Below are 56,679 nucleotides of genomic sequence, written 5' to 3' on the forward strand. Positions count from 1 at the left end.
CGCAGGCCGAGGGGCTCGAACCGCACTCCGCCCAGCGGGCCGCGGTGCTCGACCCAGTCCCCGCTCCGCAGGCCGCGGTGCTCGACCCAGTCCCCGTCCAGCAGGCCGAGGGGCTCGAACCGGCCCTCGCCCAGCAGCCGACCGCACTGGCACCCGAACCGGCCCAGCACACCGGCGTCCAGGAGTCGCGCACGCCCGGCGAGGACGGGGCGCGGCCGTCGGCCGCGGTCACGGCGGCCAGGCTGCGGGCGGAGAACGCGGCCCGGCTCGAGGTCACCGGGATCACCGCAGACCATGACCGCGTCGACGTCCGCATCCACGCCGTGTCGCTGAGCGACTGGGAGTACTGGCTGGCCGCGATCGGTGCACCGTTGAACGCGCCGACCCACCGCAGCGGATGGGTCCAGACCGCCACCGCAGACCTCGACGGGGTGGCGGTCCGTCTCACCGCGGAGGCCGTGCCCCGTCTTCTGCAGGAGGCGGCCCAGCGGGCGGCCGACCCCTTCGTTCTGGGGGGCCGCGTCTACGACCTCGCCCTCAACCACACCGACCGCCTCGGCCAGATGTGGCTCTACGACGGCCTGCGCCAGGAGGACGACACCCCCCTTCTCACCCTGGACGGGACCAGCGGCCCGCCCTACCCGCTCACCTCCATCGTGGAGGCGAACGGGCCCCTCACCCCCGTCGCCGCGAACCCCGGCCGCCACGAAACGGGCTGACCGCACCCCGCGCCGCCGGCCCGCCCCTGCGCGGCCCCGGGACCTCGACGCGCGATCCCCGCAGGGCGGTCGATGGCCGGACCGCGCCCGGCCCGCGCACCAGCCCGTCTGCCAGGGGGAGGGGGAGGGGTGTGCGATCGAGTGGTCGCGCCTGACGACGACCAGCGGCGTGACGCCGCTCGCCGGCGGCTTCGGGCACAGGGGCCGAACCGGGCGCTGGACTCGGCGCTGGTGCGAACCCTCACCCGGATGCGGCGGGCCGGGGTTCGGGGAAGCCGTCGCGGAGTCATCGCGAAGGTCGCGGAGTCATCACGAAGAGGGCATCGGCCGGCGGTGTCACCGGGCTGGCCCCGCGTCGTCTGGATCCGTGAGCCCGACCGCATCGGACGCCACGCCGCCTGGTGAGGCAGCCCCTCTGCCCGCCGCCGCTGCGCCGTTGACCCCTCGCGCGGTCGAGCGGCGCGCGCGGATCTCTGTGCGTGGTGCGCGCTTCGCCGGGTCTGCCGAAAAGGGCGGTGGCGGCCGATGAGTTCCTTCATGATCGACAGTCAGAGATCACGGTGGGTGCGCGGCGGCCGCGACAGCGGTCGAAGCACGCGCCGACCGAGTCGGCTCGCAAACCGGACACGAGACACCGAGGAACCCGCCATGCGCACCCTGATCAGCACCGCCTTCATCTCCCTCGACGGCGTCGTGGAGGCCCCGGGCGGCGAGCCCGGTTACCGCAACTCCGGCTGGACCTTCAAGGACGTCGAGTTCCTCCCCGAGGCGTTCGAGCTCAAGGGCCGTGAGCAGAAGGAAGCCACCGCGATGCTGATGGGCCGGACCAGCTATCAGTCGTTCAGCCCGGTGTGGCCCGCCATGGAGGACTTCGCCGACTACAAACTGATGCCGAAGTACGTCGTCTCGACCACCCTGACCGAGGGCGACCTGGTGACGAACTGGGGGGAGACGACGATCCTGCGCTCCCTCGACGAGGTCGCCGCGCTGAAGCGGACCGAAGGCGGCCCGATCATCGTCCACGGCAGCGCCGGTCTGAACCAGGCCCTCGCGGACGCCGACCTCATCGACCGCTACCACCTGCTCGTCTTCCCGCTCCTGCTCGGAGCGGGCAAGCGGCTCTTTTCCACCACGGACAAGGACACCCAGAAGCTGAAGCTGGTCGAGCACGACGTCTACGCCAACGGCCTGCAGAAGAACGTGTTCGACGTCGTCCGCTGACAGGACTCCCTGCCCCTGGGATCCCATCACCACCGTGGCCCTACTGCACGCAGCGGGCGGCGATGCCGCGCCCCTGCCCCGGTTGATGCGTCCTTCGACGGTGCGGCGAGCCTGTTCCAGCGGGTGGCCGCCCACGGCGCCACCCCGGCCCCCCCCCCCCCCCCGGGGCGAGGGCCGACGCAGACACGGCACCCGGGAAGCGCCGGCCGCGCCCCCCTTCCGGCACGGACGCGACAACACCCACCGCACCCACCGCACCCCCCGGCAGGGGCATCGAGACCGCGGTGCGACGCAGCCCGTCGTCTCCGGACCGCCGAAGGCACCATGGCCTGACCTGCCGGCGGCCGAGAACTCCAGCGACGCCACGGCCTCACGGCGCGACAGCGACGCTGCCGTAGCCGAGGAGCAACTGCGAACCGGCTGCGCGACGTTGATGTTGATACTGTCCGCCCCTACGGCGCGTTACGGCGAGTTGAGGGGGAGACGATCGTGGGGGCTGAGCCGTCGGGTTCCCCGAGCCGCTGGCGGGGAGGGGCCGGCTCGGGCGCGGTCTTCGGTGCGCCGATCGCGGTGGCGACCGCTACCGCGATCGACAGGGCGTGGGCTGCCTGTGACATCGGCAGCAGCCCGGCGGCCAATGGCCTGACGTTGCTGCTCCTTGCGCCTCTCATCTGGATCGCCGCTGCCGGTTCGTGGATCGTGCTGCACCGCACCCTCGGCAGGCGTCATCGCGGGACGGCACTGGCCGGCTGGCTGGTCCTCGCCCTGTGGTGCGCCTGGTTCCTGGTCACATGGCTCGGCATGCCGGACTCCTATCCCGCCCCGTCGTGCCCGGACGGCGTCCCGCCCTGGTGGCCGGGCTTCCTGCCGGCCTGACCGCGAGCGGAGCCCCGGACAAAGGATCCCCGGGGGCCGGCGGTGCGCTAGTCCATGACCGCGCGGGCCGCGTCCAGGAAAGCGAGCCGGTTGTCCTCCAGGTGGTCGCGCACGCTCTCCCCCTCCGGCAGGCCTTCCCCCACCGTCCGGTTGAGGTCGAGGAAGTACGCGCGGGCCGCGTCGTGCACGGCCAGGGGGAACTGGATGCGGATGAGCCGTTCCGCGACCCACAGCCGGTTCATGACGTCCCGGGTCGTGCGGAACCAGTCGTGGGTGTCGTCCCACTCGGAAGGCCGGCTGAAGGCGCAGCGTTCGGCCTCGGCGCCCACTTCGATGAACCGCTCCAGCAACGCCAGCCGTTCCGCGCGCCTGGCCTTTCGACAAGGAGATCCGCTGCCGCCGCTGTTCAGCGCGTTCGGCCGAGAGTTGAGTCCGGTGCTGCACGAGGTAGGACAACGCACCGCCGAGGACGACGCCGCCCAGCGAGATGAGCGACACCCAGACCTGACCTGACACGGCCGTCATCGTCCCATGCCCTCACCCCGCGGGCGACGGCCCGCGTCGCTTCGGCCGACCGGCCGCCGCCTGCCGGCACTGATCGGGAACGCACGGGACGAGCCGGGAACCTGCCGACGAAGGGACCGGCTGCCGCGTCTCGCCGCGTCGCGGGCCGACCCGGGCGGCGAGACGCGGCGCCCCGGTTCGCGGGTGCCGATCATGACGTGAAGTCGGCGGGCAGGGTAGCGCAGGGCGCCGGGGGAGAAGAAGGTGCGGAACGCCCCGGCGGTAGGGCCGTTAGACTCATCGACAGGCGGTCCCTCCCTCTTTCACAGGAAGAACCGGCGTGCCCAACACACTGCAGGAAATGATCAAGCACAAGTTGGACCAGTACGGCTGGTCCTACAGCGATGTAGCGCGCCGCGGTGGCATCTCCCGTTCGACGGTCCACCATCTGGCGACGTCGGAGCGGCTGGCGCAGATGCCCCAGCAGACCACTCTGGAGGGCTTGGCCAAGGGACTGGGCGTCCCGGTGGCGCCGGTGCAGCGGGCCGCCGCCGAGGCCGCGGGCGTCCACCTCTACCTCGAGGACGCCCCCGAGGCCGCCGATCCGGAGGTGGCGATCCTCATCGCGAGCGTGCACAAGCTGAGCCCGACGGACCGCCGGCACGTGGCCGTCCTCGTCGAGTCGCTGCTGCACGCGAACGGCGCCCCGTAGGAGAAGGGGCCTCTCGCCCGGCCGCACGCCGGGTGCCGTCACCTCGGGTAGCTGTCACCTCGGGTGCCGTCGCCTCGGGTAGCTGTCACCTCGGGTGCGGCAGGGGGTGCGGGTGCGGGAGTGGTTCGAGCGTGCGTGCCGTGGTGATCCAGTCGATGACGGCGTGCACGGTGACGCAGTCGAGTTCGGCCAGTTTGAACACGGCCTGGACGTCGGCGGCGGCGAGGGGCACACACACCCGGTCCAGCGCGCCGTACAGGCGCAGCCGGTGGGCGTGGGCGGTGGAGGTGTCCTGCCCGGGGTGGATGTCGGGCCGGGGACGGCCGGCGGCTGTCCCGGATGCTGTCGTTTCCAAAGGATCCGCCTTACGGGGTGGGAAGTGGCGCCGGCGGGGCGGCCGGGGCCCGAGCGGCGAAGCGGTCGAAGATCTCGCCGAGCCGGCCCTCGGCCGACTGCCGGTCCGGCCAGGGCGACGGGCCGTGCAGGTCGCGGTGGACGCCGTCCCAGAAGGCGCCGACGACCGCGTGGTCGTACCAGTCCCCGACGGCCGCGTGGACGGGCGCGCACTGCAAGGAGCCGGCCCGCTCGGTGAAGGAGCAGCCCGGCAGACTCCCACCCCCCGCCCGGGCGGCGGGTTCGGCGTGCTCGGCGCGGGTGACGGCGGCCATCAGGGCGCGGTGCACGAGCGTGCGGTGGGCGGCCGCGGCGGTGCTCCAGCCGACCAGACGGCGCGAGACGGTGTCGAGGACGACGGCCGCGTACACGGGGCCCTCCACCGTGGTGACGGCCAGCACGTCGACAACCCAGCGCCGGCCGGGCGTACCGGCGCCTTCGGGCGGGGCCTGTTCGTGCGGCCTTCCTGCCCGGCCGCGGATCCCGGCCCCCTTCATGACGGCCTCCACGGTGGTGTGGCCGACGTCGATGCCGTAGCGGCGGCCGAGTTCCTGCATCACCCTGCGGTACCCGTAGACGGAGCCGGACTCCTGGTGGATGTCCAGGATCAGACGGGTCAGCCACGCCCGGCGCACCGCGCGGGGGAGGGGGGTGCGGGCGCGCCAGGCGTAGTACCCGGACTCCGAGACGCCCAGCAGTGCGGCGAGGTGGCGCGCCGTGACACCGTGCGACGCCAGGCCGTGGATCACCTCGTAACGTCTTTTGGGGGCATCATCTGCCGCAAGGTGGCGATGACTTCGCGGCACAACAGCACTTCCCTCTCCAGCTCGCCGATGCGGGTGCGGGCCCGTGCCAGGTCCGCACCCGACGAAGCGGAGCGCCGCCAGCGGTACACGGTCTGCGCGGAGATGCCCAGTTGCCGCGCCACTTCCTTCGCCGGCCGGCCCTCCGAGGCCAGTTGCTCCGCGCGGGCGCGCAGCGCTGCGGGGTGAGGACTGCTCACTGGATCTGGATCCCACCTCTTCATGCCGCCACCGAAGGACGGGCGATAAGGACCTTGCCCCGGGAAACGGTTCACTGCCCGACGCCTGCTGGGCGCCTGCTGGGCGTCTGCCCGACGTCTGCCGGGTGTCTGCCGGGCGCCCGACCCCGGGACGCCGGCCGGGCCCGGCGCCCGCCCGGCGTGCGAAGACCGACGCACCCCACGGGGTGCGTCCTTCGCCCAACGGGCGGGCGCCGCGGGGATTCCGGGCACCGGCGGCAGGCAGTCTCCGTCCGGCGCCGGCACCGGCTGCCGGCCGTGTCCACCACCCGGCAGGCCGTGCGCCTCGGTCCCCGCGGCTCCGCGCGCCGCAGGGACACGCCCTGACGGGCGTGCCCCTGCGGCTGCGTCAGGGGCCGTGCTACTGCCGGACGCTGATGGCCTGGGTGGCCTGGGACTGGGCGACCGCGAACGGCGAGTACTGGTTCACCGCCGCCGACTCGTTGTGGGCGTCCACGTGCGCGATCTTCTTCGAGACGGTCGTCATCTTCGTGAAGCTGAACGAGAACTTGCCCAGCGCCTCGCGGCCGGGAAGCAGTTCGGCGGTCTCGGCCTCGAGCAGGTCGTTGTTCATGAGGAAGCCTTTCAATGAAGGAAGGGATGTACGCGAAATCAGGAGCCGGGCCGGACGGCGGACAGACCAACTGCCCGCCGCCGGCTGCACTCCACCCCCGGCCGACGCCACCGGCCACAGGTCTGCCGGCCACTGCAGAAGCCGCAGGCCGGGCGCGATGGCGTCGCACGGATCCCGTACGGGAACGGTCACTCCGGACGGCAGGGCCATGCGCAACCCCGCCGTCCGGAGTCTCCGGACGATTCGTCCGGAGAGCGTGGACGGTAGCGGAAGGGGAACGGCCAACGCAAACCGCTTATATCCGACATCCGTTCAAAAGCGTGTGCCTGTTCCATTCCTCGTCCCGGCGCCTCAACCACCCGCCCCCCACTGCGCGTTGTGGTCGCCGCTCCTGCCGGCCGGCGGCGTGCGGGCGTGGGGCCGGCACCCGCCGGGCCCGCCGTTCGAGGGCGCGGCCCAAGGCGCAACCGCCCCCGGCGTACCGCTCCTGAAGCCCCGACCGGACCCCCGGACGGTCGCCCTCCCCTGTGCTCCACTCCGCGCCGCAGGGCCTTCTGGCGGCCCTGCGGCGCGGCCCTCCTCCCGCGTGGGTCGCCGTGCGGCGGCGACGGCGACACGCCGGGCCCGGCGTGTCCTTCCCTCTGCGGGCAGCCGGCCGCCATCTCTCGGCGAGAAATCCACTCCACGAAAGTCAGGGCAGTACCAGAACCCGCCTCACCGAATTCACCGCAGGCCGGCCGCACGTTTTCTCATCGCACGACTCCGAAAAACCGAGGCAATTCCTGACGATGCATCAACCCCATCGGTCTCAACCTGTCGCACTCCTGCGAACCAGTCTGTCTGGTACGGGAGTTCACCTGGTCGGACGCCATCACCGAACAGGGCGCGGATTCCCCGCAAAGGACACGGCAGTGCCACTGAGCTGCCGTTTTCCATATCGCGCCGCCATGCCCGGAAAAATTGATGGGAACTCAATCCGCAATGAACGACGGGGCATTTGTGTAGCGTCGCGATCAGCACCAGAGCTAAACCAGCCCTGGTGTTTGAAAGGAGATCAGGTGAAGACCATTGCTAAGGCAGTAGCGGGCACGCTTCTTGCGGCCGGCGCTGTCATGGCGCCTCTCTCGATGGAGGCATCCGCGGCCCCGGCGGCGGTCCACACGACGGCAGTGGCGCCCTCGTTCCACCCGGGCAACCACCACGCCTACGGCTACCGCCACTTCGATGACTGGCGGCGGGGCTGCGACGACGACCGCTACGACCGCTACGACCGCTACGGCCGGTTCGACCGCTGGCATCACCGCAACCACTGCCGCTACGACCGCTGGGACTGGGGCCAGTACCGGTACGGCAACCACCACCGTGGCTCCAACTGGGACTGCGACTGACGTCTTGCGTCCACACCACATCCGAGCCGCCCGCGGTCAGCGCCCCTGACCGCGGGCGGCGGCCCGTCCGCTTCGCCCCGCCCGCGGGGCCCGTCCGCGAAGCGGCGCGCTCTCACGCCCCGCCCCGCGGGGGCCGGGCCGACCGGCACGAAAGGGCAGCCGGGGGAGCGGAGGCGGGGAGTCGGGTGAAGTGCGCAGGCTCTGCGGTGGCGTGGGGGCATGGTGAGGTTCGACGCTGTCCAGGTGAACCTGTGGTGCGAGGACGTCGAACGCTGCGCGGCGTTCTACCGCCGCCTCGGGATGCCCGAGCGTTTCCGCTTTCCGCCCGACGGCGTAGCGCACCAGGTCGAAGTGGAGGCCGCCGGACGCGGATCGGGTTCACCTCGGCCCGCGTGGGTGATGAGCTGTTCGGTATCGGCACGACGCCCGGGGAGAACACCGAGATCGTGCTGTGGTGCGACGACGTCGACAGCCTGCACCGGGCGGCACTCGACGCGGGAGGCGAGCCGCTGACGGCTCCCGCCGACTCCCCGGACGGCCGCCTTCGCCATGCCTGGCTGCGCGACCCCGAAGGGCACCGGGTCAAGCTCGTGCAGAAGCGCGACTGAGCCTCCCGCCGCCGCGCACGCCCGGACACCGGCGCCGGACCACGACAGTGCTGTGCCGCCGGACGGCGTGAGCCGGGGAACGACGCGACGCCCACGATGCCTTCCTCGGTCCTGCCCCGGCCCGGCAACTCACCTCCCGGTCCCACGTCTTTGCCGGCACCCCGCAACCGGCATCGGCCGGCAGATCACTCGCAACGGCGGCCGACGGTCTTGGTTCATGTGCGGCGTTCTGTGCGAGGACGGTCCGCGTAGGATCACCGCTCGAGGGGCGGTGGCATGGCCATGAGGAACTACCGGTGGTGCGGGGCGATCGCGGCGGCGCTGCTGCTGGCCGGCTGCGGCGGGGGCGCGGAGAGCGACGGCCGCGACGGCGAGGCGGTGGCCCTCACGAAGGAACAAGTACGCAAGACGCTGCCGGATGGTCCGGCCGTGACGGGCTGGAAGGAGTCCGCTCGGCCCACGGCCGTTGGGACGGACGGCCTCTACCGTGCGCAGGCCTGCCCCATCAAGGGCAACGCGGGCTGCGAGAACTCCCGCTTCTACGGCGCCTCGACCTTCCGGCGCGATGGCAAGGCCGCCACCGTCACCTTTCTGGTCCTCGCCTATGACAGTGAGCAGGCCGCCCGGGACGCGTACGACGTGCTCTGGGACGGCTACTACGGAAAGAGGGCGGGACAGAGGGCCAGGACGTTCGGGATCGGCCCGATCGGTGACGAGCGCGACGCGCGGTTCGGTTCGTCCGGCTTCCACGGCGAGCCCGGCGCCGTGACCCAGACCCGGGTCGGCACGACGCTGCTGTGGACGCTGGCGGATTCCCCCAGCAAGGAAAATCCCGGCATCGACGAGGACGTCGTCCGGGACCTGGCCACGGTGCTCGCCGAGCGGGCCCGGCAGGCCCAGAACGGCAACGCACCGTCCGCCGCGCTCGACGGCTGACCGGACAGCCCCCTCTGGTGCCCGCGATGGAGGTCCTTCGCACCACACGGCGAGCACGCCCGCCGAGGATCGGCAGGGTCCGGGGGCACCGCGAGCGCGGCCCGCGGCTCCGCGCCGCCCGCCAGACGTCGTCCAGCGGCTCCAGGACGCGGGCACGCCCCCCGGGGTGTACGCGGCCGGACGCGGCCCGGGGGAGCGCTCAGCTGCCGGGCCTTCGAGCAGGCCGGGTGGATGCGCCGACGACGCCGTAGGCACGGTCGCCCAGGGTGAACTCGCCCAGGGGGACCATGCCGAAACCGTCCACGTGGACGTGCCACGACACCTGGTTGGCCAGTTCGATGAAGGCGACCATCACCTCGGCTCGTGGTGCGGCCGCCCGGAGTGCCGCCGTGAACAGTCCTCTCGCCACTCCCTTCCCGCGGTAGGCGGCGGCGACCACCACGGGCCCGTAGAGCAGAAAGGACGTGGAACGCAGCGGGCGTCCCTGCCACGTGAGCGAGTCCTGCCGCTCCAGCAGTGCCTGGACCGGCGGGGGCGCACCGTGGGTGTTCTGCGGGCAGACCAGCCCGAGCAGGCCGGCCAGGTGCCCGTCATCGTCCGCGACGAGCAGGCTCCCGTCCTCGGCCATCGCGCGCAGTGTGCCGGCATCGAAGCTGCCCTGCACGAAGCCCTGCCGCGCACGCTCCTGCTCGGTGAGCGCGTCATGGTGGTGGGCCGCGAGAAGCTCGGCCATCGCCGGGGCATCGGCCGCGACGGCATGTCGATAGTCCATGGCATGGATCCTGCCGGGTGCCGCGGCCCCTGCGCAGCCCCGCCACCGCGCGCAGGGGCGCCGCACGACACGGCTGGCCCCCCGGGTGGTCGTCGCGGCCCCGGGCGTGCCGACACCGGTGTCCGGCATCGGCGAGCAGGAACGGTGCCGGCCCCTGCCCAAGCTCCACGGCGACGGGCCGTGGCATCGAACGGCGCGGCCGGCGCCGGCCATCCCGTGATCGTGGGGACGGCGGCCAGAGGTGTGCAGAACCGGGGACCCCCGGCGCCCTGCCGCCGGCGGCACCTGGACCGGCCGTCAGCGCCCCCGCCGACGAACCGCCAGGACGATCCCGGTCACAGCCAGCACCGCGACCAGGACGACGAACCATGTGGGCATCAACTCGAGCCCCTTGTAGGCGAGGGGGCCGGTCATGGGCATCGGACCTCCGTGGACGGGCAGCAGCCTTCGTCTGCCCGTCACCGGGGTTGAGATGCGTCGCCCGGCAGACACCGCTGCGGAGCGAGCGGTGTGAGGCTGCGCATGGCGGAGCGCGGGCGCCCGAGCGGGACCTCGCCCGCGGAGCTGATCGGGCGGTTCAGCGGACCCGACCGCGACCGGGTGGCTTGGCCGATGACCTGCGCCAGTCTCGCCGGCTGCTGCAGCGGCCCCTGATACGGCTCGCGGCCAACGGCGAGCCGGGACGCCTGCGGCCGGGTCTCTTCGGCACTTCACGATGTGAGCCGCTGCCATCCGCCGGCGGGCTTCCGGCGAGCCCGGGGGAGCGGCGGTCCGGGCCGGCCATCGGGCACGCCGTGCCGACCTCCCGTCGCTCACGCCGGCAGGGGCACGGGCGCCGGGCCCCGCGTGCCGCCGGTTCACTCCGGGTGGGCCACCGCCTCCTTCTGCAGCCGCACCGCCGCGAGCAGGCTCAGCTCCGGCTCCGCCTGGCGCAGCGCCTTCACCGCCGCGACCGAGGCGATGTCACCGGTGAAGCCGACGGCGGCCAGCCGCAAGCGGACCCAGCGGGCCCGCAGTCGGCTCTCGCTCGCGGCGGCGGTGGCCTCCACCAGAGCGGCGGCATGTTCCAGACCCGGGCGCTCCTGGGGTGAGGCTTCTTCCAGCGCCTGTCGCAGGGCCGCCGCGACCACGTCTGCGTCCCGTACCGTCAGCACGACGTCGTTCTTCTTGCCCAGTCCCATGAATCCCGTCATGCGCATCAGCCTGACGGCCATGTCCGCCGCAGGCCAAGCGACTTGAGGAGTCTCAGAGGAGGGGCGCGTCGGCCCGGCCGCCCCGTGCGCCCGGTGACGGGCACGAAAGTGCGCGGGCGACGGCACCGGCGTCGACCTCCGGCACGCTGTCCTCGACGGTGGCGCCCGCGCCGCGGTGATGGGCACCACGAGTGGAGTCCGCGTCCCCGGAGTTCCGGTACGAGCGGTCGGCGCCGGCGCGGTTCGGGCCGGGGCACGCGGTTCACGCTCAGGAGGGGACGGTCGGTCCGGCCTCGCGCAGTCGCAGCAAGGCCGTGCCCATGCACTCGGCGGCCGAGGCCCCGTCCCCTCATCCCCGACGCCGACGCCGACGCCGACGCCGACGCCGAGGTCTGTCACCCGAACCCGTCGCGGTGCCGCGCCCGCCGCGGCAGGCAAGCGCGTCGGGGAAGAAGGCAGGCGCGGATACGAGGACCCGGGCGCGTGCTGTGCTGGTCCGGAAGGGAGGTCACCGCTCGGGCAGGCGGGCAGGCGGGCAGGCGGGCGTGCCGGGAGCGGGGTGGAGGTCGGGCGGGCCGGTTCAGCGCTCCTCGGGGGCCGTGCGCCGGCGGACGTCGGTCATCAGTTTGTCCAGCAGTTCGATGAACGCGGTGCGTTCGCGTGCCGACAGGCAGTCGACGAGTGCGGCCTCCCGGCCGAGTACGGCGTCGACGGACCGTTCGATGAGTGCGTGGCCTTCGGCCGTGAGGTTCACCAGGACGGTTCGGCGGCCGGTGGTCCCCGGTGCCCGCTGGACGAGGCCGTCGCGTTCGGCTCGGGCGACGCGTTGGGAGATCGCGCCCGCGGTCACCAGTGTCCTCGCGGCGATCTCGCGGGTGCTGAGGGTGTAGGGCGGCCCGGAGCGGCGGATGACGGACAGCAGGTCGAGGGTGGCCGCGTCGATCCCCGCCTCCCGCAGCGCGCGGGTGCGGTCGTCGGCGAAGAGCTTGGCCAGCTGCCAGACGGGGGTGACGATCTCGATCGATTCGGTCGGGGTGCCCGGTCTCTCCCGCCGCCAGGCCGCGGCGATCTCGGCGGCGGAGGAGTGGGCAGGCGCGGGGTCCCCCGATGCGATGGCGGCGTCGGACACGGTGCGATCCCCTGTCGTCGTCAGCTATGTTTAGGTCTAAACGTAGCAGTGAGCAGGAGGATCCGTGACCCGCACCGTGCTCATCACCGGAGGCACCAGCGGCATCGGCCGTGCCATCGCCCGACGGTTCGCCGCCGACCGGGCAGAGGTCTTCATCACCGGCCGCACCCCCGACACCGTCGAACAGACCGCCAAGGAACTGGGCGTGCACGGCGTCGTCTGCGACGCGTCCGACCCCGGGCAGGTCGCGGCGTGCGCCGCCCGGCTCGACGCGTTGGACGTCCTCGTCAACGCCGCCGGCGGCCTGCCCCGGACGGCCTCCGGCGAAGGACCGGCACTGGAGGTGCTGCTCGCCCAGTGGCACGCCAACCTGGCGCAGAACCTCCTCACCGCGGTGCTGACCACGACCTCGGTCCAGGACAAACTCACCAGCGGCAGCTCCGTCCTCAGCATCGGCTCCATCGGTGCCGAACGCCGAGGCGGGTCCTACGGAGCGGCCAAAGCCGCCCTGGGCGCATGGAACGCCTCACTGTCCGCCGAACTCGCTCCCCAGGGCGTCACCTGCAACGTCATCTCCGCCGGCTACATCGCCGACACCAACTTCTTCCACGGCCAACTGAGCGACGAACGCCGCCACGCCCTCGTGGAGGAGACCCACAACAAACGCCCCGGCACCGTCGACGACATCGCCCTGACGGCCCACTTCCTCGCCTCCCCAGGAGCCCGTCACATCACCGGACAGACCATCCACGTCAACGGCGGCGCCTTCACCACGCGGTAACCCCAGCAGGCCGTCCCGGGGAAATGACGACGCCCCGTGCGGTACCCGTGCCGGCAGGCTGCGAGTACAGCATGAGGGTCTCGCGGCATGCCCGGCCGCTGTCCACCACGCTCTGGCTCCGGCCAAGACCGTGGCGCGGCGTCCACTGATACGTGCGCCCGCCGGCAACCGGCCGAACGCCGCCTCTTCGAACGGCGGGGCCCGGAGCCGAGGGCACGCGGCCCGATCCACAAGCCTCTGCCCCCGCTCGGCCGTGACGTGAGACCGGCTCCGCGAGCGGCGACGCAGGCCCGGTCGACACGATCGGCAACGGACCGGCGTGCAGCTCCACTTGCCGGACACCCGCGTCCGCCTGGCCGCCTGGGCGATCGCCGCATCGCGGCGCGCCGGCCGAAGAAATTCCGCGGAGGGCTGTCGAAACCGGGCCGGCCGATCGACGTAAGAGTGTCAGGCAACAACACGTACCTGGAAGGACGGCCGCCATGGCTCAATACGCGATCCTCATCTACGCGACGGCACACGCCGACGAGACCGAGGTCCTCCCCGGTGCACGGGAGGCCCACGACCGCCACTTCCAGGACATGGTGGACTCCGGCGCCCTGGTCGCGGCATTCGCGCTGCAGCCCGCCGCCGACACGGCGACCTCGATCCGCGGCGACGTGGTGACGGACGGCCCGTTCATCGAGGCCAAGGAGGTCATCGCCGGCTTCGCCGTCATCGAGGCGCCCGACCTGGACGCCGCTTTGCGGATCGCTCGCGCCAATCCCGCCACCCAACAGGGCAGCGGGGTCGAGGTCCGGCCCGTCGAGGGCGGCTTCATCGCCACCCGGCCCGCCACGGCATGACGTCCCCGGCAGACGTCGAGACGGCGGTCGCGGACGCGCACCGCCGTGGATGGGCCCTGGTGCTCGCCGCGACGGCGCGCGTCGCGCGCGACCTGGATCTGGCCGAGGAATGCGTGCAGGAGGCGTACGCCACGGCCCTTGCGAGCTGGCCCCGCGACGGGATCCCAAACACCCCGGAGGCATGGCTCACCACCGCGGCCAAGCGCCGCGCCATGGACGCGCTGCGGCGCGAGCAGACGATCCGCTCGAAACTCCCGCTGCTGGCAGAGCCCGAGGAGACACAGGACGAGGCGACCACCGACGAGGCGGCCACCGACGAGGCGGCCGCCGTCGAGCCGGAGGACGTAGTACCGGACGAGCGACTGCGACTGATCTTCATGTGCTGCCATCCGGCGTTGGCGCAACAGGCGCAACTGGCACTCACCCTGCGGCTGGTGTGCGGGGTGAGGACCGCCGACATCGCCCGGACGCTGCTGGTGTCGGAGCCGACGATGGCCGCCCGGATGACCCGGGCGAAGAAGAAGATCGCCTCCGCGCGGATCCCCTTTCGGCTGCCGCAAGCGGCCGAACTCCCGGACCGGCTGCGCGCGGTGCTCGGCGTGATCCATCTGCTGTTCACCACCGGGCACACCGCACCGTCCGGCCCTGCCCTGGTACGCAACGACCTGGTGGATCAATCGCTTCGGCTCGCCCGGATGCTGCGGGAGCTGATGCCCGACGAGCCGGAGGCGCGGGGGCTGCTCGCCCTGCTGCTGGTCACCGACGCCCGGCGCGCCACCCGGATCGACGCCGACGGTCGCCTGCTGCGCCTGGAGGACCAGGACCGATCGCTGTGGGACCGTGCGGCGATGGCCGAGGCGCACGACCTGATCGTGGACGCGCTGCGCGGCGGACGACCGAATCGCTACGTCCTGCAGGCGGCGATCGCCTCGCTCTACGCCGAGGCGCCGTCCTACGACCGGACGGACTGGCCCCAGATCGTCACCCTCTACGACGAGCTGCTGTCGGTGTGGCCCTCACCGGTGGTGGCGCTGAACCGCGCGGTGGCGGTCTCGATGGTCTCCGGTCCCGCACAAGCGCTGCAAGACATAACGGAGTTGGAGAAGGACGACCGACTCGCCCGATACCCGTACCTGCCGGCGATCAAGGCGGACCTGCTGCATCGCCTCGGCCGCCCGCAGGAGGCTTCGCTCGCCTACCACCAGGCGCTGGAGCTGACCGGGAACGACGCCGAGCGCGTTTTTCTGGCCGAACGCCTCGCCGCTTCGCACCGGGCGTAGGCCACCGGCCACCTGGTGGCCGGCCCCCGATCCGAGGCTGCCCCGGGACCCGGCTTCGGCAGGTCGGCCGCCCCAGCCCGGCCCCTCCTTGAGCTCAGAGCGACCGTGACAGGCGGCCGGACGCTTCGCCCACCACGGTCTCCAGGAGCCGGCAGGCGGCAGGCGGCACCGCGGCCCTCTTTTTTTGGCAGGTGACCGGATCGTTCCGGTCTCGGCCCCGATCATGCCTGCCGGCCCCGAGTACGCCCAGGCCAGACTGGTGGACATGAGACGAGCCCTGATCGTGATCGATGTCCAGGAATCCTTCCGCGCCCGCCCCCTGTGGGAGCAGATCGCCAACCCCGACATCGCCGAGCCGGTGAACCGGCTGGTGCGCATCGCGCGGAACAACAACGATCTGCTGGTCTGGGTGCTGCACACCGAACCCGGCAGCGGTGACGTGTTCGACCCGGAGACGGGGCACGTCCGGCTGCTGAAGGAGCTGGAGCAACCCCTGCCCGGAGAACCGGTGCTGTACAAGACCTCGCACAACGCGTTCACCACCACCAACCTGCAGCAGCGACTCACCGAGGCCGGGGTCGGCGAGCTGTGGGTCTGCGGCATCCGTACCGAGCAGTGTGTCGAGACCACCGCCCGGATCGGCAGCGACCTGGGATACGAGGTCGTGTTCGTCGCCGATGCGACCACGACCAACCCCATCGGCGACCTCAGCGCCGAGGCGATCACCGAACGCACCCTGGCCGTCCTGCGCGACCGCTTCGCGCGGATCGCCACGGTGGACGAGCTGGCAGCATCACCGGTATGAGCCGTGTCGTCTTCGTCCTGCTGCCCGCAGTCCACCTGCTCGACCTGGCCGGCCCGGCCCAGGTCTTCTCCACCGCAGTGGCCTTCGGGCAGCCGTACGACCTCGACTACGTCGCCGAGGAACCCCAGATACACAGCGCCCAGGGCCTGCCGCTGACCGCCCGCACCACCTGGCCCGACCTCGGCCCCGACGACCTCGTCGTGGTCCCCGGATGGAGCGCACCCACCCTCAGGGGCGGCCCCCTCATCAGCCCCCGGACCGCCGGACGGCTGCGCGCCCACCACGCCGCCGGCGGCACCGTCGCCAGCGTCTGCGCCGGAGCCGACGCCCTGGGACAGGCCGGCCTCCTCGACGGCCGCCGCTGCACCACACACCACCAGCTCCAGGACGAACTCGCCGCCCGCCACCCACGAGCGACGGTGGTCCGCGACGTCCTGTTCTCCGCCGACGACCGGATCGTCACCTCCGCCGGCATCGCCAGCGGCATCGACCTGGCCCTGCACCTGCTGGCCGCACGCCACGGCCCCGCCCTCGCCGCCCGGGTGGCACGCGAAATGGTGATCTACACGCGCCGCAACGGCAACGAACCCCAAGCCAGCGCCATGCTCCGCCACCGCGGCCACGTCGACGACTGCGTGCACCGTGTCCAGGACCTGATCGACACCCACTACGCCGAGCCGCTGCCCCTCACCCGCCTCGCCGCCCACGCCGGCGTCAGCGCCCGCACCCTCACCCGCCAGTTCTCCCGGGCCACCGGCGGCCTCACCCCGCTGCGCTACCAGCAGACCCTGCGCCTGGAGCGGGCCGAACACCTGATCAGCCAAGGCGCCACCGTCGAGTCCGCGGCCCGCCAGGTGGGCTTCGAGGACGCCCGCATGGTGCGCCGCCTGCGATCCCGGCCCTTCTGAGACGCACGGCTGACAAACGGCAGGCGGATGGGCACCATCAGGCCCAGCTCCCGGGACCAAGGCCGTGACCCTCACGTCCGCGGGTTACCGGCGCACAGCCGGTCGACCTCAGCGAGCACACGGTCCACCCGCGGACGCACCCGCGCCCGCAAGGCATCGCTCCAGCTCTCCGCGGAGCAGCAGCCGAGACAGAGGCGCCTGGCGCTCGAGCAGAGGCCGCGGGGTGCCGATATCGACGAACGCGCCCGGACACCGTTACACGTGCTCATCCCGGGAGGCGGTGATGAGGGGCTCGCGGCCGGTGGGCAGGAGTCCAAGCGCGAGGGCCACAGCCTCTTCGGCGGTCTCGACTTCCCCGATCAAGCCGGAAGGACTGCGTCGGCGAACCTTGAACCGTCCGTTGTCCAGCGGCTCGATCGATCCGGCCTGCACAGTCCACGGGTAGCCGGTGGAGCTGCTGAAGAGCAGGGCGAAGTGGCTGGTGAACGGATACAGCCGCCGAAGCCGTGGCTGAGCGGCGGCAGCCTCCAGCAGCAAAACGATGCCCGGATAGGGGCGTCCCGGCGAGCGGACCCGGTGCACCGCATGCCTCCACTGCCAGCTGAGACGTAGAGACTCCCACTGGGCCTCGACAACGTCAGCCGGACCGCGACTGCGCGCAGCAGCTTTGTCTGGCAGAACTGGTCTCGCAGGCAGGGACAACTGTTGATCACAGGTCTCGTCATTCGCGTCCACCGTCATAGTGTCGCGACCGTTGCCTGAAACCGTGCTCTGCCAACGAAGATCATGGCCGGGTGAGGATACGTATCCGGATGAGTCGGAAAGAGAGTCGGCCGTACACGGTCCGCTTGAGCGTCTCCACCCGGTCTACGTCCCCCTCGACAACTCCCGACCTCCAGGGAAGGGCCAGACCGGCAGCCACCGCGTCGAGGTCCCGGAAGAGGAAGTCAGCGAAGCCCCTCACGGGCTTCGGAACGGCCGCTCGACTTCGCCATGACAGAAGGCGCGCGCCTCCGCCGGGGATGCTCAGGCAACCACTGGCGAACCTGGGCCCGCCGCAGACCAGTTGACCTCGTAGCTGATCGGACCGCCACTTCCCTGAAGCGCCGGTCACCTCCGACGTACTCGCGCACTCCTGGCCGACCCCCTGCCAGGGAGCTCCCAGACACTGCACCCGCCGCCACGCGGAACGACACCCCCGGCCACGATGGCGCACCGGCCACAGCCCGCGCCGACGACCACAACCCCCGCCAAGCGGCGCCACGCCGCACGCCGCCCCCCGGACCGGGACACCGCCCTCGCACCCCGGCACAGCGCGCCGCCGCCGTTCACGCCACCAGCAGGCCGCGATGCCGGAAATCGCTGGACCGGGTTCTCGCTGCGCGCCCGGGCGCCTGCCGCGCCTGCTGGTCCCGGGCCACACCCCCGACGGGTCTGCCGCTGCACAGGACGGGCGGGGGAGAGGATGCGACGCTGGATGAGAGGCCCGCGAGTGGAGGTCCGGGTAGGCCTGATCCGGTCCCAGGCCGTCCCCTGCGGCCCGGTGACGACGTCCCGAGACGATGTCCTGATGGGGCTCAAGGGCGGCGACGCAGAACGTGCGGTCAGCCGGTAACCCCGCAGACCGGCGGACACACGCACCCACCGAGCGCCGCCGGACGCCGTGACCGCGCGGACCCGGCCGGCCCGCTTCGGGACCGTGCGACCGCCTCACGGGTGGTGTGAGCGTCGAGTTCCGTCTGCGTCCCGAGCGAACGTCCTGGAGAGCTGGTGGTTCCCATGCGCAGCCCGACCCGTACAGCCGGTGCCCTCACGGCGCTGACCCTCACCCTCGGCGGTGCCGTCCTCGCCGCCCCCGCGGTCCGGGCGGACATCCCCGCCTGCACACAGATGGCCGCACAGGCCGGTGCCACCGCCTCCGACTCCGTCACGGCGGCCTGCGGCCGTGGCGTGGTCGGAGACCTGCAGAGCTGTGTGACCGGGCTGACCGAGGCCGGAGTCGCGGGCGGCGCCGCGAACGGTGCCTGCCGGGCGGCGGCCCACGAACCGCGTTAGAGGACTCGCTGCTCCGGCCCACCCGGACACGACACGGCCCACGGGTTGCCTCGACACCGAGGACAGCGACGTCGCCGCACACGGCCTGACGGAACCACACAGCCGATCACCTGACCGGTGTGCACACGGCTGCGCAACCGGTCCGCCCGGCGCGCCGAGCGCGACACGCACGGAGGTGACGACGCCCGGCCATCGCCCCCGGACCGGGCCGGGCGCGAACGGACAGATGGGCAGGAGGTCAGTCGGGCCGCTGCGCGCGGCGACGGCGCTGGACGAGCAGCACGCCGGCGCCCATCGCTACCGCCGCAGCAGCCACGCCGACGGCCGGCAGCGCCGAGGATCCGGTCTCCGCGAGGTTGCCACCACTCGTCGTCCCGCTGTTCGCCGTCCCGCCGGTGACCGTTGAGGACGATCCGCCGTCCGAGCCGCTGGTCGAAGTGCCCGTCGAGCCGCCCGTGCCGCCGGTCGAGGTGCCCGTCGATCCGTTCGTGCCGCTGGTCGAGCCGCCCCCCGATCCGTTGGAGCCCCCCGATCCGTCGGAGCCACCCGACCCGTCCGAGCCACCTGCCGACCCGGAGGAGCCACCGCCCACGACGTCCAGGGTGATGTCGGCCTGGTCGTTGGCCTTGTCGGGATCGAACGGCCGGGCTTCGGTGCTCAGGGCTATGGACCCCTTGGCGCCGGGCACCCGCTTGTCGATGCGCAGGTCGAAGGTGTAGGTCTCCCCGCTGCCTTCGTAGAGCGACCGCATGCCGCAGACGTACGCTCCGTCCTCGGCCCGGCAGAAGGTGCCGCGCTTGACGACCGACGTTCCGGGCGGAGGAGTGATCATCACGCGGACGGCCTTGTCCCCTTCCCGGGGCCACACCCAAGCGGGTCCGGCGTTGGTGAACTTCACCCTCATCGTGACCGTGTCCCCGACGCTCCCCCTGAGTGCGGCACCCGTCACCTGGTAGTCGGCCGTGTTCACGGTGGTGACGGGCACGTCGACGATGCGCGCCGACCCCACGCCCCCTGCGTCCGCCGCGACGAGCTTCACCGGCGGCGCGGTTCCCGCCACCGGGTCACTGCCGTTGTCATCGGCTCCCGGATCACCACTCTCGACACGCAGGCGCAGTTCGTCGTTGAGCGCGCGGTCCAGAGCCGTGACGCGCAGGGGCCTGTCGGTCGTGTAGACGGCGCCGGGCTCCACGGCCTGGTCGAACGCGCACACCGCGGTCCACCGCTCGGGCATCTCGTCGTAGGGCCGCACGTGCTGCACCTGACAGTTGGAGGGCACCTCGGCGAAGTCGAGTCCTCGGGTGACGGAGTAGGCCACCCACACCTTCTCGGCCGCCACCGTGCCCTTGTTCGCAACAGTGGCCCGAACGTCGATGCCGTCTCCCGGCCTCAGCCCGCTGACCGGCGCGACGCCCCCGACGACCAGGTCGGGGATGGCCTCTTCACCGTAGGCCGCAGGTGCGCCGGCCAGTGCCACAAGACCTGCTGCGCCGAGAGCGGCGACCGAAGACCGGAAAGAGCGAGGGGCTGGTGAGGGTGTCGGCACGGAGAAATCCTTTGCTGGGGGCGCGAGTGAACGGACCGCGAGTGAACGGACTGTGTCTCCGAGGGAACAGTCCCCGCTCGCTAGACTCCTGCCGATCGCGAACGGTTGCCCATCCGAAGCAGGACGACCGCGGCCGGCCCCGTGGATCAAGCGGTGAGCAGCCCCGGCAGGGCGCCACGCGCGAAGCCGGTCCGCTGTCCCCAGACGCGAGCGAGACCCTCACGGTGTGCGTGCTGCCATTGAACCGGGCCTGGGGGGCGTCTGCCCGATCTTCGCGGGTCCGCGACGCCCGGCACGGCACCTCGCCGCACGCCCGCGTACGCCCGGTACGGGGGCGACTCGGCCGCACGCCGAGGCGCCGCACCGGACGCCGCGGCCTGATCCACGAAGATCGGGCAGACGCCCCCCAGGCGACATCGTCGGCCTCGGGCGACCTGCCGTTCAGGGCGGAGCACTGGGTGAGGGGTGCTCGTGTCCGCTGCGGCCGGGAGGAGGTGACCCGGAGGCCTGGGTGGCGGCGGGCCCGATAGGGCGGCCGGCTGGCGAAGTGAGCGTTTTTGCTGACATCGCCCGTGGATTGCTGATGTTCCGTTAACCCTGTTCTTTGCGCCGTCGGTGGGCGGAAGCTGTAGCCAGCCCGCCGGGCCCCGGTGGCCGGAGTTGCAGCTCCGGCCACCGCGTTCGGCCCGGGTGGGTGTCGGGACCACCGCATCAGGAGGGGACTCAGTGAGCCGTAAGAAGCAGTTACAGACGGAGGTGCCGCCGGGGCCGGCCTGCCGCGTGGGCGTCCTCGTCGTGGTCCAGGTGGTGCTGATGATGGTGGTACTGGCGGCCGGCTACGACCCGCAGAACGCGTTGACGTGCATGGCGGGCGGCGCTCTGGCCGCGGCCCATGTCGCGCGGAACCTGTTCGGTGCTCTGGGCGAGGGCGTGGGCAGCGGTGAATGACGAGACGCCGGGTTGGAGCAGAAGGCGCCCCGGCTGGAGCCCGCGCCCGGGGCAGCCAGGTCGTCCACTTGCCCCTCGTACCAGCCCGGTGGCGGCTTTCGCCTGGGCGTTGAGGAGCCTGCGGTCCCGCCCCGGCCAGGAGCGGACGCTGAAGCAGATGGCTGAGGCCACGCAGTACAGCCCCTCGGCGTTGTCCAGGGTGACGGATGGCAGGAAGCTGCCGGACACGGACGTCGTGCAGAAGTTCGTCTCGGCTGCCGGGGTGACCGACACAGGGCCCTGGGTGGGCCTGCGGTATCAGGCCCAGGCCTGCGAGCAGGAGTTGCGGTCACAGGGACCGGGCGGTGCGTCGGCAGAGTTCGCCGCAGACCTGATCAGTACGTGCATCGCCCACGGGATCGCCACCGGAGAACTGGGGACGGCACAGGAACTGGCCGCTTCCTGGAAGGTCTCGCAGCCCGAGCCGGTGTGCGCGTCAGAACCGCAGGACGCCCCGCGCCCGGAGCTTGAGCAGCAGGGTGTTCCGCGCCCAGAGGCTGAGCGGCAGCGGCAGGATGCCCTGGGGCGGCGGCCGCGGCGGCCGCCGCGGCCGGTGTGGCTCGCGGTGGGTCTGGTCGCGGTGATCGTGGCCACGGCCGGGCTCGTGAAACTGGTCGAAGGAGCGGGGTCGTCCTGCGGCCAGGTCACACAGACGCTGCGGATCGCCTCTTCGACCGACAAGTCCCGGGTTCTGGGCGATCTTGCGCATGACTTCGGCACGCGTTCCAGCCATGGTCAGTGCGTCGGGATCGTGGTGGACAGCATCGACTCGGGCATTGCCATGCAGGCACTGGCCCGGGGATGGGACAAGAGCGACGGCCCGCGGCCCGACGTATGGTCCCCGGCCTCGAGAATCTGGCTGCCGATCGCCCGGCAACGCGCCCACGGTGCGGCGCTCGACCACCTGCCCGAGGAGGCTGGACCCTCCGTGGTCACCAGCCCGCTGACGATCGCCATGCCCGAACCGATGGCCAAGGCGCTGGGCTGGCCCAAGAAGCGGATCGGCTGGAAGGACCTGGCCTCGCTCGCCGGTCAGCCGCACTTCTGGAAGGACCACGGCCACCCGGAGTGGGGCACCTTCAAGCTCGGCAAGACCAACCCCGAGTACTCCACCTCGGGCCTGAACGCCACGATCGCCGCGTTCTACACCAAGACCGGGACCTCCGGCGAACTGGCACCCGAAGACCTGCAGGACGCGGACAACCGCAAGCGCGTCCAGGACATCGAGAAGGCCGCGGTCCACTACGGCGACACCACCCTGACCTTCCTGGCCAACCTGCGTCGCGCCGACGACGGCAACCAGAGCACCTCCTACATCTCCGCCGTCACCGTCGAAGAGACCGCCGTCATCGCCTACAACAAGGGCTACCCCTGCGGCAGCGCATCCAAGGAACACGGCTGCGCCCAAGAGAAGCCGCCGAAGACCAAGCTCGTCGCCTTCTACCCCGACGACGGCACCCTGTACAGCGATCACCCCTACATCCCGCTCAACGGACTGCGCCCGGCGCAGAAGGCCATCGCGGACGACTTCCGGAAGTACCTGGCCGGCGACCACGCCACAAGTCGCTTCGCCGGGCTGGGCTTTCGCACCGACCCCGTCAAGGCCACCGCCCAGATCACTCGCGACAACGGAGCCCTGCCCGACGCGGCGCCGCCGCGGCTGGACACCCCAAGCGCCGACGTCCTGGACAAACTGCTCGTCGCCTGGCGGCAACTACGCAAGCCCGCCAACGTCCTCATCCTGATGGACACCTCCGGTTCCATGGACGAAGGCATCGACAAGAAGGACCGCCTCCCCACGGAGCCGAGCAAGCTCGACTACGTCAAGGCCGCGCGCGGCCCCCTCCTGGACGGATTCACCGACCAGGACAAAGTCGGCCTGTGGAGCTTCTCCAACAGCCACAAGGTCGACCAGCCGCTGGCCCCCATGGGAGCCACGACCGAGGCCGGCCGCACCCACCGAGACGACCTCGACACCAGCGTCCAGCACCTCAAACCGCAAGGCGCGACCGCCCTCAACGACGTCATCGACAAGGCCGTCGAAGAACTCCGCCACCACTACGATCCCGACGCCATCAACGCCGTCGTCGTCCTGACGGACGGCCGCAACGAGCCCGCCTCAACACCACCGGCGCTCGAGGACCTCCTCAGCCGCATCGGCGACCCCGACCAACCCGCGGTCCGCGTCTTCACCATCGCCTACAGCTCCAGTGCCGACCAAAAGCCCACCACCGGCGCCGACACGAGCTCCGCAAACGGCAGGACCACCACCCCTTTGGAAGACATCGCCGACCGGACACACGCCCGCGACTACGACGCCCACGACCCCCGAACCATCAACAAAGTGCTGGCGGACGTCTTCTCCAACTTCTGACCCGACACGACCCCTCACCGGGCCGTACCCACACAGGTCGTGTCCTGCGCGCCCAACGGCGGTGGCCCCTGCTCGCCCCACGGAGCAGCGGCCACCGCCATGACACCCTTCCCATGCCGGTGCCGGCCGCCCGTTCCGCCGGCGCCCGCACGGGCCAGGACGTCATCGCCGCATACGTACGGGCCACCACCGCGCGCCTCACCGTCCGCTCCCGCATCCGGCCGACCAGCTCGCCGCCGGGCAGACGGCCGTCCTCGGCCGGCCCGTCCTACCGCCCGGCCGACGGCCGCGCACACCCGGTCCCACCCGGGCTGGGGGCGTGCCGGATCCACGCATGGCATGCCGCGATCGGTGATCCCGGCCTCGCCCCGATGCGTCATCCGAACGCGATGACCACAGCCGGTCCCGGGCATCTCCGCGTGGGCGGAGCAGATGCCACTACGGTGACGCCCATGACTGGCACCGGATTCTGGACTGTCCCCGCGGACCGTATGACGACCGGTAGCGGGACCCGCACCGAACTCACCGTCGTGCGGCCTCCCGTCACCGTCGATGCCGGGGACCTGCCGCCCAACGACGCAGCTGCGGCCCTGGAGTTCGCCCGCTCCCTTGAGATGATCGATGAAGTGCTGGAAGACCTCGGCCCGCGCCGGGGCAGCGACAGGCTCACCGTGCGCACACGTGCCGACCTGGACATCGTGCAGGTGGGGGTGTGGGGGAACGTCATGTCGGTGTCGGACCCCGGCTATGCGGATGACGGCAATGACACCCCGATGCTCCATCAGGCCGAGCTGCTGCGTGAGCGCTTCCCCGATGCGCTCGTCGTGGGCCGGGTGGAGGTGCACTGCGGGGCCGAACACACCGAGGACCTCGTGATGCTGCCGGGCGGCCCCATGTTCCACGCGTGCGGATGGCCGGGCGATGAGCCGTTCGCCGTATCGGGTGATCCGGCCGCCGTCATGGCGGCCTGCGGTGTCACCGCCGAGCAGCTGGAAGACCTGGACGTCATCCTCGACCTGGACGACGACCCGAACCAGAACGACTGGGGGGCACTGGCGACGGCGTGCCTGGGCGAGGCGGACCCCTGGGGGCGGTCGGGTCTCTTCTCCTCGTCGCTGCGGGTGAGGCACACCGACGTGGCGACCAGCCGTATGGAGTCCCTGTTCTTCACCCGCTGATGGACCGTCAACTCTGCGAGTCCTGGCGGGACAACGCACCGACACGCCATTAACTGCTCTTTACCTGGCGGCAGTTGAGGCTAGGGTGGCAGCGCGACGCGCACATGCCACGGGGGCCCCACGGCGTCGCCCACACCCCTGGCCCCACCAGAGGGAAGACCACACTTTTGAATACAGCACTGCGCATACCCGAGCGGTGGCGCCTGGCAGGCCGCGTCCTGGCCGCGTTCGGGATCGCCTCGGCCGTCACCGTGACCGGCCTGCCCGGCCTCGACACCACCGGCACCGCAGCCGCCGCAGGTCCCGCCGTCACCACCAAGATCCGCCCCGGCGCGAAGCGCTGCGACGAACGCAACCTCGGCAAGACCTACGGCACCACACCGCGCGACTCCGGGTTCCCCAACGACCCATCAGGCGGGAACTTCAACGCCTCGCCCAGCCTGCCGAAGAACTTCAACTACAAGCTCCCCGGACGAGCCTACGACGGGCTCAGGCCCCCGACGGCGGCGGACAAGGCCAAGGCCATGTCCAAGTTCCCCGACAACACGGAGAAGAACTACAAGGCGTGGCAGAAGGCCGCCGACGCCTCCGGTGACCCCGCCGACCGGGCCATGGAGATCTACGCCCGGTTCTTCAACAACAACGAGGGCCTGACCTTCGACCACTGGTTCGAGAACCGGTACATCCGCAACCAGACCAACAACTCCAAAGGCGCCGCGTTCGAGCGCCAGCTCGTCAAGGACTTCCGTCTCATCGGTCCGGACTGGCTGTGCGAGGTCACCGTCGACCTCATCGACGCACAGGGCAACGTGGTCGACTCGCGCCGCTACGACGCCTACAACAAGAAGTCCAAGGAATTCAACGAGTTCAAGTCCAACAGCGAGCTGACGAACAAGCAGCTCGGCAAGGACCGCAAGATCGCACGCCTGATGCCGGACCACAAGTTCCGCTTCACCGGCGCCAAGCCGTTCACCGACGGCCAGAAGAAGAAGATCAACGACTTCAACCGGTACGTCTCCCGGCAGCGCCCCGGCGCCGTCAACCCGGTCCGCGGCAACCAGCGCCTGTACAACTCGATCCCGCAGACCACCCCGATCCGCGGCTACTCCCGCTACGACCGGTGGTTCGCCCCCGGATGCCAGGGCGCCGGCACCACCACCCTCGCCTCCCTCGGCTCCGCGTCCACCTGCGGAACCCGCGGCCCGCTGAACGAACGCATCAACAACTCCGGCCGCACCCTGAACGAAGCCAAACAGATCCAGGCCGGAGCACGCCGCTTCGACCCGCGCGGCACTCTCCCGCGCGGCGGCCCGGGCGGCGTCGACTTCACCACCATGGAGCTCCGGTACGTCGGTGGCCTCGGCAAGGGCAAGGGCATGCAGTACTCCATGCGCGCCGACCAGATGCCCGACCCGGACAACAACCCCGGCTACGGCGGTCAGACCCGCATGAACCTCTCCTCCGACGCCCTGTTCACCTGGCTGGCGCTCACCCCGGACAAGTTCTGGGTGAACCTGAACCCCGACCAGCCGGACAAGGTCATGGACGCCACGTTCGGCAAGACCGACGCCGGCCGCGTCCTCCTCGAAGCCGACCTCATGATGAAGCACGACTTCGCCGAGGCCCTCAACCCGGACAAGCACGCGGAGGGCAAGCGGTACTGGGACACCGCCCCCCGGCGCAACGGCATCCCCTGCTTCCCGGGCACCCGCTTCTGGATCGAGCCCGAACCCGCCAAGGTACGCGAGCAGAACGGCGGCATCTACATCCTCGACTCGCCGATGAAGGTCTCCGACCAGTGGCTCGACGTCGACTACCACGTGCCCGGCTCGACCGAGTGCACCGACCTGACCAAGGCCGAGAAGACCGCGATCGAGGACAGCGTCCGCCTCAACGTGATCCCGCTCATCCAGGACCGCGTGAACAAGGACCCCAAGTACGCCGACCTGCGCGCCGTCTACAACGCCCGCGTCGCCGCCGAGTACATCCGCCAGCAGGACGCGAAGTCCCCCAACGACTTCCACAAGATCATCAACTCGAACGACGTGACCGCATGGCCGCTGCGGGCCCCGAACCAGAACTGGACCCGCGAGCAGGTCTGGAACCGGTACATGGACTCGATCAAGAAGGGCATCGAGTGGTTCGAGCTGAAGTACGGCGGCAAGGTCTACCAGCAGGGCGTCGGCGGCGTCGACTTCTCCAAGCAGCCCAAGCAGAACATCACCCGCACCCGCTTCAACGTCGAGAACCGCGACCTGGACCACACCACCCGCAACTCCACCAGGTCGGACGACACGTCCTACCGGGACACCGACACCCTCTACCTCGGCGGCGGCCCGGCCAAGGCCACCGGCAGTGACCCCGGCGGCGACCCCACCCCGACGCCGACCCACACCGGCGGCGGCAAGCCCACCGGCAAGCCGACCGACCCCGTCACCCCGCAGCCGACCCGCAGCGGCGGCGGAGAGGCACCGGCCACCTCCGCGCCGAACACACCCGACCCGGACGGCGACCTCGCCCACACCGGCAACACCGCCCCCATCGGCCTGATCACCGGCACTTCCGCCGCCCTCGTCGCAGCCGGAGGCACCCTGTGGTGGTGGATGCGCCGCCGCCGCACCACCAGCTGAAAACCACCACCACCGTCCCAGCACGCCCACCACACGAAGGAACTCCCTCCCACCGCACGGCACGCTGCCCATGAATCCGCCCCGCTGGATCCCATCCAGCGGGGCGGACCGTCAGGTCGGGGGAGAGGCAGGCGCGGGCATTCACCGCCGCGCGCGAGAGGGAACAGGGCCCAACGCCCTCAAGCACACCACCGACGGCCGCATGCGGCCCGCCCTGACAGCACGGCGCCGCCCGCTGCACCTTCCGCCGCCCGACGCCGGCCCTGCGTCGAGGTCGAGACGGCCCCCGGCCGCCTCGACGCGCCGCCGCCCGGCGGGCCCATGCCCGCCCACCCGGCTCTGCGCGACCCCCCGGGCATCGCCCCGCTGTCCTACGGCGCCCTGCAAGCACGCATCGCACGGCGCGCCCTGGCCGCCGTACCGCCGACGAGCCCCGCCAGAAGCCGGATGGACAACCGCCTCACCCACGCCATCGGCCTGCTCCCACGCCCGTGTCCGGCACCGCCTGGACCAGATGCGCCGGCGCACCACTGCCGACCGCGCCACCCTCCTGCCGCCCACCTCACCGCTGCGCCACTGACGGACCACCCATGTGCCCGGCCTGCGGCTCCCCGTCCGCCGACACTCGGGCGTTACTGCTGGGGGACGGAGCGGTGCGTACCCCGGTGTCCATGAGCGGGGTGGCTGCAGCCAATCCTCACCAGCGAACCCGGGTGATGTGCGGCCTGCCGCGCTCGACTCGCCCCCCCTTGCTGAGCCAACGGGCGGTAACCAGGCAGGGCCACTGGCCATGAGGGGATTGTGGCCCGTGGTAGCTCGGCTTCGAGATCGGCGACGTGTGCGCAACGACTTCGGCGACTGGTGGTGGACCAGCCGACGGCCGTAGCCCACCTGACGCGCGAGGGGCGCCGCGCCCTGTGGCCGGACGGCTTCGACCGTGGCCCCGGCTGATCTGTCCACGCAGGGCGCGAGAGTCCCGGTATGACGCGTGCTCTGCGCTCTCCTGCCCGGTTGTGCGGCCCGTCGGCGGGCTCCGGCGCGGCCCGCTTAACACGCCTCAGCTCATCGTCCCCAGCGACGCGCCGCCATGACGAGAGTGAGGAGACGACAGAGCATCACCCTAAAAGCCTAATAGTGTGTCAATCCGACTTTTCCAAGCCTGATGTGATGTTCCGTCAGCTGAAGTCACGAGCCGCAGAATGCCCTGTTCGGCGCTGAACCCCCGACTTTCCGATATGACCGTCATGTCGGCTGTAGGTAAGTTCATCCACGAGCCGGCCAGCAGGCCGGCATCCCGAACAGGAGATCGCGACATGCAGCTTCGTTCCACGGTGATCACCGCCGCCGTTTCGGCCGCCGCCGCACTGGCCGCCACCGGCATCACCTACGCCTCGGCCGCCTCCGCCTCCGCTCCCGCGCCCCAGCAGGCCGCGGCCACCGCCGCGCCCCACGGAGGCAGCAACGGAAACAGCAACAGCAAGGGCAACGAGGGCAACAACAGCAAGGGCAACGAGGGCAAGGGCAACGAGGGCGACGACGACAACGGGTACCGGGGCGACGACGAGGGCCGTATCCAGATCAACGAGCGGTCGTACTCCACCCACCCCGGCGACTGCATCACCGTGGTCAGCGGCCTGGGCGCGAAGACCCTGAACGTCCGCAACGAAAGCCGCAAGGCCGTCGAGGTCTTCCGCGGAGCCGTCTGTGACAACGGCGCCCCCATCGCCACCGTCGGACCCCACAGCTCCAGCTACGGCGTGGACCCGGGCTGCGTCGACGGCATCGACATCGACGAGGGTGTGGTGGCGAGCTTCCGGGTGATCAAGCGTCACCACGACGAGTACTAGGCCGCGGCACACCGCATACTGTGGAGCCCCGGCCCGCCGGAATCGGGCCGGGGTCCCAGTTTCGCCCATGTGCGTGGCGGACACGTCCCCCGCACCTCCTGCCGGTGTCTGACGCCGGCGCGCGGCATCCGGTGCCCGCGCGGCCAACCCTCCCCTTCACAGCCCCGCCCACCTGCGGTTTATACCCGCCGACGCCGCGTGTCCCAGTCCGCCGCCTCGACTGTCCGCCCGGCGCTTACCCGGCCCGCAAACGGGTGAGGAGTGACATGAGCATCCGTCTGGTGGAAGACATGAGCGACGGCACCTACGTCCTGGACCGCCTCGCCGTCACGCTGACGCCGGCGCTGCCCTGGCTGGGACACCAGGCCTGCTGGGAGATGAGCGGCCACCTCAAGGAGACCGTCGATCTGACCCGGGTCACCTGCAACGTGATCATGAAATTCGGTCCAGTGAAGATGCTCGAAAGAAACGTCAGGCTGCCCGGCCTGCTCGAGAGCCTGGGAGCGAGACTCTCGGGCGACCTCACACCGGCTGCCGGACCGTGGCGGCAGACGTGGAACCTCCAGCTCCCCGAAGCGGTGCCAGTGGCCGAGCACCGCATCCTGCTGCGAGCCCGCACGGACAGCGGACAGAACTTCCTTGCCCTGGACATCGCCCTGAACTTCCGCCACAGGTTCCGCCCGACCCCGGCGGCGAACGGCAGAGCAGGCTCACGCGTGCTGCACGGCTCACACCGCACCGGCACCTGACGCGCACCGCGCCGGCCCGCACCGACGCCGTCTCCGACAAGATCCGACGCCGAGCTGCGTCTGCGAGAGCAGGCGGCCACCCGAACTCGCCGAGCATCGCGACCCGGACGACCGGAGTGCCGGTCAGCGCCCGCATGGCGGGGAACGTGGAGGGGAGGTGGAGCGGGACGTTCTGCCAGTCGCAGCCGAGATAGGTGGGGACCTCGACGCGGTCGAGGAGCGGCAGGAGGTTTCGTTCGTCCCACCACGCGTCACGCAGCGGGTGCTCGACCGCCATGGCGCGCCACAAGTCGTCCCACGGGTGCGGGTCGTGGTGGAACTTGAGCGCGGCACGCAGGAGCGTGACCGACGACTCGCCGTTCATCGTGGCGAACTTCCTGTGCAGCGGCGCCGTACGCAGAACGTCTCGGGCCGCATCGATCAGCCGGCTGCGCCAGAACCGGTCGCTGCGAGCCGAGGCGAGCCCCACCATGGCGAGAAAGGGCGTAACGAAGCTGGAGCTGAACAGCCCGTGGTGCATCGCCGCTTCGTACAGGTCGGTGGTGACAGCCACCGGGAAGATCGCCCGCAGGTGCGCGGGGCGCTCGACGGCCGCCTCCAGCTGCGCCATGGCGAAGTAACTGATGCCGATCATTCCGACCTTGCCGTCGCACCACGGCTGCTCCGCCGCCCACTCGACCAGGTCGTGCAGGTCACGACGCTCCTGAGCGTCGAAGAACCCGAACGTCCCACCGGATCCCCCCGTCCCCCGGAGGTTGGCGATCACGTGCACGTAGCCGCGCGGCACCCAGAAATCGGACGCACCGGCCTCGATGAAGCCCATCGGCGCGCCGAGGTCCTGGATCTGGCGCGGGTACGGTGATGCCGCGATCAGTACGGGAAACCGGCCGTCGCCGTCTGGTCGATGCACGTCGGCCAGCAACTCGATACCATCGCGCATCCCCACGGTGACGTCCCGGTCGCACCGCATGCCGTGCACCGGCTCCGACAGATTGCGGTACTCGCGGCCCGTCGTCTGCGGACCGTTCAGGCGGCGCTGACCCGCTTCGACTCCTGCCACCCTGGACACGAGCTTCCTTCCCTGTTCGGTCGATGCAGTGAGGGCATCCGATCGAAGACTAACAGGGCATATCGGGCGATTCGTGTATCTCTCCCGGGCATCGGCACACCGTCCGGTGGCCACATCCACCGCAGCCCGATACAAAGACCTCATACCAGGAGGGCTTCGGGGACTGCACGACGACGAGCCGTTGACGGTCGCCGGGTAGGAGGGAGAAGGCCGGCACCGCACGGCCGACCTCATCGGTGTCTTCGACCCTGGGACGGACGGCCCCCAGATGACAGCTGCTCTCTACTCCTGTGGACGTACACCCCATCCGGCACCACCGGGCAAACTCCAACACGAGCTGACCACGGACCCCGCGCCGCCCGAGGTCAAGACGTCGCGCTCGCGGGCTGCCGCCCCGGCGCCAAGCAGCGCGCATCTCGCACGCTCAGAGCACGCCATACGTACCTCCGCCGCGGTTCTTGTCGGCGCGTACGGCGCCGGTGGCGGTGGTCAGCACCGCGAAGCCGGAGCCTGAATGGAGTGGTACACGAACCTTCCCGGACGCATCTGCGCCAGCTGTGCGGCCTTCGGCTGCACATAGCCCGTCATGTGGGCGAGGGTGAAGCCCAGGTAGGCGCAGTGTGCCTGCCGCAGGCCGTGGGGGAGCGGTTTCGTCGGGGCCGGCATGATCACTCCTTACGGCAGTGAGGCTGGTGTCCGGTCCCCGAATGCGGGCGGCGGAGGCGTGCCCTGCCACTGCAGCAGGGTCTCGGACTTAGGGCTGGCTGACCGTCTTGCAGGTCGTACGACGGTGAAGGTCAGGCTTCGGGGATGGCGCGGCCGTAGGCGGCGAGGGTGACGGCCTCGGGTTCGGGCCCGCCGCGCCGGCCGGTCTCCAGCGCGTCCAGTGCCGACAGCTCATCCGCGCTGAGGTCGAAGTCGAAGACGTCGATGTTCTCGGCGATGCGGTGCCGCTTGGTGGACTTCGGAATGACCGAGCGGCCCTGCTGCAGGCCCCAGCGCAGCAGCACCTGCGCGGGGCTCTTGCCGTGAGCCTCGGCGATCCGGGTGACGGCCGGGTCTTCGAGAACGCTTCGGCGGTCCTCGCCATAGCCCGGGTAGAAGGTGATGCCGCCGATGGGGGACCACGCCTGGTTGAGGATGCCGTGGGCGGTATCGAAGTCGAGGACGGAGCGCTGCTGGAAGTAGGGGTGGATTTCCAGCTGGTTGACGGCCGGCACGACATCGGTGGCGTCGAGCAGGGCGGTCAGGTGGTCGGTCATGTAGTTGCTGACGCCGATGGCACGGACCTTGCCGTCGGCCAGGAGCTTCTCCAGCGCCCGGTAGGCGTCGAGGGTCCGGTCGAAGTCCGAGGGGAGCGCTTGGTGCAGGATCAGCAGGTCGATCTGACCAGAACGACCCCAACCAGCGTGGCGGTTCGCGCCGCTGGATCATCCGCGCGGTCGAGAACTCCCTGCGGCGGCTCGGCACCGACCACATCGACCTCTACCAGGTCCACCGACCCAGCCCCGACACAGACGTCTCCGAGACCCTCGGCGCCCTCACCGATCTCGTCCGCCAGGGCAAGGTCCGCTACATCGGCTCCTCGTCCTACTCCGGCTCGCGGATCGTCGAAGCCCAGTGGACCTCCCGCGAGCGGAACCTGGAGCGCTTCGTCACCGAGCAGCCGCCCTACTCGGTCCTCGTCCGCGGCATCGAAGAGGACGTGCTGCCCACCGTTCGCCGCCACGGCATGGGCACCCTCACCTACAGCCCACTCGCCGGCGGCTGGCTCTCAGGCCGCTACCGCAAGAACGCCACCGAGGGACCCGCCTCGGCCGCCCGCCCCCAAGCCCGCTTCGACATGAGCACCCCCGACAACCAGCGCAAGCTCGACGCCGTCGAAAAGCTCGCCGTCCTGGCGGAGAAGGCCGGCCTCTCCCTGATCGAACTGGCCGTCGCCTTCGTCATCAACCACCCCGGCGTCACCTCCGCGATCATCGGACCGCGCACCTTGGAGCAGCTGGAGGCATTCCTGCCCGCCGCTGACATCACCTTGTCCTCCGACGTCCTCGACGCCATCGACGAGATCGTCGCGCCCGGCGTCACGGTCAACCCGGTCGACGACAGCTACGGCGACTTCGAGCTGCGGGCCGACCAACGGCGCCGCTGACGCGTCCCGGGGCCCCCTCCAAACCTGAGCGCCGTAGTTGGCGATCGTCTCGGGCGCACACACGTTGAGGCACGGGTGCGGGGCTCCACCGGGGGCGGGCCGGCGCAACCCCGCCCCCGCTAGAGGTTGTCCCGTGACCAGTGGGGTGATTGGTGCGTTGGCTGGGCATGGGTGGGGTGATCTCAGCAGATGATCCGAAGTGGATTGAGCCGTTCTCCGGGCTGACCGAGGTGCAGTTCGCCAGGTTGGTGGCGTTGGTGCGGCGTCGTGGTGGTGACATGCAGCGCGGCCGGCCCTGGCGGCTGTCGTTGGAGGACCGGGTGTTGCTGGTGGCGACGTACTGGCGCACGAACCTCACGTTGCGGCAGGTGGCACCGTTGTTCGGGGTCTCGAAGTCGGCGGCCGACCGCATCCTCGATCACCTCGCACCTCTGCTGGCCATCTCGCCGGCCCGTCGGCCGCGCAAGGACACCGTCTACATCGTGGACGGCACCCTGGTACCGACCCGTGATCGCAGCATCGCCGCCTCGAGCAAGAACTATCGGTACTCGACCAACGTTCAGGTCGTCATCGACGCCAACAGCCGCCTGGTGGTGGCGGTCGGCCTGCCGCTGCCCGGCAGCCGCAACGACTGCCGGGCGTTCACGGAGTTCGGCGTCGACCGGGCCTGCCGCGGAGCCCCGACCATCGCCGACGGCGGCTACCAGGGCACCGGCCTACTCATCCCACACCGCAAACGACGAGGTCAGACGCACCTCAGCCCACAACAGGAAGCGGAGAACGCCATCCATCGCCGGGCACGAGCACGCGTGGAACACGCCCTGTCGCGGCTGAAGAACTGGAAGATCCTGCGGGACTGCCGGCTCAAGGGCAAAGGCGTCCACCAGGCCATGCTCGGCATCGCCCGACTCCACAACCTCGCCCTCACCGGATAACCCGGACCCCATACGGGACAACCTCTAGCGCCCGGCAGCTGTGAGCATGCGGACTCGGAACAGCGTCTTGCTGCGTCCGCCCCTGCCGGCGTTGCATCAGGATGCTTCCGCGACCCGGTTGAAAAGCCGGCCGGCGAGGTCGACGCCTGTGACCGAGCCGTTGGCGCCGCGGGAGAAGTAGCCGCGCTGCCCTTTGAGGCCGCCTTCGGTGACGATGTACTCGTCGCCGTCGCCGGGAAGGAAGCCGATGTCCGCGGCCGGGTAGTCCGGAGGCATTTCCTCGTCCGATGCCTCGCGGATCTCCGGCTTGATGCCGACCGCCAGGGTGAGACGGGCGCCGTCGGTGGCGATGTCGAGGTTCATGGCGTCGATCTCGTAGCGGCCGACGACCTGCCCGGCTCGTCCCTCGTCGTACGGGACCGGCTCCGCCGTCTTCTCGATGACGCCGAGGTAGTGCTCGAGCGCCCACCGTACGACGGACTGGTTGAAGGGGTAGCCGTCCGGGGCGGCGTTGGCCAGGGAGGCCACCGCGAAGTTGCGCTCGGGCACGATGAGCAGTTCGGCGAACTGGCCGTTGCCCGAGCCGCCGTGGCCGATCCCGTGCAGGCCGCCCAGGTCGTGCAGGAACCAGCAGATGCCAAAGCCGTCGCCGAGCGTGCTGGCGCGCAGCCCGACCGTCCGCTCCCGCATGCGGTGCAGCTCCGCGGCGGGCAGCACGCCCTCGCCGTTGCCGAGTTGGAACCGTGCCCAGCGCAGCAAATCGCTCATCGAGGAGGCGAGGCCGCCGCCGGGGTGGTCGCCGCGCGCGCCCTCCTTGAATGCTGCCCAGGGTCGGGCGGGGCGCAGTTCGCCGTCGTCGCCGGGGTTGTAGCCCACGGCGAACTTGCGGACCATCACCTCGGACAGGCCGTACACGGTGTCCGCAAGACCCACCGGCTCCAGGACGAGCGAGGCCATGGCCTGCTCGAAGGGCAGGCCCGTGACCTTCTCGATGATCCGCCCGGCCAGGTTGTAACCGGCCTGGCTGTACGAGGCTCGTGCCCCGGGCGGTGCGATCAGCGGCAGTTGGGGCAGCTTCGCCACGAGCCCGTCCAGCGAGCGGTCACCCTCGCCGTCGTCGATCAGGTTCCAGTCCAGGCCCGCGGTGTGGTTGAGCAGGTTCAGGACGGTGATCTGCTTCGCGGCCTGCTCGTCGGCAAGCTCCAGCTCAGGCACGTAACGCCGCACCGGCGCGTCCAGATCCACCATTCCCTCGGCGACCAGGCGCATCAGCGCGGTCGCCGTGAAGGTCTTGGATACCGAGGCCAGAGGGAACAGCGTCTTCTCGTCGACCGGTAGGGGGTTGCTGAGGCTCGTCACGCCGTGCGAGGCGTAGATCTCCTGTCCGTCCAGGAGCACCCCGACGGCGACACCAGGAACGCCGAGCTCCGTGGCCTGAGCCCTGACGAACTCCGACAGCTCGTCCTGCAGCATTGCTCCCCCTTCGAGAACTTGAACTAAGTACGAGAAGCAGCGTAAGGACTACTTGAACAAAGTGCAAGGCACGTCATGAACTAAGTTCAATAAGATGGTGGCTATGGCGCGAGACACCCTGACCGCAGACCGGATCGTCCATGCGGCCATCGAGCTGCTCGACAGCGAGGGACTGGACGGCCTCAACATGCGGAGCCTGGCGAAACGGCTCGGCTCGGCTGCCACGGCCGTCTACTGGCATATCAAGACCAAGGACGACCTGGTCCGACTCGCCAGCGACGCGATCTGGCACGAGATCGAGCTGCCCGACCTCGGCACCACCGACTGGCGCACGGCCGCCACCGCCCAAGCCAGGGGCATGCACACGATGCTCACCCGGCACCCCTGGCTCGTCCAGGCGTTCGGCAGCCACCTCCTGCACGGCCCCGGCCAGGCCCGGTACAACGACCTCAGCCTGACCATCTACGAAAAGGCGGGCTTCACCGCCCACGGCGCGGACCGGGCGGCCGCCGCCGTGTTCACCTTCGTACTCGGCAGCGCGCTCGGCCCCGCCGCACAGGTCTCGCTGAACCGCCGGCTGAGCAAGAACGGCGCAGACGCTGAGCAACTGATGGCCGACGCCATGACACGCGCCACCGAGACCGCCATGCAATTCCCGCATCTGCGCGAACGCCTCGACACCACAGCCGCCATGGAGTACGCCGCAGCACCCGACAGCACCTTCGAGTTCGGCCTTCAGTCTCTCCTGGACGGCTTCGAGGCCAGCCTCGCTCGGCGAGAGTGACCCGCGCCCGGCACCGGGACAAAGGACTCATCGCGCCTCTCCGGAAATGATGCGAGCGGTCGCTGAGACGGTGGGTGTCTCGGAGCGTACGGTGTGGCGCTGGCTGGAGCAGGCCAAGACGACTGGGCAGGTGGAGGCGCCGGTCCGACGCGGGTATGCGATGTCGGACGAGGTATGAGCGCTGCTGGACGAGGTCGGAGGGAATGTCGCCGAGCTGAGGCGCCGGCTGGCCGAGGCTGGCGGGGCGTCCCTGCCGTCGGCGTCGACACTGCACCGGGTGATCCGCAGGGACCGCCGGGCGGGCCGGTGATGGTCGAGCGGGAGCCTGTGGTGGCCGGCCCCAGCAGGCCCGATCCACTCAGCGAGCTGGGCCTGAACGTCGTGGCCGGTCAAGGTGCGGGCGGGCAAGTGCTTCTGCGGGAGCACTCGGCGCAGGTCCCGGTCCTGGCGCCGGGCGCGCAGGTGGTACACAGGTCCGCTGTGCGGTCGGTGCTGCGGACGGTCGCGCACGCGGGCCGCGGTGGGGGCGGCGGTGTGTCTGTACGGCGACGCCGGCCAAGGCAAGACCGTCGCGCTGCAGTACGCCCTGGCCCAGCTGCCGCATCCGGCCCGGGTCCGCCGGGTCCACGTTGGTGTGCACCCGACGGTGCCCGAACTGCGCCGGGTGCTCGCGAACGCCCTTGAGCTTGGCAGGCGTCTGCCGCGCGGGGCGGGAGAGGCCGACCTGACGCTGGTGAACGCGCTACGGCAGCCCCGCGTACTGGCCATGGACGAGGCACACAGCCTTCCCGGGCCGACGCTGGAGTTCCTGCCCGGGCTGTGTCGTACGCATACCGTACGGTATACGCACGCTTCAAGGGCGGCTCTGCGGCTGCGCCTGGTGGCGGTCAGGTCCAGCGCATGCCGATGGTGGAGAGCTGCTCGACCCGCTCGGGCGACAGGGACGCGGCTCTGGAGCGCTGGTTGCCGATCCACGCCCCGAGTTTGATCTCTCGTTTCTCCCGTTGTCCGACGCTCTCGCCGTCGCGACTGTCGTCCCCGCTGGCGACAATGATCCGCTCGATGTGCTTCCTCGGGACCCGTAGGTGCCCCTCGCGCTCGAAGAACTGCCTGGCGGCCTCGTATTTCATGGCCCATTCGTCGGCTTGGCTGCGCCGCGGCCTGGCCTTCTCGTGGTTGTCGGCGGGTTGGATGCCGAGGATGTGTTCGAGCATCCATTGCTGGGCGCCGGTGAGGTTGTCGAAGGCGAGCCGCTGGGCGCGCACCCATCGGCCGAGGTCTTCGCCCTGGTGCACGAAGACCTCGGCCGATGGGGGCAGCTCGCCGCCGGCTTGGAGGTGCTGCCGGACGAGGTGGAAGCAGCGCTGCCATTCCACGGACCAGGTGGGGCACCAGGCGGGGTCGATGTCCTGCAGTTGCTCGCGCCGCTCCTGTGACAGGGCGCCGGCCGCCGAGCCGACCGGCAGACCTTCGGCGCGCTGCTGCTCGATCTCGGCGGCCTTGCGGGCGGCGGCCCTGGCGTTCTTCAGCCAGATGCCCACGCGGTATCCCTTGTAGGTGGCGTCCAGCGGCGCCAGGAGATGGCCCGCTTCCGTTGCCCACCCGCGCGCCGCCGCGAGACCTTCCTCCCATGCGACATCGAAGTGCGACCAGACCATCCCCAGCTTCTCCAGCTGCACGATGCGGTCGGCGTCCATGTCGCCACGGGCGTAGACGCGCCTGGCGTCGGCGATCCACTGCCCAAGCGGGAAGGCGGCGAGCGTGGCCGGCCACCCCTCGCCGTTCTCCGCCTCTTGCTCCTGGTCGTCGCTGCCCGCGGCGGGGACGCGGTAGGTGAAGGGGACGCGGAGATTGCCGTGGTGCTGGTGGTAGAGGGCGGCGGCTTCGATGCCGCGTCGCCAGTGGGCGTGTTCGGGGTTCAGGACGCGGAGGTTGATGAACGCCGCCAGCTGCGCCGGGTCCCGGGGCGTACTGAACTTCAGCAGGGTCTGGGCCGGCACCGAGAGTCGGTCGCTTTGGTCGCTCCGTGCTCCCTCCTCACCCTGCCCGCTGCGGCTCTGTACGCCTCTGACGCGGCTGCGTGCTTGGGGTTCGGCGAGGTGCTCGACGATGCGGGCGTCGTGGGCTCGGAGTGCCTCGAGGAGCTTGGCCAAGCCGCAGTACGCCCGGGAGGTGAGCATGCTGTCGACGGTCTCGCCGGGCCCGAGCAGGACGGGTACGACGAGCGAGGCGATCTTGCCCTCACCCGGCCGCACTCGCAGCGCCCGGCCGACGGCTTGGACGAGGTCGGGCATGGAGCCGCGGACGTCGGCGAAGTAGACGGAGTCGCAGTCTTCGTGTCGACGCCCTCGCCCAGCACCTTCACCGAGTCCAGGAAGCCCTTCTCCACGACGGTGCCGTCAGCAACGATCCCTTGGGAGAACTCGTCCAGGACTCGGCGCCGGTGGTGGGGCTTGTGCTCGCCGCACAGCCAGTCCGCCCACACCGCGCGCGGGTACAGCCCAGGATCCGCGGCGTGCAGCCGGCTGGCGACGTGGGGGAGGCCGGCGGCGAAGGCTTCGGCCTCTTTCACCTCGTGGTGAAAGACCAGCCGCCTAAAGCCCTCTTCGGCCGAGGCCTTCACCAGCGCCGTCTGCAGGGCGGCGAGCCGCGCCCCCCGCACTTCGTCCGAGCGGCCCTCTACGCCCAGCAGATGTGCGGCCTGGAGCTGGGTGTCGGTGATGTCCAGGCACACCACCTGGTACGGGGCGCAGATGCCGCGGTCGATCGCCTCGGACAGCGTCAGCGTGTAGCAGCGGCTGCCGAAGGGGGAGTCGGGGGAGTCCTCCATGCTCGCGACCAGCTCGCCGGGTGCGCCGGGTGCGGTCTCGGTGTCCTCTTCGAGTTGCCACAGCCTCGGGGTGGCGGTCATGTGGAGCCGGCGCAGTGCGGGGATGCGGGTGTTGTCGTGGACGACGGCCCACGGCTTGCCGATCCTTCCCGACGTCCGGTGCGCCTCGTCCACGACGATCAGGTCCCAGCCCGGAAGGCCGGCCTGGTGGGCGCGTTCCAGCGTGCCGAGGCCGAGGGAGGCGTACGTGGCGAACACGGTGACCTTGTCGAACGGCCGCACCCGGGAGACCAGCTCGCCCACGTCCGTGGTGTTCGGGAAGGACGCCTCCTCCCCGCGTCACCCGGCTCCTGCCCTTGCTCGACAAGATCCCGGCCATTGCCGGTGTCGTCGGCCGCCCCCGGCGCAGACCGGATGTCCTGCTGGCCGACCGCGGCTACGACCACGACAAGTACCGGCGTCTGCTGCGGCTGCGCGGCATCCGGCCGGTCATCGCCGAACGAGGCCGAACACGGCTCTGGCCTGGGCGTCTTCCGATGGGTGGTCGAGCGCACCATCGCCTGGCTCCACGGCATTCGTCGCCTGCGCATCCGCTGGGCACGACGCGACGACATCCACGAAGCATTCCTCGGCCTCGCCACTTGCCTGATCACCCACCGCCACGTCCAACGGCTCTGTTAGGACCTCTAACAGCTGCGGAAGGCAGGGCTCATGACCTGGACGCTGCCGGAGCCGATGCTCGCCGCCCCCGTGTCCGACCCCGACCTGCCCGCGGGCTGGGCGGCGGAGCCCGAATGGGACGGCTGGCTTCACTGAACTTGTCAAGTGCCCGCTTACGGGCCGGGGTCGGCAAAACGAGTCTCAGCGAGAACGATCATGGGTGGCCTACTTCGAATGGTGGGCACGCCTATTGCGTGTCGGCCCCGCTCGGCCGTTGTCCGCGCAGTTCGGTGTACCGCGAGCGCATAGCGGTGCTGGCGGCCGGGCCGGCGGCGAAGACGAACGCCTCACTGTCGTCGAGCTGTCTTCCCGTGCGGGCGTCGACCAGGACCGGCTCGACCTCCTCCCCGCTGGCGGCGTCCACCAGGATCATCGATCGCTGCTGCGGCGCCAGGTGCCGGTTCCCCCAGGCGGCGAGAGCCACGATCACCGGCCGCAGGGACCTGCCCCGCTCGGTGAGCACGTACTCGTAACGCGCCGGCTTGTCCTGATAGAGGCGTCGTTCCAGTAGGCCGTCCGCAACCAGAGTCTTCAGTCGCGCGGTGAGCATGCTGGTGGAGATGTTCAGGTTCTGCTGGAACTGGTCGAAGCGCGTATAACCGTCAAAGGCGTCATGCAGGATCAGCAGAGTCCACCACTCGCCGACGTGCTGCGCCGTCGTCGACAGCGGACACTCCCGGTCCTCCAGTCGTATGCGGCTCGGCATGCCACCTCCCAAGTTACTGCTAATGTAGAAGTCGCTAGCTTCTATTCTAGCAGTAACTAGGGTCCCACATCCCTGATGCATGGACACCGCGCAGAGGAACAGCTCATGACTCAGAACCCGACGCCGATCGACCCCGCCGACCTGCCCGATGCGATCACCCGCTACCTGGCGGGCCGCGCCGCCAAGGACGCCTCGGCCGCTGCGACGGCCTTCGCCCCGCACGCCACCGTCACGGACGACGGACGCACCTACGAGGGCGCCGAGGCCATCACTGGATGGCTCGGACAGACTGACACCGAGTACACGTACACCACCACGCTGACCGGTGCCGAACGTGACGGAGCCGACCAGTACACCGTCCACCAGCGCCTGGAAGGGGACTTCCCCGGCGGGAAGGTCGACCTGCGCTACCGCTTCGCCCTGGCCCACGGACTGATCAGCGAACTGAGCATCGCCCCCTGACCGGCCGCCCCCACCCGACACGCACCGGAGCACCACCAACATGAAGACCTGGTTCATCACCGGCGGCACTCCCGGCGGATTCGGCATGACCTACGCCGACGCCGCCCTGGAACGGGGAGACAACGTCGTCCTCACCGCCCGCCGCCCCCACCTGCTCGACGAGTGGGCCGCCCGCCACGGCGACCGGGCGCTCGTCCACCCTCTTGACGTCACCGACGCTCAGCAGGTCCACGAGGCCGTCAAAGCCGCCGCAGAGCGTTTCGGCGGCATCGACGTCCTGGTCAACAACGCCGGCCGGGGATGGTACGGCTCCGTCGAGGGCACGCCCGACAGTGACGTCAGGACCTCTTTCGAGCTGAACTTCTTCTCCGTCACGCAGATGCTCCGCGCCGTCCTGCCGGGTATGCGAGAGCGCGGCAACGGATGGATCATCAACATGTCCTCCGTCGCCGGCCTGCGCAGCGTACCCGGCTTCGGCTACTACAGCGCCGCCAAGTACGCCATCGAAGGCCTCACCGACGCGCTGCGCCACGAAGTCGCCCCGTTCGGCATCAAGGTCCTGGCCGTGGAGCCGGGCGCCTTCCGGACGCACGCCTACGCGTCGTTCGCCGACGAAGCCGTGAACGAGACGGTCGACGCCTACCTGCCCCTGATCCAATCCGTCCGCTCCACCATGGTCGAACAGGACGGCCGGCAGCCCGGAGACCCCCACCGCGGGGTACGCGCCGTCCTGGACGCCATGACCAGCCCCACCCCGCCCCACCGAATCGTCCTGGGCGCCGACGGCTACGAGGCCGTTCAGGGGCAGCTGACAGACATGGCGGCAGAGCTGCGAGCCTTCGAAACTGCCTCGCGCAGCGCGGACTTCCCCGAGGACCACTGAACAAGACCAGGCCAATTGGCGCCGCTGCCGAATGACCGGGGGATGAACAAGCCCCGCCTTGCTCCCGGCGGCGGGACCACCTTCGAGCGCCTCAGCTACGCACGAAGTCCAGCAGGTCGGCGTTGAACCGCTCAGCGAACTTGGACACCATCCCGAGGCCATGCGGCGCACCTTCGTACACCTTGTACAGCGCTCCCTTGACGAGCATGGAGCTCTTGCAGCCCACGGGAGGAGCGTGTCCGCCACCCCGATGCGCCGACAGACCAGGGGCGAACAACTTCTTCAGCGCGGCCTCGGCGCCGGGTGTAGGGCCAGGGGATGGTGTTAGTGCCGGACAGCCTCAGCAGGTCGAACGCCACGAACTGCGCCGGCCACTGCTCGGCGGCCCGCTCGGCCCCGGCTCCGCGCTGGTGCAGCCGGTTCTGCAGCTGCTCGAAAGAGAGCCGGCCCTGCTCCCAGTCCCACGCGATCGGCTCGCCGTCCAGTGCTGGCTGATCCGGCAGATGCGCCTTAGAGGTCCTAACAGAGCCGTTGGACGTGGCGGTGGGTGATCAGGCAAGTGGCGAGGCCGAGGAATGCTTCGTGGATGTCGTCGCGTCGTGCCCAGCGGATGCGCAGGCGACGAATGCCGTGGAGCCAGGCGATGGTGCGCTCGACCACCCATCGGAAGACGCCCAGGCCAGAGCCGTGTTCGGCCTCGTTCGGCGATGACCGGCCGGATGCCGCGCGGCCGCAGCAGACGCCGGTACTTGTCGTGGTCGTAGCCGCGGTCGGCCAGCAGGACATCCGGTCTGCGCCGGGGGCGGCCGACGACACCGGCAATGGCCGGGATCTTGTCGAGCAAGGGCAGGAGCCGGGTGACGTCGTTGGGTAGAGAGGCGGATAGTCGATGCCGCCCCCGACGACCCGGCCGCGCCCCGGCCGGGCACACGCCTCCATCTCCCAGCCCGCGCAGGCAGGCCAGACTCTCGCGCGGCACGTCAGGGCGTGGGTTGGAGCCGCCCGCATCAGTCGGTCGTCGTCGTGGTGCGTCGGGTGGCTGCGGCGCGGGTGCGGGCGCTGTCGGTGGGGGAGAGGGATGCCGAGGATGGCGTCGGCGGAGGTGCGGGCTATGTCCCGGACCGTCTGGCCGTCTGGCCGTCTGCCGAGGCGCGTAGCACGCGGCGGACCAAGGTCACGGACAGCCCGGCCCGGTCGGCGATGTCCTGTGCGGACATGCCCCGCTCGCGCAGCCGGACCGCCCACCGTGCGGCGGCATGCGGAGGGACACGAGCGGACAACCCACGCGCACGGTCCTGGTCGCGCCGGCGGCGGGCACGCAGCGCTGCCTGGCGGCACTCGGCGCGGGTGCAGCCGTAGTCGGCGCACGACGCCTGGCCATGACGGACCAACGACCGCCGCGGCCGACGCTGCCGCGCGGCCGGCACGGCGACAGACGCGGACTGCTCTCCGAACATGGCCATTCCTGCTGCGAGCTCGGTGGACCGGCTCACGCTACGCGCCCCCACTGACAAGCAGCCCCGCTGCGCCCCGCGCGTGGCGGCCACGAGCCCGGAGAGCCGGCGAAGAACTCGATGTCGGTGGTGGCCGGAACGCTGCGCGGCCACCCGGCCGAGCACCAGCTCGGCTGCGCGGCATAGACCACCGCGGGCAGCCGGGCCGCCGCAACGGTCCGGCTGCCCTAAGACGCGCAACGCGAGCACCGACACGCCTCACAGGCTGACGACGACGAGGGCGGTGTCGTCTGTGACGCCTTGGGCGGGGATGAGGTCGTTGATCACGGCGTCGGCGAGTGCTTCGGGGTTGGTGAGGTCTCGGTGGCGGGTGAGGGCGTCGGTGAGTTGGGTGAGTCCGGTGTCGATGTCCTGGTGGCGGCGTTCGATCAGGCCGTCGGTGTAGAGCAGGAGGGTGTCGCCGTCGGTGAAGGCGGTGGTGGCTTCCGGCCGGGGGCTGGGCTCGAAGACGGCATCCAGCGGCGGATCGGTCGCCTGGTCCAGCAACTCCACAGTGCCGTCGCCGCGAAGAAGGACCGCAGGGAGGTGGCCGGCGCTGGAGTAGGTGATGAGGTGGCGGCTGAAGTCGATGAAGGCGGTCACCGCGGTGGTGGACTCGGCGCCGGTGACGCAGTGCGCGTACCGGCCGAGGGCCTCGAGGGCCTGCGCGGGGCCGGTGGCGACCAGGGAGGTGGCGGACAGGGCGCTGCGGAGCTGGCCCATGATGCCTGCGGCCTTAAGGCCGTGGCCGACGACATCGCCGACGGCCACGGCGATCTTGTCGCCGTCGTGGAGCTGGACCAGGTCGTACCAGTCGCCGCAGACGTTGAGGGAGCCGACCGCGGGCCGGTAGCGCACGGCGAACCGGTGATGGCCGATCGGGGGCGGAACGGGGAGCATGGCGCGCTGCAGGGCGAGGGCGACCTCACGCTCGCGGGCATGGGCGCGACGCAGGCGCTCGTTGACTTCGTGCAGCTGCCGCATCCGGCTGAAGAGCTCGGCCTCGAGCCGGCGTGAGCCGTCCGGCCGGCTGGTGGCGCGCAGCAGTTCGGTGACTTCCTCGACACGGTGGATCAACAGGGTGATGTGGCCGTCGGGCGCGAAGACGGGCGCGTTGACCGAGCTCCAGTAGCGCTCCTCCCAATGGCCGGGGCGCTGCGCGGATTCCACGTCGTAGCGCTGCAGGTCCATGTCGATCTCGCGGTTGGCCAGAACCGCGCGCAGGGATGCCTCCAGGTGGCGGGCGCCGGAAGCTGCCGGGTCCCGCGGGCTGCTGGGGAAGGCGTCGAAGAGGTAGCGGCCCACCACCTGGTCGCGGCTGCGTCCGGCCTGGCGCAGCCAGGCGAGGTTGGCGTCGGCGAAGACCAGATCGGGAGTCAGCAGAGCGACCGCGCCCGGCAGCGCTTGGAAGACTGCCGCGTAGTCGATAGTCATGGACGCAGGATATGGAGAAATGGTGCAAATCACGCTTACCGGCATCCTCCTGGCGGAGGCCCGGGCCTTCCTCTACCGGCGGCAACCCGATCAGGAAGCCAGGCCGGCTGCTGACACAGCACATCGCCCGGCGTCCCACGTGATGGCCCTGCGGCCGCCGATCCCGGGCATCCGGCCGCAAGGACAGTAGCCCCGCGTCAGCCGGGCCGAGGATATGGCTGGGATGAGTAGTGAGGCCCGTTGTGTCGGTCCTGGGCTCTAGGCTGCCGCCTATGTCTATGCCCCCGTCCGGCCGCAGCGATCGACGCGCCTGTCGTGTGCGGTACCCGCTGTGCGGGTGTGGGACTGGCCTGCTGCTCGCCGCCTGTTGAGGAAGCCCCCGTCTGATGAGCGTTGTCGCCGGTATTCCGTCCCCTCCGTCTGGGCGGAAGACGTTGTTGCCCGATCAGGTGTACGCGGTGGGCCGGCTGGCGCGGCACCTGCGCCGCCCGGGCACGCGCGGGCTGTATGTGTCGGCGACCGGGACCGGCAAGACGCTGGTGTCGATCCGGGTGGCGGACGAACTCGGCGCGCGGCTGGTGCTGTTCGTGGTGCCCACGCTCGATCTGGCGGCGCAGACCGCGCTGGCGTGGCGGGCGGACGGCCACGGTGAGCACATGGTGATCGTGTCCTCGATGGACGCCGAAGGCAGGGCCGATCTGGTGGCGGCTCGTGTCCTGTCGACCGCCGACCCGTATGCGTTGGGCGGGCTGATGTCGGTGGTGGGGGAGGGGGAGGACCAGATCCGGGCGTTGACGGTGATCTGCACCTACGACTCCCTGAACAAGATCGAGGAGACCCAGAACACGGGGTATGCGGTGCCGCCGTTCGACCTGGCGGTGATGGACGAGGCGCACCGGATCGCGGGTCGGGCCGACAAGAAGTGGGCGATCGTCAACGACACGCATCGCATCCGTGTCGGCCGCCGCCTCTACATGACGGCCACGCCCCGCATCTTCGCCGCCCCGGAACTGGCCGAGTCAGCCGACCTGATCCGCCCGCGCCGAAGGCGCCCGCAGGGGGAGCAGGTGGTGGACGCGGTCGCCAACTCCATGGACAACGAACAGGTGTACGGCAAGAGGGTCGTCGAATATCCACTCGCGAGGGCCGTGGAAGACGGCCGGGCTGCGGACTACCGGATCGTGGTGCCCACCCTCACCGACACCGACCTGCGCCGCCGCCTGAACCTGCCCGCCCCCGGCACCACGCCCACCGGCACCGCCGCCCAGGAGGCGACAGACGACGGTGCGCTGCGCACCACCGCCCTGCACCTGTCCGTGCTGCGCGCCATGGCCGAGCACGGTCTGCAGAAGGTGCTGGTCTACTTCAACTTGGTCTCCGACGCCCGCCGCTTCGCCCGCGAACTCCCGCACACCCTGCGCCTGCTGGCCAAGACCGACCCTCACCTCGCGCCCGGCATCGACCCGCGCCTGTTCTTCGCCCACGGTGAGCACACCCCCGAACAACGCGCCGACATCCCATCCGTCGACGCGATCGTCTTCGCCGACCCCACCCGCAGTGTCATCCGCTGCGTCCAGGCCCTCGGCCGCGCCCTGCGCCTGGACGTCTCCGGCAAGACCGCCTCCCTCATCGTCCCCGTCTACATCCCGCCCGGCGCCGACGCCGAGAACATCTTCGGCACCGCGTATGAGCCGGTGTGGGCGATCGTCTGCGCGCTGGCCAGCCACGACCACCGCATCCTCGAACGCCTCCCCGACAAGGCCAACCGCCTCCCACGCGAGACCAGCGACGTCATCGCCCGGCGCTGGCACTTCGACTTCACCGTCCACCCCGAACGCATCGCCCAGGCGATGGACCTCATCTCCTTCGACCCCCGCGACCCGGCCGTCTCCCGCTCCCGCCGCCTCGGCCTCGCCGCCGCCTGCTCCTACCGCGACCAGTACGGCCACCTCGACGTGCCCGCCGACTACACCGACCCCACCGGATACCGGCTCGGCACCTTCATCACCAGCATGCGCGACGCGGCGAAAGCCGGCCGCCTCGACGCCGATGCCGACGCCGACTGGATTGCCGAACTCGACGCGCTGGGCATGATCTGGGACAAGCACGACGCCGCCTGGCGCGCCCGCCTCGCCGCCGCAGCCGACTACCACCGCACCCACGGTCACCTCGCCGCCCCCGCCACCACCCCCGTCGGCGCCTGGCTCGCCGAACAACGCCACCTCGCCACCAAAAACGAACTCCACGCCGCCCGCGCCGAGGCCCTCATGGCTTCGTTCGTCTGTTGCGGCAGCAGTTGTCGACGAGTTCGAGCAGCACATACCGATCTTCGACGCGCTTGTTGTTCAGCAGTTTTGACGGCAGCTGAGGCTGGGAGAGTCGACCCGTCCTGTAGTCCGGCACCGATGGTCACTAGGTTCGGGCCATGACGATCACGTATGAGTGGCGAGGCGACGTCGACAACTCAGCTCTGAACGAGTTGCATGCCGAAGGGTTTGATCATCCCGTCGGGCAGACGGACTGGCGGGCAAGGCTTCAACGTCACAGCCTTGGCTGGGTCTGCGCTTGGGAAGATGATCGTTTGGTTGGCTTCGTCAACGTCGCCTGGGACGGCGGAGTCCATGCATTCGTTCTGGATACGGTCGTCGCTCGGCGCCGTCGTTCGAACGGAGTGGGAACCGCGCTGATCAGGGCGGCTGCTGAGGGATGCCGTTCGGCCGGGTGTGAGTGGCTGCATGTCGACTTCGAAGAGCACTTGCGGACGTTCTACTTCGATGCCTGCGGCTTCAGAGCGACGGCGGCGGGACTGATCGCGTTGTGATCCTTGGTCTCCCGGCCCCTGGCCAGGTGCTCAGAGGCCGAGAGGAAGATCTTCAGCTGGCGACGACGTGTTCCTCGGCACGGGCCCTGGTACTAGCCAGCCGGTAGGAGTCGGTGCCGGTCTCGATGATCGCGCCGTTGAAGGTCAGACGGTCGACGATGGCGCGTGCACGTGCCCCTCGAAGAAGGCTTCCTGGCCGGCAGAGGCGAACACGCGGTGGACAGCCTTGCCCGAATACGAGAGGCGGAAGGAGAACAGGTAGCAGGTCACCAGCTCGCCGGCGAGCCGCACGGCCACGTCACCGAAGTCGACTTCCGCCTCCATGCCGGGCGGATGGGTCTGCGGGATGAACGCCTCAATGGGCGCCTTGCCCGCCTCCACCGCGATCTGCGGCTTCCGATCGGCGACATAGCGCCTGACCATCGGATACGACACGTCGGCGCTGTGTTCCTCGACCAGCCGGTGGAAGATCCTCGTGACTGTGTGCCGCTGCTTGCGCGGCGCATCAAAGTCGGCCCTCAGGATCCCGTCGATCACCGCCTTGTACGGATCCAGCGCCGACGGCCGGGGCGGCAACGGCTTGCGCGGCTCCGGCCACGCGGAATTCAGGGCCTTGCGCACCGTCCGCCAGGCCACGTTGTACTTGCGCTCCAGCTCCCGCATCGTCATGCCGGCCCGGTGGTCCCGCCGGATCGCCGCGTACAGCTCGACCTTCGACATCTGCGGCATGACCAGGACCTTTCACCGGGAACACCCCGATGCTGTCCTGGCAAGTACCTCGGTGCTGACAAAACTCGTGAACATCACCCGACCGTGGATCTGGGCGCCTCCCAAACCCATGTACAACCGCTGACGCAGCTCGTGAACAAAGCCAGTCGGCGGTGCCGGCTGGCGGCCCAGCCTCCTATGGGGGCTAGGACTCGCGACGCTACTGCCCACGTCGATCTTCGTCGGCTTCCGAGTCTTGGGGGTCTAGCCAGTGACGTCCTGGTGTGCGCTGGCGAGAGCGACTGTGCCGCTCCTGGGGCCGCGGCCCTGGCGCGTCAGCAGCGAAGAAGTCGAGGGTCCTGTCGCTGACCTGCGGACCTGTAACCTCGCGGGAACGGCTCGTTCAGAAGGCGCTCCGCCACCAACGATGCGGCGGATCACCGTACGGCACGGCGTCGGGACGTTCAAGGATCTTCAGATCCAGAGGCTGCACGATCCTGCGGAGCTCGCGTGAGCTCTCCTTGGGGAGAGCACAGATCGCCAACTCCAGTAGATCTCGCTCATCCGCCGGTTCGGGGCAGCATGCGGGGACACCGCATCGGTCACTGAAGGGCGATGGGAGCTGATCCATCGGTGCTCTCGCGATGGCAGCCCAGCGGGAGAGGGCCTGTTCGATCAGCCCTGGCTGGAGCCGAGTCCGTTCCAACCGAATGATCTGCGCTTGAGCCGGACCGGAAACCTGACCGATCTTCGAGAAGGTGCAACGCGCACCGGAGTACCTGTTCTCCGCCCGGAGGCGTGAGGGGCGCCTACGCGGCATGGCCCTTTCGGTTGTGAGTCATGAACAGCAGTCTGACACGCCTCGCGGCGTAGCGGTCCTCATCCGTAACCGGGACGCTTCCCGAACCGCTGAGGCACCGCAACCGCGCCCAAGGCCCTCAGGGAGGCCGTCACGTCGAGGATCTCCGCCGGGAGGCGCGATGAATCCGCGACTCCGCCTCCACGCTCTCCGCTCCACGCGCTGCCGACGTGTCCCTCACGCTGCGGCCAGGTAGGCGTGGTCGAGCGCCCACCGCAGGGGGTTCTCGGGCCGCGGGACGCGGGTGGCGAGCCGGATGCGGGAGGCGGTGCCCGCGCAGCGGAAGGCGTGGACTCGTTGAAGCACGGCTTCGCACTGGGCGGCGGATCCGGGAGTGCCGTCGAGAACGACGTCCATGCGGTGGCGCTCCTCGGCCGAGCCGTCGGGGGCGAGGTGGGTCACGCGAAAGGCACACAGCACAGGACCTGTGGAGCGCGGCCGCAGCAGCCGGCAGCTGATGTGGCTCTCGGCGTAGTGGATTTCGATGGTGTCGTCCACGCAGGACACGTGTAGTGCGTAGGCGACTCGAGGGTCGCACATGATGAGTGCGAAGCGCGGTGCGAGACCGCGGACGAGAACGCGACGTGACCGGCATCGCATCGGGTCGGGCTGGCTCATGTGAGGTACTCCTCCAGGGTCGGTGCCGTGGATACTCCGCGCCGGTGAAGGCCGTGTTCGGGGCGAGTCGGTCGACGTACCGGCGAGGGACGGGCTCAGGACGCGGCCGGGGTCCTCAGGCGGTCGCCGTCGTCGGGTGCGGCGGTGCGACGCAGCCGGGCGGCCATGGCCTGGCTCAACCCGTCCGGCCCGGTGTGAGCGGTGTTCCACCGGGCGGAGTGGTCGAGACCCTGCCTTGTGCTCTCTCGGTGGACGAGGTCGAGGGTGCGCTTGATGCCTTCCATGACGTGTGCCGGATGGCGGCGCAGGTCGTCGGCAAGTGCCCGAGCCGCGTGGTGGAGGGTTGCGGCGTCCGGGAACACGTCGTTGACCAAGCCGATGTCCCGTGCCCGTGCTGCGTCGATGGTGCGGCCGGTGAACGCCAGTTCCCGTAGATGTCCCTGGTTGATCAGCAACGGGAGGCGTTGCAGACCGCCGAGGTCGGCGACGACTCCCAACTCGGCCTCGGGCAGAGCGAAACTGGCTTGGCGGGTGGCGTAGCGGATGTCGCAGGCGCCGGCCAGTTCGAGGGCGGCTCCGGTGCACGCACCGTCGATGAGGGCGACGACCGGCTTGGGGCAATCGGCGACGGCGGTCACCGCCTCCTGAAGGAGGCCTACGTCCTCGTCCATGAAGGAAACGTTCTGCGAGCGCTGGGCTCGGCGGAGCCGCACGACGTACCACCGCAGGTCCATGCCCACGGAGAAGGTCTGCCCCTCGCCGGCGAGGGCGATGAGGCGGATGTCGTCGCGCAGGCGGGCGTTCTCCATGAAGTCCCGCAGGCCCTCCCAGAAGGTGCCTCCGAGTGCGTTTCCCCTGCCGCTGCCGACGATGGTGACCAGGGCGAGTTCGTCCTGGACCGTGAGGTGGAACGGTGCGTCGTTCATCGCGGGCTCGCGGTGGCCACGGCGGTGGAGGCCGCCGGGTCCCGGGCCGGCACGCCGGGCGTCATGCGGTACAGCACCTCCGGGGGGTGGGCCTGTCCCTCCTCGCCGGGGAAGTCCTCGGTGGTGAAAAGGATCTCGGTGTGCACCTCGAGTCCGCGTTCGTGAGCGAACCTCCGCAGCATAAGGGCGACAGCGCGATTGCCGGGATTGATGGTGGTCTCGACGCAGGCGGCTCCGCGGCCGGCGGCGCGGTCGGCGAGCTCGTGCATCATCCGTATGGCGAGGCCGGGGGCGTGTTGGCCGGGATCCACGGCCGACTGCCAGGCCATCAGGGTGTCGGGGCGGCTCGGGCGCAGGTAGGCGGTGACGAAGCCGACGATCCGGCCTTCGTCGGTCGCCGCGACGACGGAGGTGTCGGCGAAGTCCCGGAACCAGAGGTTGTAGTAGTAGAGGCTGTTGGTGTCGAGGATCTCGGAGTCGCGCACCAGCCGCCACACCGCCGGAGCGTCCGCTGGGCTAGGGGCGCGCAGGGTGACGTCAGGGGCGTCGGAGTCGCTCATGAGGGCCTTTCGGGTATTCGACGGCTACTGCTGAGGAATCGGATCGTCAGGCTCGGACTGCGTCTGCGCCGGCACTTTCGCGCTGTCGTTCCGTACGGCGCGTTTTCTTTTTCCCGGCACCGATGGTGTCCCGAATGAGGGATGGTCGGCGCCAATGGGAGCGTGGCGCATCAAAAAAGTCCGGGCGCCCCGATTTCAGAAGCTCTGAAATCTTGTCAGGCATGGCCAAGACGGGCCACGTCAGGTCGCTCAAAACACTTACACAGCTCGGCGGGCCGACGCAAGCGGGAAGAGAAGACGGCGGTTTCCCGCCTGCCACCTATGCCGGCGGCAAGGGTCTTTGGCGCGCCCCGTCCGTGCTCACTGTGACGCCCGACGAAGAAGATCATGGACCTCACCAGTGACCTCATGGGAACGGTCGATATTTCGCGAAGGATCTTCACTCGTCGGTTTGAAATGGAGGACGGCCTTCCGCTGCTTATTTTTAGACACTCCGAGATTCGTTCGCATGGATATGTTCTGGCTGGCTAGTCGTACATCCCTCACGCAACCTCGCACGAGGTCCTGTCGACGCAGGATCGACGACGATGAAACGAGAGCTGTATGAAGTGCGCGTCCCGGTACGGAACCCTCTTCGCGGAGCCCGTTCCTTCCGTACGCATTTGTTGGCGCGGCGTCTTCACCTCCTGAGACGCCAGGCGGAAAATCCCGATCCGAGCCGCCCGGGGAGCCGACGCACAACCTGATGTCCGCCCTCGGCCGCCCACTGGCAAACGGGGTTCGACACGCGTGGAACACGCGGCCCGACCGCTCCCCCCGCTCCCCACCTCACACACCGACCGGGCTCGTCCCGCCCCCGAAGAGTCGTACTGCCCTACGCCACGGCGAAGAGGCACGACGACCCTCTCCCGGCCCGACCACCGTCGCCCGGACCACCGCGACGGTGACCGCCGGCTCAGCCGCCGACACGCCCGTTCCGCTGCCTTACGCGGAGGAGACATCCACTGATGACCACGAACGACGTCCTTGGCGCCCTGGCGCCACTCATCCGAGCACACACCGAACACCTGACCGCCCCTCCGGTCACGGTCACCGTCGACACACGGCTGGAGCAGGACCTGCGGATGGACTCGATGGCCATCGTGCAGGTGCTGGAGGCCATCGAGGACTCCTTCGGCCTCACCATCCCCGACGAGCGGCTCGCCGGCGTCTACACGGTCGGTGACCTCGCGGACATCGTGCGGACGACGACCGCCTCTGCGGAGCGTGTCGCGTGAGCGCGTCGGCGCAGAACCGCGCCGCAGCGTCCGACGCCGCCGCCGACCCGCTCGCCGTCGCCATCCTGGGCCTCGACACCACCTCCCTGGACTGCATCCAGGTCAACGCCGCCGTTCTCGCCGACGCGTGGCACGGACCGGGCGCCCACCTCGAACTGGGCGGCAGGGTGCGCTTCGCTCCACGCCCCGGTACCCACAGCCCCTTACCCACCGTCGAGCGGTCGACGGCCGACCAGATCGAACAGATGGCCGGCCCGCTCGGACTCGACCTGAAGACCGGGCGATCCCTGACAGACGGTCGCGCACTGCTGGACCTGCTGCCCGAGGACGGCAGCCCCATGTACGTAGTCGGCGACGCATGCCGCATGCCGTGGCTCCCGTACCACGGCCACCAGCACATGGACCACAGCGTGCTGCTGCGGGCCGTGGACGGGGGAACGCGCGTCGAGGCGGTGGACGCCTACGACAACGAGACGCCCTACGGCAGGGCGGAGCCGGTGGTGTGCGTCTACGACCGCGCCGAGGCCGTTGCGCTGTTCGACGGCTCGCCCGCCCTGCCGGTGCGGGTGCGCCCCGCTGCCCCCACCTGCCCGCAGGTCTCCGAGACCCTCGCCCGCAACGCCGCGGACGCGGCCCAGCTGCTGGCCGGTGACGGCCCGGAGCGCTACGCGGCGGCCTTCCGCGACCATCCGGACCAGCGGGAGGCCTGCTCGGCCCTGCTGCTGGAAACGTGGCTGCTGGCCCGGTCACGGCGGCTGCACGCCGCCTGGGCGGCCCACCATGCGCCGGGTTCCCCCCGCGCGCGTACCGCCGCCGACCGGGCCGCCGCCTGGGACACCCTGGCCGGCCAGTGCTACCTGGCCGCACGGCGGGTGCAGCGCGGCCGCCCCGTACCCCCGCAGATCCACACCACCCTCGTCGAACTGCTGCGCGCGGACGCCGGCTTCGCCAGCGAATCGGCCCTCGGAGGACCAGGAGACGTCATGCCCCATGAGCCCGCACAGGTACGCCGGACGGTGGTGAACACCGTCGCCGACGTCCTGGGCGCCGCCCCCGAGGAGGTCGCCGCCACCGACGATCTGAACCGGCTGGAGGGTTTCGCCTCCTTCCAGATGGTGGAGACGGTGGAGCGGCTGGAGGACGCCTACCACGTGGAGTTCGCCTCCGAGGACCTGGCCCCGGCCGTTCTGCGAAGCGTCGACGGCCTGGTCGAACTCGTGCTGCGCACCTCCGCCGGAGCGGAGGTGACGCACGCATGAGCGCTCGCCCGCACGCGACCGTGCTGCACGAACTCCTCGACAACCCCGTCACCGGACCCGGCACCCCGGCGGTCACCTGCGGTGAGTCCACCCTCAGCCGCGCGGAAGTGGTCCTGGCCAGCCACCGCTGTGCGGCAGATCTGGCCGCCCGAGGACTGCGCCGCGGGGACCGGCTCGTGGTGACCAGCGACGTCGGCCCCGTCCTGGTGCCGTTGCTGTTCGGGGCCTCACGGCTGGGCGTCGTCTTCTCCGTCCTGCACGAGCAGGTGCGCGGCGACGTGCTGCGGCACGTGCTGGCCGACTGCGAACCGGCCCTCGCCGTCGCCGCGTCGCCCGCCACCCGGGATGCCGCGCGCGAGGCGGGCGTCCCCGTGGCCGCCCCCGAAGACATGGACGTCCTGTCGTACATCGAGCCGGGAGCCGACACCGCGGAACGCGCGGCCGACACCGCTCGCCCGGACGGATTCACCACCGCGGAAGGCCCGCTCCCCGTCGACCCCGTGTGCCTGATCTACACCTCCGGCACCACCGCGATGCCCAAAGCCGTGGTCTCCACCCATCAGCAGATGATGTTCGCCGTCCACGCCATCGCCGAGCGACTGGCCTACCGCGCTGAGGACGTCGTCTACTGCCCGCTGCCGCTCTCCTTCGACTACGGCCTGTACCAGGTCTTCCTGTCCGCGCTCGCGGGAAGCCACGTGTGGCTCGGCTCCGCCACCGAGTCCGGCCCTGCGCTGCTGGCCAACCTGCTGCGCAGCCGGGCGACCGTACTGCCGGCCGTCCCACCCGTCTCCACTGCACTGCTGAAGCTGCTGCGCCGACGGCGGGACGCGGAACGGCCGCCGCTGCGGCTGCTCACCAACACCGGAGCCGCGCTGCCCGCCGACATCCCGCAAGGACTGCGTGAAGAGCTGCCGGGACTGCGAGTGCAGCTGATGTTCGGGCTCACCGAGTGCAAGCGGCTCACCATCTGCGAACCGGACGAGGACCTGACCCGACCGGGCAGCTGCGGGCTGCCGTTGAACGGCACCGAAGTCTTCGTGGTGGACGAGGCGGGCGCACGGCTCCCGGCGGGCGAGGTCGGCGAGATCACCGTGCGCGGACCGAACGTGATGGCCGGCTACTGGCGGCGCCCCGAACTCACCGCCTCCCGCTTCCCGCGGCGCGACGGCCTCTTCCCCGAGCTGCGCACCGGTGACTACGGCTGGACCGACGAGGAGGGACGGCTGTACTTCGCCGGCCGGCGCGACGACATCTACAAGCAGGACGGCTTCCGCGTCAGCGCTGTCGAGGTCGAGGCGGCCGCCCGCCGGTTGCCCGACGTGGACACCGCTGCCGTTTTGACACCCGACGGGACCCGTCCGGAGGCCGTCCTGGTGGTCACCGGCACCGCCGATACCGCCACCGTCCTCCCACGGCTGCGCGAGCACCTGGAGGACTACAAGGTGCCCCGGGTGTGCCGCTCGGTCGACACCCTGCCCGTCAACGCCAACGGCAAGACCGCGAAGGCCGCACTGGCCGCCCGGTTCTCGGAGGCCTGCCATGACTGACACCGCGACGCACGTCGGGTCGACCGGGCACGCCCGCGACGCGCGACCTGCCGGTCCCTCCGTTCCGCCCGGCGCGACGACCCCCGCCTACGTCTACGACCTGGCCGCACTCCGCTCCGCACACGCCAAGCTGAGGTCGTGGTTGCCGCAACCCAGCGAGCTGTACTACTCGCTCAAGGCCAACCCGCACCCGGCGGTGGTGTCCGCGCTGCACAGCCTCGGCTGCCGGGCCGAAGTCAGCTCACCCGGCGAACTGGACGCCGCCCTGGAGGCCGGGGTACCGGCCCGCGACATCCTCTGCACCGGCCCCGGCAAGCGCGACGAAGATATCGACAGGGCCCTCGCGGCGGGGGTGCGCGACTTCGCCGTGGACTCCGAGTACGGCATCGGCCAACTGGACCGCGCCGCCGCCCGGCACGGGGTGAACGTCACCTACCTGCTGCGCATCAACCCCGGCGGCGGCAGCCGTGGAGCCGGACTGCGCATGACCGGGGACCCATCCGCTTTCGGCGCCGACGCCGAAGACGTCGCCGCCCACCCCGAGCGGTACAGGGGCGGCGAGCACGCCACTCTCGACGGCCTCCACCTCTACCTGGCGACCAACATCGCCGAGGAAGAGGCGCTCGGCAACTCCTTCACCGAGGCGATCACCGTTGCCCGCACCCTGCAGCAGGCTTTCGGCGTGCCGCTACGCACCATCGACCTAGGAGGCGGCTTCGCCGCGCCCTACGCCCGCGCCGGGGAACTGCCCGCCTACCCGGGGCTGGCGGACCGCCTGGCGGGCGAGCTGGACGAGGCCCTGCCCGGCTGGCGGCGCAACGCACCCACGGTGGCATTCGAGTCGGGCCGCTACCTGACTGCCACCTGCGGGCGCCTGCTGACACGCGTGCTGGACGTGAAGACCTCCCACGGGCAGCGCGTCGTGGTCCTGGACGCAGGCATCAACCATCTCGGCGGCATGGCCGGGTTGCGCCGGGTGCCGCCACTGCATCCCGACGTAGTCCGCCCGGACGACGACGCGGCACAGCCCACCGGGCTCGCGGACACGGACTCCGGGCACACCGCCACAGCTCCCGGCCCCGCCATGATCTGCGGCCCCCTGTGCACC

50 protein-coding genes and 6 pseudogenes (1 of these 56 cut by a window edge) are annotated in these 56,679 nt (G+C 70.5%); 31 read left to right on the forward strand and 25 right to left on the reverse strand.

Annotated features, from left to right (window positions below):
• The 3 genes from ACWCPN_RS33495 to ACWCPN_RS33505 all read left to right on the forward strand — a co-directional run.
• Positions 1–719: BN159_2729 family protein (locus tag ACWCPN_RS33495; protein ID WP_451214106.1), on the forward strand; the 719-nt coding region annotated here is incomplete at its 5' end.
• A 648-nt stretch (positions 720–1,367) separates the two neighbouring features.
• Positions 1,368–1,940, forward strand: coding sequence for a dihydrofolate reductase family protein (locus ACWCPN_RS33500; protein ID WP_451214109.1), 573 nt, complete (start codon positions 1,368–1,370; stop codon positions 1,938–1,940).
• A gap of 489 nt (positions 1,941–2,429) precedes the next feature.
• A complete protein-coding gene (locus ACWCPN_RS33505) occupies positions 2,430–2,816 on the forward strand; it encodes a hypothetical protein (RefSeq protein ID WP_451214112.1) in 387 nt (128 codons plus the stop codon).
• 47 nt (positions 2,817–2,863) lie between these two features.
• On the opposite strand, the pseudogene ACWCPN_RS33510 reads toward ACWCPN_RS33505, so the two are convergent.
• A pseudogene (locus tag ACWCPN_RS33510) lies at positions 2,864–3,341 on the reverse strand (hypothetical protein).
• Positions 3,342–3,660: 319 nt separating this feature from the next.
• Here ACWCPN_RS33510 and ACWCPN_RS33515 point away from each other — a divergent pair.
• Positions 3,661–4,032 (forward strand): helix-turn-helix domain-containing protein, encoded by a 372-nt coding sequence (locus ACWCPN_RS33515; protein WP_451214114.1) that lies wholly within the window; start codon positions 3,661–3,663, stop codon positions 4,030–4,032.
• 85 nt (positions 4,033–4,117) lie between these two features.
• On the opposite strand, the gene ACWCPN_RS33520 is transcribed toward ACWCPN_RS33515, so the two are convergent.
• The 4 genes from ACWCPN_RS33520 to ACWCPN_RS33535 all read right to left on the reverse strand — a co-directional run bounded on the left by ACWCPN_RS33520 (position 4,118) and on the right by ACWCPN_RS33535 (position 6,041).
• On the reverse strand, positions 4,118–4,387 hold the full coding sequence (locus tag ACWCPN_RS33520) for a hypothetical protein (RefSeq protein ID WP_199209021.1): 270 nt from the start codon (positions 4,385–4,387) through the stop codon (positions 4,118–4,120).
• 10 nt (positions 4,388–4,397) lie between these two features.
• On the reverse strand, positions 4,398–5,174 hold the full coding sequence (locus ACWCPN_RS33525; RefSeq protein WP_451214118.1) for an IS3 family transposase: 777 nt from the start codon (positions 5,172–5,174) through the stop codon (positions 4,398–4,400).
• A complete protein-coding gene (locus ACWCPN_RS33530) occupies positions 5,171–5,428 on the reverse strand; it encodes a transposase (RefSeq protein ID WP_392293966.1) in 258 nt (85 codons plus the stop codon). Before ACWCPN_RS33530 ends, ACWCPN_RS33525 begins: the two co-directional genes overlap by 4 nt.
• A 400-nt stretch (positions 5,429–5,828) precedes the next feature.
• Positions 5,829–6,041, reverse strand: a complete 213-nt coding sequence (locus ACWCPN_RS33535) for a hypothetical protein (protein ID WP_199209018.1) — start codon at positions 6,039–6,041, stop codon at positions 5,829–5,831.
• A gap of 1,127 nt (positions 6,042–7,168) precedes the next feature.
• On the opposite strand from ACWCPN_RS33535, the gene ACWCPN_RS33540 reads away from it, so the two are divergent.
• The 3 genes from ACWCPN_RS33540 to ACWCPN_RS33550 all read left to right on the forward strand — a co-directional run bounded on the left by ACWCPN_RS33540 (position 7,169) and on the right by ACWCPN_RS33550 (position 8,973).
• On the forward strand, positions 7,169–7,429 hold the full coding sequence (locus ACWCPN_RS33540) for a hypothetical protein (RefSeq protein ID WP_451214121.1): 261 nt from the start codon (positions 7,169–7,171) through the stop codon (positions 7,427–7,429).
• Between the two features lie 392 nt (positions 7,430–7,821).
• The gene (locus ACWCPN_RS33545; RefSeq protein ID WP_451214124.1) at positions 7,822–8,037 is read left to right on the forward strand and encodes a VOC family protein; all 216 of its coding nucleotides are present in this window, start codon (positions 7,822–7,824) and stop codon (positions 8,035–8,037) included.
• Between the two features lie 276 nt (positions 8,038–8,313).
• On the forward strand, positions 8,314–8,973 hold the full coding sequence (locus tag ACWCPN_RS33550; protein ID WP_451214127.1) for a hypothetical protein: 660 nt from the start codon (positions 8,314–8,316) through the stop codon (positions 8,971–8,973).
• 199 nt (positions 8,974–9,172) lie between these two features.
• Here ACWCPN_RS33550 and ACWCPN_RS33555 read toward each other — a convergent pair whose 3' ends face one another.
• From ACWCPN_RS33555 to ACWCPN_RS33565, 3 genes are all read right to left on the reverse strand, one after another.
• A complete protein-coding gene (locus ACWCPN_RS33555; protein ID WP_451214130.1) occupies positions 9,173–9,745 on the reverse strand; it encodes a GNAT family N-acetyltransferase in 573 nt (190 codons plus the stop codon).
• Positions 9,746–10,602: 857 nt separating this feature from the next.
• Positions 10,603–10,938 carry a hypothetical protein gene (locus tag ACWCPN_RS33560; RefSeq protein WP_451214133.1) on the reverse strand — a complete coding sequence of 112 codons (336 nt, stop codon included), beginning with the start codon at positions 10,936–10,938 and terminating at the stop codon, positions 10,603–10,605.
• Between the two features lie 580 nt (positions 10,939–11,518).
• Positions 11,519–12,067: a MarR family winged helix-turn-helix transcriptional regulator gene (locus ACWCPN_RS33565; RefSeq protein WP_451214136.1), complete on the reverse strand. Its 549-nt coding sequence runs from the start codon at positions 12,065–12,067 to the stop codon at positions 11,519–11,521.
• Positions 12,068–12,131: 64 nt separating this feature from the next.
• Here ACWCPN_RS33565 and ACWCPN_RS33570 point away from each other — a divergent pair, with 64 nt between their 5' ends.
• The 5 genes from ACWCPN_RS33570 to ACWCPN_RS33590 all read left to right on the forward strand — a co-directional run bounded on the left by ACWCPN_RS33570 (position 12,132) and on the right by ACWCPN_RS33590 (position 16,686).
• Positions 12,132–12,848 carry an SDR family NAD(P)-dependent oxidoreductase gene (locus ACWCPN_RS33570; protein WP_451214139.1) on the forward strand — a complete coding sequence of 239 codons (717 nt, stop codon included), beginning with the start codon at positions 12,132–12,134 and terminating at the stop codon, positions 12,846–12,848.
• A 482-nt stretch (positions 12,849–13,330) separates the two neighbouring features.
• A complete protein-coding gene (locus ACWCPN_RS33575) occupies positions 13,331–13,693 on the forward strand; it encodes a YciI family protein (protein ID WP_451214142.1) in 363 nt (120 codons plus the stop codon).
• Positions 13,690–14,973, forward strand: a complete 1,284-nt coding sequence (locus ACWCPN_RS33580) for an RNA polymerase sigma factor (RefSeq protein ID WP_451214144.1) — start codon at positions 13,690–13,692, stop codon at positions 14,971–14,973. Before ACWCPN_RS33575 ends, ACWCPN_RS33580 begins: the two co-directional genes overlap by 4 nt.
• 265 nt (positions 14,974–15,238) lie before the next feature.
• A complete protein-coding gene (locus ACWCPN_RS33585) occupies positions 15,239–15,778 on the forward strand; it encodes a cysteine hydrolase family protein (protein ID WP_365125700.1) in 540 nt (179 codons plus the stop codon).
• Positions 15,775–16,686 carry a GlxA family transcriptional regulator gene (locus ACWCPN_RS33590; RefSeq protein WP_451214147.1) on the forward strand — a complete coding sequence of 304 codons (912 nt, stop codon included), beginning with the start codon at positions 15,775–15,777 and terminating at the stop codon, positions 16,684–16,686. Before ACWCPN_RS33585 ends, ACWCPN_RS33590 begins: the two co-directional genes overlap by 4 nt.
• A gap of 255 nt (positions 16,687–16,941) precedes the next feature.
• On the opposite strand, the gene ACWCPN_RS33595 is transcribed toward ACWCPN_RS33590, so the two are convergent.
• Positions 16,942–17,421 (reverse strand): DUF6193 family natural product biosynthesis protein, encoded by a 480-nt coding sequence (locus ACWCPN_RS33595; protein ID WP_451214150.1) that lies wholly within the window; start codon positions 17,419–17,421, stop codon positions 16,942–16,944.
• 1,044 nt (positions 17,422–18,465) lie between these two features.
• On the opposite strand from ACWCPN_RS33595, the gene ACWCPN_RS33600 reads away from it, so the two are divergent.
• Complete coding sequence (locus tag ACWCPN_RS33600) at positions 18,466–18,741, forward strand: hypothetical protein (RefSeq protein ID WP_451214153.1); 276 nt, start codon at positions 18,466–18,468, stop codon at positions 18,739–18,741.
• A gap of 238 nt (positions 18,742–18,979) precedes the next feature.
• Here the strand turns inward: ACWCPN_RS33600 and ACWCPN_RS33605 are convergent, their stop codons facing one another.
• Positions 18,980–20,218 carry a hypothetical protein gene (locus ACWCPN_RS33605; RefSeq protein WP_451214155.1) on the reverse strand — a complete coding sequence of 413 codons (1,239 nt, stop codon included), beginning with the start codon at positions 20,216–20,218 and terminating at the stop codon, positions 18,980–18,982.
• Between the two features lie 795 nt (positions 20,219–21,013).
• Here ACWCPN_RS33605 and ACWCPN_RS33610 point away from each other — a divergent pair.
• The 5 genes from ACWCPN_RS33610 to ACWCPN_RS33630 all read left to right on the forward strand — a co-directional run bounded on the left by ACWCPN_RS33610 (position 21,014) and on the right by ACWCPN_RS33630 (position 29,303).
• A complete protein-coding gene (locus ACWCPN_RS33610; RefSeq protein ID WP_451214158.1) occupies positions 21,014–21,235 on the forward strand; it encodes a hypothetical protein in 222 nt (73 codons plus the stop codon).
• Positions 21,180–23,648 (forward strand): substrate-binding domain-containing protein, encoded by a 2,469-nt coding sequence (locus ACWCPN_RS33615; RefSeq protein WP_451214161.1) that lies wholly within the window; start codon positions 21,180–21,182, stop codon positions 23,646–23,648. Before ACWCPN_RS33610 ends, ACWCPN_RS33615 begins: the two co-directional genes overlap by 56 nt.
• Positions 23,649–24,100: 452 nt before the next feature.
• On the forward strand, positions 24,101–24,826 hold the full coding sequence (locus ACWCPN_RS33620) for a DUF6333 family protein (protein ID WP_451214164.1): 726 nt from the start codon (positions 24,101–24,103) through the stop codon (positions 24,824–24,826).
• A 167-nt stretch (positions 24,827–24,993) separates the two neighbouring features.
• On the forward strand, positions 24,994–27,456 hold the full coding sequence (locus ACWCPN_RS33625; RefSeq protein WP_451214166.1) for a hypothetical protein: 2,463 nt from the start codon (positions 24,994–24,996) through the stop codon (positions 27,454–27,456).
• A gap of 1,313 nt (positions 27,457–28,769) precedes the next feature.
• The gene (locus ACWCPN_RS33630; protein WP_451214169.1) at positions 28,770–29,303 is read left to right on the forward strand and encodes a hypothetical protein; all 534 of its coding nucleotides are present in this window, start codon (positions 28,770–28,772) and stop codon (positions 29,301–29,303) included.
• Between the two features lie 522 nt (positions 29,304–29,825).
• On the opposite strand, the gene ACWCPN_RS33635 is transcribed toward ACWCPN_RS33630, so the two are convergent.
• The gene (locus ACWCPN_RS33635; protein ID WP_451214172.1) at positions 29,826–31,112 is read right to left on the reverse strand and encodes a CocE/NonD family hydrolase; all 1,287 of its coding nucleotides are present in this window, start codon (positions 31,110–31,112) and stop codon (positions 29,826–29,828) included.
• 806 nt (positions 31,113–31,918) lie between these two features.
• On the reverse strand, positions 31,919–32,506 hold the full coding sequence (locus tag ACWCPN_RS33640) for an aldo/keto reductase (RefSeq protein WP_451214261.1): 588 nt from the start codon (positions 32,504–32,506) through the stop codon (positions 31,919–31,921).
• A gap of 2 nt (positions 32,507–32,508) precedes the next feature.
• Between ACWCPN_RS33640 and ACWCPN_RS33645 the strand changes: the two are divergent.
• Together ACWCPN_RS33645 and ACWCPN_RS33650 are read left to right on the forward strand one after the other, a co-directional pair.
• Positions 32,509–33,273: pseudogene (locus ACWCPN_RS33645) on the forward strand (aldo/keto reductase); the annotation flags it as partial.
• Between the two features lie 167 nt (positions 33,274–33,440).
• Positions 33,441–34,208, forward strand: coding sequence for a transposase (locus tag ACWCPN_RS33650; RefSeq protein WP_451214175.1), 768 nt, complete (start codon positions 33,441–33,443; stop codon positions 34,206–34,208).
• A 96-nt stretch (positions 34,209–34,304) separates the two neighbouring features.
• On the opposite strand, the gene ACWCPN_RS33655 is transcribed toward ACWCPN_RS33650, so the two are convergent.
• On the reverse strand, positions 34,305–35,681 hold the full coding sequence (locus tag ACWCPN_RS33655) for a serine hydrolase domain-containing protein (RefSeq protein ID WP_451214178.1): 1,377 nt from the start codon (positions 35,679–35,681) through the stop codon (positions 34,305–34,307).
• Positions 35,682–35,784: 103 nt separating this feature from the next.
• On the opposite strand from ACWCPN_RS33655, the gene ACWCPN_RS33660 reads away from it, so the two are divergent.
• Both ACWCPN_RS33660 and ACWCPN_RS33665 read left to right on the forward strand, forming a co-directional pair.
• Complete coding sequence (locus ACWCPN_RS33660; RefSeq protein WP_451214181.1) at positions 35,785–36,465, forward strand: TetR/AcrR family transcriptional regulator; 681 nt, start codon at positions 35,785–35,787, stop codon at positions 36,463–36,465.
• 532 nt (positions 36,466–36,997) lie between these two features.
• The gene (locus tag ACWCPN_RS33665; protein WP_451214263.1) at positions 36,998–37,453 is read left to right on the forward strand and encodes an ATP-binding protein; all 456 of its coding nucleotides are present in this window, start codon (positions 36,998–37,000) and stop codon (positions 37,451–37,453) included.
• On the opposite strand, the gene ACWCPN_RS33670 is transcribed toward ACWCPN_RS33665, so the two are convergent.
• Both ACWCPN_RS33670 and ACWCPN_RS33675 read right to left on the reverse strand, forming a co-directional pair.
• The gene (locus ACWCPN_RS33670) at positions 37,353–38,465 is read right to left on the reverse strand and encodes a helicase associated domain-containing protein (RefSeq protein ID WP_451214184.1); all 1,113 of its coding nucleotides are present in this window, start codon (positions 38,463–38,465) and stop codon (positions 37,353–37,355) included. The two genes, ACWCPN_RS33665 and ACWCPN_RS33670, sit on opposite strands and share 101 nt — an antisense overlap.
• Positions 38,444–39,598, reverse strand: coding sequence for a DEAD/DEAH box helicase family protein (locus tag ACWCPN_RS33675; protein ID WP_451214187.1), 1,155 nt, complete (start codon positions 39,596–39,598; stop codon positions 38,444–38,446). Before ACWCPN_RS33675 ends, ACWCPN_RS33670 begins: the two co-directional genes overlap by 22 nt.
• A 35-nt stretch (positions 39,599–39,633) precedes the next feature.
• Here ACWCPN_RS33675 and ACWCPN_RS33680 point away from each other — a divergent pair.
• Positions 39,634–39,976: pseudogene (locus ACWCPN_RS33680) on the forward strand (transposase); the annotation flags it as partial.
• 226 nt (positions 39,977–40,202) lie between these two features.
• Here the strand turns inward: ACWCPN_RS33680 and ACWCPN_RS33685 are convergent.
• The gene (locus ACWCPN_RS33685) at positions 40,203–40,721 is read right to left on the reverse strand and encodes a winged helix-turn-helix transcriptional regulator (protein WP_451214190.1); all 519 of its coding nucleotides are present in this window, start codon (positions 40,719–40,721) and stop codon (positions 40,203–40,205) included.
• A gap of 105 nt (positions 40,722–40,826) precedes the next feature.
• Here ACWCPN_RS33685 and ACWCPN_RS33690 point away from each other — a divergent pair, with 105 nt between their 5' ends.
• A complete protein-coding gene (locus ACWCPN_RS33690; RefSeq protein ID WP_451214193.1) occupies positions 40,827–41,183 on the forward strand; it encodes a nuclear transport factor 2 family protein in 357 nt (118 codons plus the stop codon).
• A 40-nt stretch (positions 41,184–41,223) separates the two neighbouring features.
• Entirely contained in the window at positions 41,224–42,066 is an 843-nt protein-coding gene (locus ACWCPN_RS33695) for an SDR family NAD(P)-dependent oxidoreductase (protein ID WP_451214196.1), read from the forward strand.
• 91 nt (positions 42,067–42,157) lie between these two features.
• Here the strand turns inward: ACWCPN_RS33695 and ACWCPN_RS33700 are convergent, their stop codons facing one another.
• The 4 genes and pseudogenes from ACWCPN_RS33700 to ACWCPN_RS33715 all read right to left on the reverse strand — a co-directional run bounded on the left by ACWCPN_RS33700 (position 42,158) and on the right by ACWCPN_RS33715 (position 44,993).
• Positions 42,158–42,292, reverse strand: a complete 135-nt coding sequence (locus tag ACWCPN_RS33700) for a hypothetical protein (RefSeq protein WP_451214199.1) — start codon at positions 42,290–42,292, stop codon at positions 42,158–42,160.
• A gap of 100 nt (positions 42,293–42,392) precedes the next feature.
• A pseudogene (locus ACWCPN_RS33705) lies at positions 42,393–42,569 on the reverse strand (ATP-dependent DNA ligase); the annotation flags it as partial.
• Between the two features lie 16 nt (positions 42,570–42,585).
• Positions 42,586–42,937, reverse strand: a pseudogene (locus tag ACWCPN_RS33710) (transposase); the annotation flags it as partial.
• 841 nt (positions 42,938–43,778) lie between these two features.
• Positions 43,779–44,993 carry a PP2C family protein-serine/threonine phosphatase gene (locus ACWCPN_RS33715; protein WP_451214202.1) on the reverse strand — a complete coding sequence of 405 codons (1,215 nt, stop codon included), beginning with the start codon at positions 44,991–44,993 and terminating at the stop codon, positions 43,779–43,781.
• Between the two features lie 437 nt (positions 44,994–45,430).
• Between ACWCPN_RS33715 and ACWCPN_RS33720 the strand changes: the two genes are divergently transcribed.
• Together ACWCPN_RS33720 and ACWCPN_RS33725 are read left to right on the forward strand one after the other, a co-directional pair.
• The gene (locus ACWCPN_RS33720) at positions 45,431–47,422 is read left to right on the forward strand and encodes a Helicase associated domain protein (RefSeq protein ID WP_451214205.1); all 1,992 of its coding nucleotides are present in this window, start codon (positions 45,431–45,433) and stop codon (positions 47,420–47,422) included.
• Positions 47,419–47,814, forward strand: coding sequence for a GNAT family N-acetyltransferase (locus ACWCPN_RS33725; RefSeq protein WP_451214208.1), 396 nt, complete (start codon positions 47,419–47,421; stop codon positions 47,812–47,814). The genes ACWCPN_RS33720 and ACWCPN_RS33725 overlap by 4 nt, the downstream gene beginning before the upstream one ends.
• 52 nt (positions 47,815–47,866) lie before the next feature.
• Here the strand turns inward: ACWCPN_RS33725 and ACWCPN_RS33730 are convergent.
• The 5 genes and pseudogenes from ACWCPN_RS33730 to ectA all read right to left on the reverse strand — a co-directional run.
• Positions 47,867–47,977 (reverse strand): annotated as a pseudogene (locus ACWCPN_RS33730) (IS21-like element helper ATPase IstB); the annotation flags it as partial.
• Positions 47,959–48,543 (reverse strand): hypothetical protein, encoded by a 585-nt coding sequence (locus tag ACWCPN_RS33735; RefSeq protein ID WP_451214211.1) that lies wholly within the window; start codon positions 48,541–48,543, stop codon positions 47,959–47,961. The pseudogene ACWCPN_RS33730 and the gene ACWCPN_RS33735, both read right to left, overlap by 19 nt.
• Before the next feature lie 1,015 nt (positions 48,544–49,558).
• Complete coding sequence (locus tag ACWCPN_RS33740; protein WP_451214214.1) at positions 49,559–49,879, reverse strand: hypothetical protein; 321 nt, start codon at positions 49,877–49,879, stop codon at positions 49,559–49,561.
• Positions 49,880–50,094: 215 nt separating this feature from the next.
• A complete protein-coding gene (locus ACWCPN_RS33745; protein WP_451214217.1) occupies positions 50,095–50,925 on the reverse strand; it encodes an enoyl-CoA hydratase-related protein in 831 nt (276 codons plus the stop codon).
• Positions 50,922–51,485, reverse strand: a complete 564-nt coding sequence (ectA, locus tag ACWCPN_RS33750; protein WP_451214220.1) for a diaminobutyrate acetyltransferase — start codon at positions 51,483–51,485, stop codon at positions 50,922–50,924. Before ectA ends, ACWCPN_RS33745 begins: the two co-directional genes overlap by 4 nt.
• Positions 51,486–52,492: 1,007 nt before the next feature.
• Between ectA and ACWCPN_RS33755 the strand changes: the two genes are divergently transcribed.
• The 4 genes in view from ACWCPN_RS33755 to ACWCPN_RS33770 are tightly spaced (each overlapping or abutting the next) and all read left to right on the forward strand, a layout consistent with a single transcriptional unit that may run on beyond the window.
• On the forward strand, positions 52,493–52,762 hold the full coding sequence (locus ACWCPN_RS33755) for an acyl carrier protein (RefSeq protein ID WP_451214222.1): 270 nt from the start codon (positions 52,493–52,495) through the stop codon (positions 52,760–52,762).
• Complete coding sequence (locus ACWCPN_RS33760) at positions 52,759–54,021, forward strand: acyl carrier protein (protein WP_451214225.1); 1,263 nt, start codon at positions 52,759–52,761, stop codon at positions 54,019–54,021. The genes ACWCPN_RS33755 and ACWCPN_RS33760 overlap by 4 nt, the downstream gene beginning before the upstream one ends.
• Positions 54,018–55,571 carry a class I adenylate-forming enzyme family protein gene (locus ACWCPN_RS33765; RefSeq protein ID WP_451214228.1) on the forward strand — a complete coding sequence of 518 codons (1,554 nt, stop codon included), beginning with the start codon at positions 54,018–54,020 and terminating at the stop codon, positions 55,569–55,571. Before ACWCPN_RS33760 ends, ACWCPN_RS33765 begins: the two co-directional genes overlap by 4 nt.
• Positions 55,564–56,679, forward strand: partial view of a type III PLP-dependent enzyme gene (locus tag ACWCPN_RS33770; RefSeq protein WP_451214231.1) — the 5' portion only. 201 nt of this gene lie beyond the right edge of the window; only the first 1,116 of its 1,317 coding nucleotides appear in the window; its start codon is at positions 55,564–55,566; its stop codon lies beyond the right edge, outside the window. Before ACWCPN_RS33765 ends, ACWCPN_RS33770 begins: the two co-directional genes overlap by 8 nt.

The sequence above is a fragment of the Streptomyces sp. NPDC002386 genome, assembly GCF_053593175.1.

Bases quoted from the DNA above. Each gene is read 5' to 3' on its own strand.
- ACWCPN_RS33500 (WP_451214109.1), top strand. From the start codon at position 1,368: ATGCGCACCCTGATCAGCACCGCCTTCATCTCCCTCGACGGCGTCGTG.
- ACWCPN_RS33560 (WP_451214133.1), bottom strand. From the start codon at position 10,938: ATGACGGGATTCATGGGACTGGGCAAGAAGAACGACGTCGTGCTGACG.
- ACWCPN_RS33655 (WP_451214178.1), bottom strand. From the start codon at position 35,681: ATGCTGCAGGACGAGCTGTCGGAGTTCGTCAGGGCTCAGGCCACGGAG.
- ectA (WP_451214220.1), bottom strand. From the start codon at position 51,485: ATGAGCGACTCCGACGCCCCTGACGTCACCCTGCGCGCCCCTAGCCCA.
- ACWCPN_RS33615 (WP_451214161.1), top strand. From the start codon at position 21,180: ATGTCGCGCGGAACCTGTTCGGTGCTCTGGGCGAGGGCGTGGGCAGCG.
- ACWCPN_RS33695 (WP_451214196.1), top strand. From the start codon at position 41,224: ATGAAGACCTGGTTCATCACCGGCGGCACTCCCGGCGGATTCGGCATG.
- ACWCPN_RS33650 (WP_451214175.1), top strand. From the start codon at position 33,441: ATGGGTGGGGTGATCTCAGCAGATGATCCGAAGTGGATTGAGCCGTTC.
- ACWCPN_RS33620 (WP_451214164.1), top strand. From the start codon at position 24,101: ATGACTGGCACCGGATTCTGGACTGTCCCCGCGGACCGTATGACGACC.
- ACWCPN_RS33660 (WP_451214181.1), top strand. From the start codon at position 35,785: ATGGCGCGAGACACCCTGACCGCAGACCGGATCGTCCATGCGGCCATC.
- ACWCPN_RS33575 (WP_451214142.1), top strand. From the start codon at position 13,331: ATGGCTCAATACGCGATCCTCATCTACGCGACGGCACACGCCGACGAG.
- ACWCPN_RS33535 (WP_199209018.1), bottom strand. From the start codon at position 6,041: ATGAACAACGACCTGCTCGAGGCCGAGACCGCCGAACTGCTTCCCGGC.
- ACWCPN_RS33690 (WP_451214193.1), top strand. From the start codon at position 40,827: ATGACTCAGAACCCGACGCCGATCGACCCCGCCGACCTGCCCGATGCG.
- ACWCPN_RS33745 (WP_451214217.1), bottom strand. From the start codon at position 50,925: ATGAACGACGCACCGTTCCACCTCACGGTCCAGGACGAACTCGCCCTG.
- ACWCPN_RS33590 (WP_451214147.1), top strand. From the start codon at position 15,775: ATGAGCCGTGTCGTCTTCGTCCTGCTGCCCGCAGTCCACCTGCTCGAC.
- ACWCPN_RS33580 (WP_451214144.1), top strand. From the start codon at position 13,690: ATGACGTCCCCGGCAGACGTCGAGACGGCGGTCGCGGACGCGCACCGC.
- ACWCPN_RS33755 (WP_451214222.1), top strand. From the start codon at position 52,493: ATGACCACGAACGACGTCCTTGGCGCCCTGGCGCCACTCATCCGAGCA.
- ACWCPN_RS33765 (WP_451214228.1), top strand. From the start codon at position 54,018: ATGAGCGCTCGCCCGCACGCGACCGTGCTGCACGAACTCCTCGACAAC.
- ACWCPN_RS33555 (WP_451214130.1), bottom strand. From the start codon at position 9,745: ATGGACTATCGACATGCCGTCGCGGCCGATGCCCCGGCGATGGCCGAG.
- ACWCPN_RS33540 (WP_451214121.1), top strand. From the start codon at position 7,169: ATGGAGGCATCCGCGGCCCCGGCGGCGGTCCACACGACGGCAGTGGCG.
- ACWCPN_RS33725 (WP_451214208.1), top strand. From the start codon at position 47,419: ATGACGATCACGTATGAGTGGCGAGGCGACGTCGACAACTCAGCTCTG.
- ACWCPN_RS33550 (WP_451214127.1), top strand. From the start codon at position 8,314: ATGGCCATGAGGAACTACCGGTGGTGCGGGGCGATCGCGGCGGCGCTG.
- ACWCPN_RS33685 (WP_451214190.1), bottom strand. From the start codon at position 40,721: ATGCCGAGCCGCATACGACTGGAGGACCGGGAGTGTCCGCTGTCGACG.
- ACWCPN_RS33630 (WP_451214169.1), top strand. From the start codon at position 28,770: ATGCAGCTTCGTTCCACGGTGATCACCGCCGCCGTTTCGGCCGCCGCC.
- ACWCPN_RS33585 (WP_365125700.1), top strand. From the start codon at position 15,239: ATGAGACGAGCCCTGATCGTGATCGATGTCCAGGAATCCTTCCGCGCC.
- ACWCPN_RS33715 (WP_451214202.1), bottom strand. From the start codon at position 44,993: ATGACTATCGACTACGCGGCAGTCTTCCAAGCGCTGCCGGGCGCGGTC.
- ACWCPN_RS33600 (WP_451214153.1), top strand. From the start codon at position 18,466: ATGCGCAGCCCGACCCGTACAGCCGGTGCCCTCACGGCGCTGACCCTC.
- ACWCPN_RS33735 (WP_451214211.1), bottom strand. From the start codon at position 48,543: ATGCCGCAGATGTCGAAGGTCGAGCTGTACGCGGCGATCCGGCGGGAC.